Source organism: Candidatus Paceibacterota bacterium (assembly GCA_035452965.1).
GTDB lineage: Bacteria > Verrucomicrobiota > Verrucomicrobiia > Limisphaerales > UBA8199 > UBA8199.
In genome coordinates, this window is the sequence record DAOTCE010000026.1 from 1 (window position 1) to 57,671 (window position 57,671).

The following is a 57,671-nucleotide window of genomic DNA, read 5'->3' on the forward strand; positions in this document are numbered from 1 at the left end:
GAGCAGAACCGGGCTCTCCTCACCACCGGTGAATAACTTTGGATGAGCTATAAGCTGGTTGTTGGAGCGGCAGCCGGTAGGCGTAACCGGATGCATCCGGCTTGCGGCGCAAGTCTCAAGCCCATCTGCCGGGTGAGGCGATTCTTACGGATACCAGCCAGGTTGGATACCGCGCTATGGGCAGGAAGTAGGTTGGTGGCTTTGCGAAATTGCGCAGCATGGGAGGTCTATCTCCTTTCTCCCAACTGGGTATTCCATGACGTCTCACGCCTTACCTCGCCATCTCAAGAATTGCGATCTGGCTGGATTTGGCTGATAAATGCGGCCGACGAGTTGGCCAATACGCACATATCTGACTTTCAGTAGCGATCATGAGCTCACATATACCTCGACGCAGCTTTCTCAGAACCACAGCACTTGCGAGCGCCACTTTTCCGGTCGCCCTTCGGCATTCGTTGGCGGCCCCTTTGGAGGAGCCTGTTGATTGGCAAGTCCAGAACCGTGACCTTCGGGTCCACTTCTCTGCGGCTTCCGGGAAGCTGGCTGTGAAGCGGCGCGGAACGCTGGTCCTGTCAAATGCCGTTTCTCGCGCCGTCACTGCCGCCGGCGCACGGAGTACCAGCGCCCCTGATTACCAGCGCACATTTGAGGTCAAACCATTGGCGGACGCGCTAGGGGTTGGGAGACAGCTCATCGCCCGTTTTTCGGATGCCAAGAGACAACTCGATTTTGAGCTCCGCGCGGCTCTCTACGATGGGCGCGACGCCGTAGTCCTGGAAACGATCTGTCGAAATGTCTCTCGGAGCCCCATCACCCTCCAGTGTCTGGAGCCGTTGCGTGCCGTTGCGGAGGAATCCGCCGCGTGCTTTTGGCCGGGGACGACTCGCATTTTAACTAACGGCCAGATGTATTATGACGCCGGCAGGCTCAGCGAGGCCAAGGCCGGCGAGAACATCCGGAGCTGGTGGGATGTGGCGCTTCACGCTGGCGAGAAGAGCGATGGGCTGGTCATCGGTTACCTGGAAAACAAATCCTCGCTCGGACGCATCACTGCGGGATTAGGCAAGGCCGAATCGGGTATCGCCCGAGGTGACCGGTTTTCGCTCGTGGCCGAATCGGCTTATGGGCGGGGATTTGTGCTCGAACCTGGAAGCAGCGTCTCCTCGGACCGCTTGGTGCTCTACTTCGCGCCAACCACATTCACGGCCCTGGAATCCTACGCCCAAGCCATCGGCGAAGTCCACCGGGCTAAGCCAAACCCGCCGATCAACGGCTGGTGCAGTTGGTTCTCGTTCTTCGGCGCGATTACCGAAGCCGAGGTGCTCCGGCAGGCCGAGTTCGCCGCGCGCCAACTCAAGCCTTTCGGTTGCGAGTACATGCAGGTGGATGACGGCTTCTACCGCGCCTTCGGCGATTGGGAGGGCAACGACCGGTTCCCGCATGGGATGAGGTGGCTGGCTGAGCAGATTCGCCGTCTCGGCCTCAAGCCCGGCATCTGGCTGGCGCCCTACGTGATCACTGAGGGAACGGACATTCACCGCAATCACGCGGAATGGCTTGTCCACCACCCGGACGGGCGGCTCAGGCAAATCGCTCCAGGGCTGGTCGAAGGGCCAAAGGAGCCGCAGCGGCAAACACCGAAGCTCTACGCGCTCGACATCAGCCATCCCGGCGCGGCGGATTGGCTGCACAAGCTGTTCGACACCGTGGCCAATGACTGGGGTTACGACTTCATCAAGGTTGATTTTGTCGAGTGGTCCTTGCTGGCGGCAGAGCGCTACTTCGACCCGACTGTAACCAAGGCTGCCCTTTACCGGCGCGGCGCCGAAATCATGCGCCGAGCGATGGGACCGCATCGCCACTTGCTCGACTGCGGCCCTGGGCCAGTCACGGTTGGTTTGCTCGACAGCATGCGCATCGAACTGGACCAGCCCCCGGTCACTTGGCAGCAATACTTCCTGCATCCCGCCAGTACCGCGCCTGCCGCCGCGAAGCGCTATTATTTCCACAATCGCACCTGGATCAACGATGCCGACCACGTAGTGCTCGCCAATCTCACAATGCTGCAAGCCCAGGCCGCTGCCACGATTGTCGGCCTGTCCGGTGGCAACATGATCTCCGGTGACCGAATGAGCGACTTGGATGCGACCCGGCTCGAAATTCTGAAGAAGGTCTTTCCTTCCTGCGGCGAAGCGGCCCGGCCCATAGACCTGTTCGAGCGCGACCGCCCCGAGGTCTTCGCATTGCGAGTAAGAAGGAAGTTCGGCGAATGGCTGGTGCTCGGTATCTTCAATGGTGATGAGCAGTCGCCTGTCGAGAAGACGATCGCACTCGACCGCTTGGGCCTGGATTCCGGGAAGACCTACGTGGCCTTTGATTTCTGGCGGCAGAAGTTCTTCGGTGAGATTCGTGGGCAATTCACTGCCCGGCTTGAGCCGGCCTCGGTCACGCTGCTGGCGATCCACGAACGCAGCGGCGTGCCCCAACTAATCGCGACCGACCGCCATATCTCCCAGGGCGGTTTGGAGCTGGAGTCAGTAACCTGGGACACCGCCACAGCCACGCTGGGCGGCATGTCGCTTGGCCCTGCCAACACAAAGCATAACGTCTATCTCTACCTGCCGGAACAGCATCCCTGGGCTCAGGGCGACCCGTTCATGTTCTACGACTTCCCCGGCTACACACTCAAAGTGACGGAGGAGCACATCATGCGAGTGCATGTGCGGTTGGGTCCGGGTGGGCGTGTTCCCTGGTCCATAAACTTCAAAGAATTCTTCGCCCGGTAGGCCGATCACAAGGTTTTGCCGATACGGCCGGCATGGACATCGGGTAATCCCGCTGGCTTCGGAGGAGAGTGAATTTGACAGAGTCGCACTCTCTCCTCTCACACCCTTTGCATCCGGTCAATCAAGTGGTTCAACCCCCTCGGTCCCAATGGCCCAGTCGATTGGCAGGAATCCGGGCCGTCTCCGGGTAGATCAAATAAACCGTGTTCTTGGATTTCTTCCAGGCATTCACAACCTTCTCCCGCGCGTATGTGCGCCGGGCGCGCACATTTCTCCTGACCGATACGCCGGGGTCATTTGCTACTACATCCCCTTTGTCCGTGAAGCCGACGCAAACGATAAGATGTCCGTTGTCCGGCCCGCTCGTCCGATCACTGGTCAGGTAGGAGGAAACCGAAATGATCACCGGGACGCCCGCCGCGATCCAATCCTCAAGCTCGGCGATGTCTCCCAGCCGTGTGACGTAAGCTCGCATGCCAGGGTGTTGGCCGGCGAAGGCGGTGTTGAATGGCCAGTTTCCGGTGTCCGCGCGGCGCCCGTCGGCGATCGCTTTGGCGGTGGCGGGAACAGTGTGGTTCAGCTCCGGCCTATGCAACTTTAGGCCCCAATAAGCCAGAACCATCGAAAGCGACGTTGGGCTGCACCAGCCACCGCCGCCCTCATACTCGCCCTGGCGACGCTCGGGTACTTCCAGCACGTTGCCCCACGCGGCACGGTTCGGTTTCAAAATGGTGGCCGGCACAGTGCTGTTGCAGAACGAAAGGCCCAGGAACTTGAGCGACCGTTGCCCCTCCGCTCCACCCACGGTAATCCGAAGCTGCACCTTGCGTGTGACATTGCTCAGGACGAGCGTGTCTGTCTTGACGGTTCCATCCTGGTCACTCTGCCGGCGCACACTCTCCCGCGGGAACTGTTCCGGATCGTCGGACCATAAACCCATCGTGTAATAGCGCGTGACATGGTTGGGATAGATCGCGCGGGCTTCCACGTTGAGGCGCACGCCAAGCGGAACATTCCAGGAAACGACCAATTCGTTCCATTCAATAGGGGCCATGATTTCGGGCGAAAGCAGCACGATCTCGCCATTCGAGGGGCCCGGACTTCTTGAGAAATCGGATAGATCTTCAATCCCAAGGAAGGCGCAGCGCCTGTCACTCCCGACACTCGCCGCCAAGGTTGCGCACAAAACACTCAGCAACGCCGCAACCGCCAGCAACCCTGATGGGATGAGTAGTCGCCCCGTGTCATGCTGCGTGCGACAAAGCGCAGGTTTCGGGACACTCGCGTCATTTGTGATTGACGCAGTCTCATTCGCAGAATCAAAGTGCACGCCTGCCATGAACTCCTATCCCGATGCAATTCGGCAAGCTCTATCTTTGACGGTTCTGCCAATAGGGATGCTTCGCCGAGGCTTCCGCTCTGGCTTGCTGAGTTCTGTTGCCCCGGCGCTGAGGATTCAAGCGTCCTTGCCGCGGCGATACTTGACGCTCGACACTTGCCGAAGGCCAAGGCACCGGGGGTATGCCACCGCACCGTTGAGTTTGTTGACATCTACCCCACGCTCGCCGATCTCTGCGGGCTCACCCCGCCTGCCAACCTCGAAGGCAAAAGCGTGCGAGAGGACAGCCAGGCAAGCGGGGCAGCAATAGGGGCCTGATGGCCCTGTCACTTTCAGTGTCGGCCCGCTTTGCGACTCAGCACATGCTCGAAGAACTCCTCCGCCACCATGTAACCAACACACATCGGTGAACCGCAACGGCACGGGTGGTCCTGGTAATCCACGAGGTCGTAGTTGTAGTTAAAAGTGATTTCCTCCCCTGGGGCGATGTCGCGCTTCGCCACGATCCAGATGCGTTCATCTTCCATCTGCGCCTCGCAATTGGGCGTGCAACTATGGTTGAACAGCCGCGCAGGGTTCCATGCCACGTCGCCATCCAAGTCCTGCTCGCTGTTTAGCGAGAAGATATATCCGTTGTCCTGCTCGCACCTCCGCAACGATTCGCTCTTGCTGATCCGCTCCCCAACGTACTCGAGGATTCGCGCGCCCTTCCCGATGGCCGCCTTGGCGAATCCGCCGAGCCCGTGAATTGGAGACGGCCCGAACGCCACAGTAGGGCAGGCGTCCCACCTGCCCTGTTCAGGATCGGCGTCTCCGCTGGCGCAGGCAGGCGGGACTAGCGTGGTTTCGTCGGGAGTCATGTCCGGCGAACTTTCCTGTTCAGAGCGTGGGAATGTCGAATCCATACTCGCGCACAAACTGCTCGCACGGAGCCCGAATGTCCACCCGGCGGCGGGTGAACGGGTCCGCGTAACTCAGCCGGACGGCTCGCAGGCCCATCCTATTGTCCCAAAGCCTCGGTCCGCCAGAGGCCTGCCGACTATTCCCCCGTCCCCCCTTCCCACTGGGAGGCAAAGTAGGGCAGGCGTCCCGCCTGCCTTGTTCAGGCTTGGCGTCTCCGCTGGCGCAGGCAGGCGGGACGCCTGCCCTACTTGCGGCTGGTGGGGAGAGAGCCGGGGTAAAGCGTCGGCCATCACCACGGGGTGGTCTCTCTTCTTTGACTACAGCCGGCGGACCATAAAGGGGATCCCCAATCACCGCGTAGCCCGATTCGGCAAGGTGGATGCGGATTTGGTGCGTTCGACCCGTTACCGGATGCGCCTCTACCAACGTCAGGCCGCCTTTGTCTTGCAGCACCCGGAAGCGCGTCTCCGCATCCTTGCCCTGGCGCGCATCCACTTTCATTTGGCCTACCACCGCTGGATCAGGCGCCAGTTTCAACCGGCAGGTCCACTCCCTTTGGGTGGGCGTGCCGAGCACGACAGCCAGATAGACTTTCTCCATTCTGCGGCTCTCGAACAGAGCCCCGATGCTGTGAACTGCGCCCGGGCTTTTGGCCAAGAGCAGCACTCCGCTGGTATCCGAGTCCAACCGATGCACAAAGCGCAGGAACTTCAACCCCCGCGACCGCGCCCAGAAGTCCTTGGCTGCAATCGAGGAAGTTAGCGCCGCCTGCAGGTTCCGGCTCGTCTTCTGCCAGTTAAAAGGCACCAGCATCCACCCTGCCGGCTTGTCAATCGCCAGCACTGAGCGGTCCTCATACAAAATGGGTATGCGTTCACCGGTTGGCAGCTCGATGTGGTTGGGCTTGGCCATCTTACAGGTTAACGAGGTTGAGAGGAAGACTACAATTCCCGGACCGTTGCCCCATATCATCACTTGGCTCACCCACGTGACTTAGGTGGGTGCACAGCACGACGTCGGCTTTGAACTCCTTGGCGTAACACCCGCGCTTCACGCAGGAGCTGCTGGGAAAGATCGCTCGAACGCAGTTCAGCGTCCGGGCCATCTTCGGCCGATCAGTCTTGGCGAACATCTTGCCGCACGGCTCCGGCGCATGGTTGACCAGCTTCACGTAGCCTTTGGACAGAATCCTCCGGAGCGGCGGCGAGAAGCACTTCCCGATGTCCGCTTGGTCCAGCACATCGTTCGGCCGCCAAACCCGCCAGGTTTCATCCAAAGCCGCCGACACCACCCGGCGCCCGCCGCCAGCCGCTACGGTTGCAATCAGTGGTCTCATTATCCGAAGCGCATTCGATACGATGTTCACCTTGCCCGAAAGATCGCATTTTGGCGAAACATAATGAACCTCGACTTCCCCAAGGCCCCTCCCCTTCCACCAGCCAATCAGAGTGGCCTCAACGCCAGTGTCCGGGAACACGCTTGGGTGCAGATCAAGGAGCTAAAGCGCGCTGAATTCAACAAGCGGCCGCCACCCCGCTCATCCCGTACAGGTGAATGGGGTAAACACCCCAGTTGCTCAGCGGCCCCCATGCCTGATGGTCTATATCATTGTTATGAAACGGCACTGCAATTTGCACCTGAGCCTGCTTTTCGTACTGTTGGCCGGCTGCACTTCCCATCCGCCGGACGCGACCAAGTCAGCAGGGGGACTACTTCGACGTCTGGGGAATCACTCGATGAAGATCACCACAGCCTCGGCCGAGGCCCAAAAGGCTTTCGATCGCGGGCTGACGCTCACATACGCTTTTGCGCATTACGCGGCGGAGCAGGAGTACCGGCGCGCACTTCAAGCCGACCCTGACTGCGCAATGGCCTGGTGGGGTATCGCGCTCGTCAATGGGCCGCATATCAATTACCCGATAGTCACGCCAGAACGCGCGGCCACCGCTTGGGAGGCCCTCGGCCAGGCCACCAATCGAGCCGTCCGGACTACCCCGCTCGAACAGGCCCTGATTTACGCCCTGGCCAAACGCTACGCCTACCCGCAACCCGAAAACCGCCGCCCTCTGGATGAAGCCTACGCCGAAGCTATGCGCCAGGTGTGGCGCGATTACCCGGCCAACGCCGACGTTGCCACTCTCTTTGCCGAAGCGCTTCTGGACCTGCACCCATGGGATTTGTGGACGAAGGATGGCCCGCAACCTTGGACGCCTGAAATCGTGGCAACGATCGAGCGCGCCCTAGAACTCAACCCCAGGCATCCTGGTGCGAACCACTATTACATCCACGCCGTCGAGGCTTCACCCAATCCCGAGAAGGCCATCGCCGCCGCCGACCGACTGCGCACCCTAGTCCCCGATTCCAGCCACCTTGTCCACATGCCAGCGCATATTTACGCGCGCGTGGCCCGATGGGACGATGCGGCCGCCGCCAACCGCGATGCAATGAAAGCCGATGTGCTCTACCGCGCCGCCTATCCGCGCCCCAGCTTTTACGCCATATACATGGCCCACAACACCCACTTCCTCGGGTTCGTAGCCATGATGCAGGGAAAGAGCGCTGAGGCAATCGAGTGCGCGCGCAGCATGGTAGCGGAAATCCCTGAGGATTTTCGCACGGAGTTTGCGCCGGTAGTGGACGGATTCCTGATCTTCCCCTCCAAAGTGCTGATGCGCTTTGGCCGATGGGAAGAGGTACTGGCTGAGCCCCAACCCCCAGCGCAGGCTCCGTTGTCGCGTGCCTTATGGCATTTCACTCGCACCAGCGCCTTGATTGCCCTCAAGCGCATCGAGGAGGCGCGCGCGGAGAAAGACGCATTTGACCGGGCGGCTGGCGCTGTGCCGCCAGGTTGGCAATTCGGCCAGAACTATGCCACCAACCTTCTCACTATCGCCCGATATGTGCTCGCGGGGGAGATCTCGGCTCAGGCCGGCGACCTCGATGCCGCAGTCATTAGCCTGCGCGAAGCGGCAAGAGTGGAAGACACGCTGGTATACGACGAACCGCCGGATTGGATCCAACCCGTGCGACATACTTTGGGGGCAGTACTGTTGCGGGCCGGCCAGCCGATTGAAGCCGCGCAGGTTTACCGGGAGGACCTGCAGCGCTATCCCGAGAACGGCTGGGCGCTAATGGGGCTGCGCGACGCCCTCCGCCGCCAAGGCAACGACCCCGACGCAAGGATGGTGCATGCGCGTTTTAGGAAGGGCTGGGCTGACGCCGACGTCCAGCCACCCTCAACCTGCTACTGTCAGGCGGGACTGTGATCCTCTCGCCCGGCCGTAACTTAAGCAGCAGCAACATCGGGCAGCCAAGGTACTTGCCCGCGCGAGGACAGCGTGAAGCGAGAGCAATGTTCGGGGTGTGCTCGCTTATGTACTCCAACGTGAGTTCTGCGCGAACTGCGGCCATGAGGTAGTCGGACATTTGGTGCGCATGGCCTGCTGGGCTGATCCGCCTGCCTGTGGCCGGATCAATGAACCGGGCCTGCACCCCCTGCAAGGACATCGCCGGGTGCATCACTGAAATGATGACGCAGCCTGTCGCCCGGCAGAGCCGCCGCAGTTCCAGGAAGAACCTGTCCAAAGCCGCGATGTGATCCAGCACCAGGCAGCAGAACACGCGATCGAACCCAGCACGTGGCAGCGGGAACGGCTTGGTCAGGTCATGTCGGATGAACTCAACAGCTTGAGCGCCCGGCTTGGCCCGCGCGCGGTTGAGCATGGCGGCCGAGAAATCTACAGCGGTAACACGCGCTCCAGCCGCGGCCCACTGGAGCGCATGCCGGCCTGTGCCGCAGCCGATATCCGCCAGCACCAGACCCGCGACGTCACCGGTCAGGCCGGCGATATGTCGCTCCTCAAGCAGCACCAGCGGATTGTCATCCTCATCATAAAACGCAGCCCAGCGGTCGTAACCGACGCGCGTTGGCACGATTTCCATCTCGGCCGATGTGGGTTTCCTGTCGTCTGGTTGCAGTCGGTGCGTCACGTATCTCGCTCTCTTCTTCCAAAAGCGCCGCGAAAGGTCGAGCAGAATGTGCGCTCGTATCTGCCTGAGGACCTTCCAGCCCAAAGCCGCCATAATCCAGCGCTGGACATCCCTTTAGCAATTGTTAGATGCTTAAGCCACAATGAAGAGTGAACCCTTACCAGGCCAGCGATTGGCGCCGGAGGATTTCGACCACATCGTCCGGCTGACGCCGCTTGCGGCCATTGACCTCATTGTGCGCACCCCCGATCAGCGTATCCTGGTGGGCCGCCGCCGGAATGAGCCAGCTAAAGGGTCCTTCTTTGTACTCGGGGGCCGCATCACCAAGAACGAGACTTTGGCCGCCGCCTTCGCGAGAATCTCATTGGCGGAGCTGGGGGTGGAGAAGCGCATTGAGCATGCTCGTTTCCTGGGGGTGTATGAGCACATTTACGCCACCAACAACCACGAATTGGCCGGGTTCGGCACTCACTACCTGGTCCTGGCCTACGAACTGATATGTCCCGATCGAGACCTGCTGTTGCCCCTCGACCAGCATGGCGAATACGTGTGGCTGACCGTGCCAGAGCTGCTGCGCCACCCGGAGGTCCACGCAAACACCAAGGCCTACTTCACGTCCGGCGAACCGGTTAACTAACGGAGCGACCTCGTCGGATGGCTTTGCTTGTCAAGCGCTTTGAGGTTTGCAACGTTAGATCTATGAAGCAGTTCAGCCGCCTTCCACGACGTTCGTTCATCAAAGGCCTCGGCCTCACGGTGCCGGTGATTATGGGCGGGCCGGGCCTTGCGTTGGCGCAGAGCAACGCGGCATCGGTACTGCCAGCCCGGGCAACTAAGGGATTTGCCGACGAACCGCAGGCAGACCTCATAATCATCGGGGGCGGCTTGGGTGGTTGCGCCGCAGCCTTGGCGGCTGCGCGCAATGGCCTCCGAGTGATCATGACCGAGGAGACGGATTGGATCGGCGGCCAGCTAACGGCTCAGGCGGTCCCGCCAGATGAGAATCCCTGGATCGAGACGTTCGGCGGCACGCGCAGCTATCTCAATTTGCGCGCACAGATTCGTGACTATTACCTGCGGCATTTCCCCCTGACAGCTGCGGCGCGGGCCAACTCTTATCTCAACCCAGGCAACGGCTGGGTGTCCCGCTTGTGCCACGAACCGCGCGTTGCCTTGGCCGTTTTGAACCAACTCCTGGCGCCCTTCGTTAGCGGACAGCGGGTTCTTGTCTTGCTTCGACATAAGCCGGTGGGGGCCTCGACCAGCGGGGACCGTATCCAAGCAGTGCAGGTGCGCAGTCTTGAAACTGGTAACGAAGCTCTACTTCGAGCGCCCTTCTTCGTAGATGCGACCGAGCTTGGGGATCTTCTCCCGCTCACCAAAACAGAATACGTTACCGGCGCGGAATCCCAGAAGGACACCGGCGAGCCGCACGCGCCGGCCGAACCGGAGCCAAACAACATGCAGGCATTCACGTGCTGTTTCGCCATGGATTATCTGGCAGGCGAGGATCATACAATTGAAAAGCCCCGCGAGTATGGGTTTTGGCGCCGGTTTGTACCACCGATCCAGCCACCCTGGCCCGGCCCCTTGATCTCGTGGGCATACAGCGACCCTATCAGCCGCAAGTCCAAAAGCCTTGAGACCGACCCGGGAAAGGGCACCGGACTCTGGTCCTACCGGCGCATCGCAGACAAGTCCCAGTTCGTCGAGGGCACCTATCCGGGAGACATCAGTCTGGTGAACTGGCCGCAGAACGACTATATGCTCGGCAACCTCTGCGAGGTCAGCGCCGAGGAAGCCGCACGCCATCTTGCTCGCGCCAAACAACTCAGTCTGTCACTGCTCTACTGGCTGCAGTCTGAGGCGCCGCGTCCTGACGGCGGCACCGGCTGGAAGGGCATTCGCTTGCGGCCCGACGTGGTCGGCACGGAGGACGGGCTGGCTAAATACCCTTACATTCGGGAGAGCAGACGCATCCGGGCGGAATTTACAGTGACCGAACAGCACGTATCGACCGAGTTGCGCATGAAGGAAACCTCCACCAAACGGGAGGACGTGAAGGCAGCCGAGTTCAAAGACTCGGTGGGCATTGGCAGCTATCGCATTGACCTGCATCCCAGCACGGGCGGCAACAACTCAATTGACATCAGTTCCCTGCCCTTTCAAATCCCGCTTGGCGCGCTGTTGCCCCAGCGGGTCGAGAACCTAATGCCGGCCTGCAAGAACCTCGGCGTCACGCACATTACGAACGGCTGCTATCGTCTGCACCCCGTGGAATGGAACATTGGCGAAGCGGTGGGGGTGCTGGCGGCGTTTTGTATGACAAAGAAGCGCATCCCGCGCGAGGTTCGCAAACAAGGCACCCTGTTGAAGGAATACCAAAACCTGCTGACCGAGCAAGGAGTGCCGCTGGTTTGGCCAAAGGTCGGGCCAAGGTGAGGCGGTGAGAAGGTTCCATCAAGCCAACGGGACATTATGAGGCACAATGCGAAGTATGCTGTGGTCCTGGTAACTGCGCCGGACGTGGAAACAGCGCGCATGCTGGCAGGGACCGCTCTGAAAGCACGGTTGATTGCGTGCGCCAACCTGGTTCCCCAAATCGAATCGCACTATCGGTGGCGGGGAAAGATCGAGGCCGCGGCCGAGGTGTTGCTGATTATGAAAACCAGCGTCACCGGCCTGACGGCGCTGGAGAAGCTGATTGTGGCCCGGCACCCATACACCACGCCCGAGTTTCTGGTGCTGCCAATCCTCCGTGGCACCAGACGCTACTTGGATTGGGTGCAGAGTTCCGTAAAGGCCCCCATCCGGCGCCATTCATCTAAATTGGCGCCGTAGCCCTTATCTCGTTTCAGGCTTACGTCGTTCCCCTCAACCGGCTGGTGGTCAACTGAGGCGCCGCTTGCGCTACCCGTCCGGTTGAGGCAGATTCAAATCAGATTAACCGGGAAGATTATGTTGCATGAAATCGAACTCCAACAATATCCCAAGGAACTCAAACTGAAAGACGGGTCCACGTGCAAACTGCGCCCGTTGCGCAAAGAGGATGAACAGGGGTTCCACGAGTTCTTCCTGGCCGTACCTGAGGCCGAACGCATGTTCATCAAGCACCGCGTCATTGAGCCGCAGGTCATCCGGGACTGGTGCCAGAACATAAACTTGGGCCGCCACCTTCCACTGCTGGCATTAATGGACGGTAAGATCGTCGGGGATGCCACACTGCATCAGCAGCTCGGCGGCTGGAAGAGGCACATTGGCCGGGTCAGCGTGCTGGTGCACCCGAAATACCGTGGACGGGGATTGGCGCGAGCGCTGGTGAAAGAGATCGTCAGCCTGGCACGCGACCTCGGCCTGGAGAAGGTAGAAGCGGAATTTATCGGCGAGCAAGAGGCGGCCATAAAGATGTTCGCCTTGTTGGGCTTCAGCAATCTCGTTCGGCTGGAAAGTTATGTGAAGGACATGCAGGCCGTTCCCCACGATTACATCCTGATGGGCCTCAGTTTGAAGACGGACGAGGAATATGCAGGCGTGGGATGACACCTCCCGACAATTGTCCCAGCTGCGGCGCCGACGTTCCCCCGAACGCCCGGGCTTGCCCCGAGTGCGGGGCCGACGAGAACACTGGCTGGTCTGAGGCGGCGCGCACAGACAGCCTGGGCCTCCCTGACGATGCCTTTGACTACGAGGACTTCGTCAAACGCGAATTCAGCGCCAAGTCTGCCGTGCCGCACGGAAGCTCTTGGTTTTGGTGGGTGATTTCATTGCTGGTGGCGGCGGCCCTCCTCGCCTTGTGGTTGCGCTGAAGCGTCAAGCACTCTCCCGCACCCTCCCCGGAGTCCTCAATCCTTGGTGAGTTGCGGCACCAACTCACCCAGCGGTGAACTTCATTTCTACAACCCTGGCTCTAGAGTCCATCGAAGGATCCGTGGATATTGAGCTTAATCTCTAACGGACTGACAGCGGACAAGAGCGCGCAGCGCGTATGCATGAAGCTGCCGGAGGAGCGCAGGCATACGCGCTGGACGTGACGCTTCTGTAGGACTTTTCATTCGACAATTGGGCAGAGCTGGACTATAAATACCACCCAGGCGCGGTTGGGAAGCGCCCCTGGGCTGAGGAGGTCCGGGACAGCGTAATTAAGGCCCAATCATGGACTAATCATGCTCCAATCATGCTCCAATGATGCTATCAACACCGGGACAACACGCCGGCAACCCAATCCAATCCCGCGCGCCTTCATGCATACGACCTGAAAAGCGCGTGGAATCCAGGTTTTGCCCTTGAGCCACGCGGTGCTTTGACCTAATGGTAACGGAAACTCAGCTAGTCATGACAACACCCTCTGAAACCAATTCCCCTGGAAGTGCCCCCGCCGGCCAGCGCCTCATGTCAGTGGACGCTTTGCGCGGCTTTGACATGTTCTGGATCATCGGCGCGGATTCGCTGGTCTATGCGCTGCACCGCCTGACCCAAACCCGCCCCACCAGCTTCCTGGCGAGCCAACTGGAACACGCCGACTGGGCGGGCTTCCATTTCTACGACCTGATTTTCCCGCTGTTCGTGTTCATCGTCGGAGTGTCACTGGTATTCTCCCTCACGAAGGCCATCGAGCGGGCGGGGCGGACAGATGCCTTGAAACGTGTGTTCCGCCGAAGCGTGTTGTTGTTCCTGATTGGCATCTTCTACTCAGGCGGCCTGACGAGTCCTTGGCCGGACATTCGCTTGATGGGCGTGCTCAACCGGATTGCACTCGCCTATTTCTTTGCTGGGTTGCTGTTCTGCTTCTTCAAGCCGCGAGCCCTCGTGGCGATTTGCATGGGCATCCTCGCCGGCTACTGGGCCGTTATGACATTCGTGCCGATCCGCGACATCCAGATGACCAAGAGCAATCTCGTCCATCTGGCCGCGGAGGCAGGCGACGAAACGACTGTGGCGCTGTTCAAAGAGGCGCGCAATCCCTCCGCCATCAAGGACAGCCTGGCGTGGGCGGCGGCGGAGAAGTTCTATTATGCCACGACGAACCGTGTCTATGGCAAGTTTGACGCGGGACTCAATCTGGCCAATCACGTGGACTTCGAGTATCTACCCGCGCGCAAGTACGATGTCTTCTTTGATCCGGAAGGGCTCCTGAGCACGCTCCCTGCGGTAGCAACCTGCCTCCTGGGGGTGTTTGCCGGCTTGCTGCTAGGGAACCAGTCGCTTCCAGACAGGCAAAAGGTGGCTTGGCTAATTGCGTTCGGCATCGCCGCTGCCGGGCTCGGCTGGCTATGGGATTACCAATTCCCGGTGATCAAGAAGATCTGGACCTCCTCCTATGTGCTGGTGGCCGGCGGCTATAGCGCCATTCTGTTGGGCCTTTTCTACCTAATCGTAGACATCTGGCAGGTCCGGGCCTGGTGCCAGCCGTTTGTTTGGATGGGGATGAACTCGATCACCATCTACCTTGCCAGCAACATCCTCGGCGGCTTTCGCCGGCTCGCCGCCCGGCTTGCCGGGGGTGATGTGAAGATCTTCTTCGACGACCACGCGGCCAAGGGCTGTGGAGATATGGTGATTTCAATTCTCGGGCTGCTGCTGGCCTTCTGGTTCGTCCATTTCCTCTACAAGCGCAGAATCTTCCTGCGGCTCTAAAGACGCTTGCGGCGAGGCGATTGCAGATCAACCAATCTCCCGATAGCGGAAGCAACTGACTTCGTGGTCGTTGACCATGCCAACCGCCTGCATGAAAGCATAACAAATTGTCGGGCCGACAAATCGGAATCCACGCCGGAGCAAATCCCTGCTCAGCACGTTCGATTCGGGCGTTCGCACGGGAATCTGCTGGAGAGTCTTCCACGCATTCCGGATGGGCTGACCGTCTACGAAACGCCAGATGTAGGCGTCGAAACTGCCGAATTCCTCCTGAATCGCCAAAAACGCTTTGGCATTCCCGACCGCCGCAGTGATCTTCAGCCGGTTGCGCACGATACCGGTGTTGCCGAGTAGCCTCTTGATTCTGCCGGTGTTGTAGCATGCAACCTTCCGGGGATCGAAATGCTCGAAAGCGCGGCGATAGTTGTCACGCTTCTTGAGAATGGTGGACCAGCTCAGCCCGGCTTGGGCGCCCTCGAGTATGAGAAATTCGAATAGACTCCGGTCATCGTGCTGCGGAACGCCCCATTCCTGGTCGTGGTACTGGATGCTCAGCGGACTTTTGGCCCAAGCGCAGCGCGGCAAGGGACTCAAAGAATTGGGCGGGTTCATTCGGGCAGGAACATAGTCCGACGAACCTTGAGCCGCAACTTGACACTGGTGACCGCGGTTGCGCAGAATGAAATGCAATGCAATCATCGCCTGATACCAAGGGCTCGGCCCCACGAACGGCGGCCTCTTTCTCGCCAGCGAACACGGCCACTGAAGCCATCACCTTCTATCACTGGCTAGTGGTGTTCTTCGCCTCGTGCGGGTGGCTGTTTGACTGCATGGGCCAGCGGATCTTCGTGCTGTCACGAGAACCGGCCCTGAGGGAGTTGCTTGGAGCTACCGCTTCGGACGACAAGGTCAAATACTGGGGGGGCATTGCCACCCTGCTCATGATGGTCGGTTGGGCGACGGGCGGCATCCTCTTCGGCATGATGAGCGACCGATATGGCCGAGTAAAGGCGATGGTCACCACCCTGCTCGCCTACACGGTTTTCTCCGGGCTGTCCGGCTTCTCACGCTCGGGAATCGAGTTCCTGATTTATCGGCTTCTGTTTGGGTTAGGAGTGGGCGGGATGTTCGGCGCGGCTACTACGCTGGTGGCGGAGAGCGTGCCAAAGCATTTTCGCACTTTGGCGCTCGGCTCGATGCAGGCGCTGTCTGCGTTCGGTAATATGCTGGCCTCCGGGTTGAGCTTCAAGATCACTCCCGGCATTGAGGGTTTCTGGGGTTCCTACAGTGGCTGGCAGGTATTGTCCTTTGTCAGTGTTTTTCCTGCGGTACTGGCGCTTCCAATGCTGTTGTTCTTGAAGGAACCGCAAGCATGGATCAAGGCCAAGGCGGAAGCAGCAAGCGGCGGCTCGGCTAAACGAGTTGGATCTTTTGCCGATCTATTCCAGCATCCGCGCTGGCGCAAGAGCACATTAATTGGTATCTGCCTGGGAGTTGCGGGCATGGTTGGTTTGTGGGGGATCGCGTTCTTCTCGCCGGAGCTGATCACCACCGCCTTCCAGAATCGCCCCATGCAGGTCGGAGAAGTCCTCCAGCCGGCCGAACTCTGTGCCGCCTTGAAATCTCCAGCCAACCCGGCCATCAGCCACCTTAAGGCAAAGCTCTCGCCCGATGTGGTGACGCAGTTGGAGAGCGTCGAAAGCGGCAAGGAAGTCGCACCTGCGACCGTGCAGGCTCTGGTGGCGGACCTTAACCGTGTCATCCAGCAGGACAACCTCCACGACCAAGCGGCCTTCCAATCCGTGGAACTGAAAAAGGGAACCCGCAACCTGATCCAGCTCGTTCAGAAGGGCGGCCAGAAACAAAACATCATCTCGCTCAACCGCCAACTGGTGGAACACCTCTTCCCCGGCGCCATTCGCGAGTTGCAGCAGACCATTGATAAGACCCGCAGCCGCGGCACACTTCTGCAGGACGTGGGCGCGTTGCTCGGAATGTTGGCGTTCACGTTCGCCGCCGCCTGGTTAAGCCGCCGCACAGCCTTTCTCGGCGCATTTGTCCTTTGTCTCTGCTCAGTGTCGTATGTCTTCTATGCGCTGAAAACGGAGACCGATGTGCTCTGGATGCTGCCGCTGATGGGCTTTGCAACGCTGTCGTGCTTTGCGGGCTACTCGATCTACTTCCCCGAGATCTTTCCCACCCGCCTGCGCGGGACTGGGGTTGGCTTCTGCTACAACACCGTCCGCTATCTCGCGGCGCCCTTTCCATTTATGCTGGGCTGGTTGAGCACACTAATGCCCTTCCGCACCGTTGCCGTCATTATGTCCGCGATTTACTTGGTAGGGATTGTGGCATTGATTTGGGCACCAGAAACCAAGGGTCAGCCCTTGCCGGAAGACTAAGAGTCAAACAGACCCGCTGTCCGCTTTCCAACGGGCAAGGCATGCTGCCGCCATTTCGGCGAAGAGCCAAGTGTAGTCTCGTCGTGTCGAGGGAGTTGAATGCCAGGGCCTGACGATGGCAACCCCTTTCGTGAACTTATCCAAGCCAGTCGGTTCAGGTGCCAGCACTCACGCTGGGCAGATGCTCACGTAAGCCAGCTATGAACACCCGAGACTCTCGCCACAGTTGAGGCACTTGTAGCAGGCACCATTCCGCACAGTAACGTGGCCACAGTTCGGACAAGCGGGCGCATCCTGTTGAAAGTGCGCCACGGAATCACTAATGGTCTTAACGCTGCGCTCGGGAGGCGTGGGTTTGGCGGTTGAATGTCCCTTCCCATTGCCACCGTGGGCGGGGTTCTTATCCACAATTTCAGTATCCTCCGCAATAGCCAAGTCCGGCACGGGCCGATTCACCTTCTTCTTGACTTCCTCCTGCAACCCCGGGATCGCCAGTTCCGGTTGGTTGCGATTTGGTGAATTGGCTTCCCGAAAACCGGGCACGAATTGCACCGCCATCCACCGGAACACGTAATCCGTGATTGAAGCAGCGTTCCGGATATCAGGATTCTTCGTGAAGCCCGAAGGCTCGAAGCGCACATGGGCGAACTTCCGAACCAAGGCCTCCAAAGGCACACCATATTGCAGTGCCAGGCTCGTCAAGGTGCCGATGCCATCCATCAACCCGCCAATGGTCGAACCTTCTTTGGCCATTGTGATAAACAACTCTCCCGGCTGACCGGATTCAAACAGACCGACGGTCAGGTACCCTTCGTGGCCGGCAATGTCGAACTTGTGGGTGATGGCAGTGCGCGTGTCCGAAAGGCGGCGGCGCAACGGCTTGCCCGCCTGTGCGGCGAGGTCGGTGACTTCAGCTTCCAGATCCTTGACCCGCGCCTCGAGCACGGAAACGTCCGCAGTAGGTGCCTTGTCCCCACCTTCGCTCGTGCGTTTTGTATTCAACGGTTGCGAACGCTTTGAGCCGTCTCGATAGATAGCCACGCACTTGAGGCCCATCTTCCACGCCTGCACGTAGGCATCGCGAATGTCCTCGACCGTGCTTTCATTCGGCATATTGACCGTCTTGGAAATCGCTCCGCTGATGAAGGGCTGCACGGCTGCCATCATTCTAAGGTGGCCCAGGTAATGAATGCTTCGCTGGCCACGGTACGGCTTGAATGCGCAATCAAACACCGGCAGATGCTCAGGCTTTAACCCGCTCTTGGTGGTCTTGCCACCCTCTACAACGTCTTCAATTGTGTCGTACTTCTTGATATGCGCGATGATGCGCTCCGATTCCGGAGCGCCGTAGCCCAGGCGGCGCAACGCTTCGGGCACCGTGCGGTTGACAATGTTCAACATTCCGCCACCGGCCAGCAGCTTGTACTTGACCAGCGCGATGTCAGGTTCGATTCCCGTCGTGTCACAATCCATCAGGAAGGCAATGGTGCCGGTCGGCGCCAGCACGGTCACTTGCGCATTCCGATAACCGGAGGCGCGGCCTCGGACAAGCGTCTGCTCCCACGTCTTGCGCGCTTCGTTCTTCAGGTAGTCAAATTCCTGGCTCGGCTGTATCTGCTCCACCGCCTCGAGGTGCTGCTGGATCACGCTTAGCATGGATTCCACGTTGTCCTCGGCCTGCGGCGACGTGACATGGGCACACCGAGCATCTCGATAACCCTTGAATGGACCCATGACGCTGGCAATTTGGGCCGATTGCTCATACGCATGGCCTGTCATCAGCGCAGCAATCGCCCCAGCCAGCGCACGGCCCTCGTCCGAGTCGTAAGACAGGCCGTAGCTCATAATGAGCGAGCCAAGGTTGGCGTAGCCGAGGCCAAGTGTGCGAAAGATGTGAGAGTTCTCGGCGATTTCCCGCGTCGGATAGCTCGCGTTGTCCACGAGGATCTCCTGCGCGGTAATGAAGATCCCCACCGCCGCCTTGAATGCTTCCACATCGAACACTCCATCCTCACGCTTGAACTTCATCAGGTTCAGCGAAGCGAGGTTGCAGGCCGTGTTGTTGAGGAAGACATACTCCGAGCAGGGGTTGGTCGAGTGAATCGGCTCGGTGCCTTTGCAGGTATGCCATTTCTGGATCGCCCCATCGTACTGCAGACCAGGGTCCCCGCACACCCAAGCACCCTCAGCGATCTTGTGGAGCAGAGCGCTGGCATCCTTTTTCTCCAGCGGCTTGCCGGTCGTAACCGCGCGCGTCCACCACTCCCTGCCCTCTTGGGCGGCTGTCATAAACGCATCACTGACTCGAACGGAAAGGTTCTCATTCTGGTACATGACGCTGCCGTAGGCATCGCCATTGTACGAGCCGTCATACCCCTGTTCGATAAGCGCCCAGGCCTTCTTCTCTTCCTTCATCTTGGCCTCAATGAACTCTTCGATGTCACCGTGCCAGTCACGCAAGGTGTTCATCTTGGCCGCCCGGCGCGTCTTGCCGCCGGACTTCACCACGTTCGCCACCTGGTCATAAACCTTCAGGAAAGAAAGCGGGCCGCTGGGGCGGCCACCGCCGCTGAGCTTCTCCTTGCTCGAGCGAATGGGGGAAAGATCCGTGCCAGTGCCGGAGCCGAATTTGAAGAGCATCGCCTCGCTGTAGGCCAGATGCATAATAGACTCCATGTTGTCCTGAACTGACTGAATGAAACAGGCGCTGCATTGCGGGTACTCGTACTGCGTCTTGGCCCGCTCCGCGCGGCCAGTTCGGGGATTGCAGTACCAATTGCCACGGCTCGAGGCGTTGCCGATCTGGTAGTGGTGGTAGAGCCCGACATTGAACCAAACCGGCGAATTAAACGCCCCGTACTGGTTTAAGCACAGCCAGGTCAGCTCATCGTAAAAGACCTCGCCGCCAGACTTAGTGAAGTAGCCGTCCTTGACCCCCCAATCCGCTGTGGTGCGGCAGATGCGATGAATAAGCTGGCGCACGGAGGTTTCTCGCTCCGCTGTGCCTTGCTCACCGTAAAAATACTTGGCGACAACCACCTTGGTGGCCAGAGGCGACCAGGCCTTAGGCACCTCAACGTTCTCCTGCTTGAAAATGACCTTCCCGGCATCGTCGGTTATTTCAGCGGTCCGGCGCTCCCACTCGACCTGGTCGAATGGACTCACTCCTGGCTGGCTGAAAGTCCGCTGAATAGGGAGCGATTTTCTCCCCCCTGGAGCAGCGCTCTTGGGTGAGCGCGCTGTGGTGATAGTCCCAGGCCGGCGTCGGCTGTGGGAGGGCGCATCGGTCAAAGCATGTTCGCTAGCGACAATCATTTTACTCTGTAAGCTGATGGTCTGCCGTAGGTACCTGCTGACCGACTTTCAACGAAATACCCGGCAGTTTTTGTTCAAATTTGGCTATTTCCTGAGCATTTCGGCCCCTCGGCGGGACCTGGGTCATCCCCAATTAGTTGGGTAACGCGGGTAACTCTACTACCACCGGTTGCGTTAACAAGAAAATTCTTCAAAATTCTTTCTGCAGTCATGCTTACCGCAAAAATAACACCGACTTTGCAGCCCTGCAAAGCCCTTGCCCAGCTCGCCAAATCCTTGCGCTCAGCTCCGGTCTGGGCCTGTGCTGCGGCGTCAGGCAGATCGACAAAGGCTGTTCTTGCCCCGCGGCAGTTTTCCTAAATCCCTCCCCAAGCCCCGTTCCCAACTGCTGCTGGAGCTGGCTAACTCGATCGGCCAAGCCCCTAATGCGAGGCATGCTCGCTCCGGCGCTTGAACTTCCGAACCGGTTCAACGGGCTTCGGGCGCGGTTTCGCGACCAGCACTATGGGGCATCCCTCATAACCAAACGAAGAGCGCATCCGATCGGCAAGGTACTTCCTATACTGGTCGGAAAAGAGTTCATCGCGGTTTACGAATAGCAGAAACGTCGGCGGCGCCTGTTTGACCTGCGTTGCGTAGAAGAACTTAAGGCGGTGGCCTTGAGCACTGATGGGTTGGCGGTGTTCAACGGCATCGCGCAGGGTTCGATTCAGGATTGCCGTCGAGATGGTCTGTTGCAGTTGGGCGGCAACGTAGCGGACCGCTTCGAGCAGGCGATCGAGGTTGAAACCCGATAGGGCCGAGGTGAATATCACCGGCGCATAGTCGAGGAAGAACAAACGTTCCTGCACCCATTCGCCGAACTCGGCAAGGGTGGTCATGATGTGGGCTGCATTCCGGTACTTTCTTTGTCGTCGGCGCTCGATTTCCTCCTGGCGCGCCTGGCGAACGGCGTCGTCCATCAGGTCCCACTTGTTCATCACCACAATGCATGCCTTGCGTTCCTCCACAATCCGGTCGGCGATCTTCTTGTCCTGCTCCGTGATTCCGGATTCCGCGTCGAGCACGAATAGGGCGATGTCGCACCGGGCGATGGACTGTTCAGCCCGCTTAACACTGAAGAACTCTATCGAGTCGTCAACACGCCGGGTCTTGCGCAGGCCGGCCGTGTCAATCAGCACATAACTCTGCCGCACGCCCTCGGTTTCAACCTCGAATGGCACGTCCACGGCGTCTCGCGTCGTGCCCGGAATTGGACTCACAACGACTCGTGCGGATTTCGTTAACGCATTGATGATGGAAGACTTGCCCACATTGGGGCGGCCGACGATCGCGAGCTTGAGAGGGGCGCGAGCTGTGTTAGGCAAGGCGTGATCCGCGTCGAGATCCTCAGGCCCGGCCGGGATTCCGACTCTGACCTCGGCTTTGATTTCCGCCATCGCCGCTTTCATCAGTGGTTCAATCCCTTCGCCATGTATCGCACTGACGGGAAAGAGCTGCTCAAAACCGAGTTCGGAGAATTCCACGACGCCAGCTTCCATCCGCTCGGAGTCCACCTTGTTGACGGCGACCAGGACCGGCTTGCCGCCGCCGCGCAACCGTGCGGCGGCTTCGCGGTCCAGCGGCACCACGCCTTCCTGAACGTTGACCACCAGAATGATGACATCGGCCGCCTCGACAGCCAACTCAACCTGCTCCATCGCGGCTTTGACAATGACATCAAGCGCCTTTTCGCGACGCAGCAAACCAATGCCGCCGGTATCCACGAGGGTGAATGGCTGTCCGCCCCATTCCAGCTCCGCCGTGATGCGGTCACGGGTGACCCCAGGCTGATCATGCACAATGGCGATGCGCCGGCCCGCGATGCGGTTGAACAGAGCCGATTTGCCGACGTTGGGCCGGCCGACGATGGCGATCAGCCCCGGCATAACTCAATTTCGGGCATCCGGAACCGTCTGATTTGGGTAAGAACCAGTCTCATGCGTGATAGACGGTAGGGGAAGATCCCCTGCAAAGCCATTACAAATGCTGCGCGACATCTCGCCGAGCTGCTGAGGGGCACTCCACGGTTGCCCGCACTCTACTTCGCCTCAGGCAAATACAAGTCGGCTATCCGGTGGGGTAATTCAGCGATGTTGGCTTCATCGCGGTTTGTAAGGATGATAACGGTGAACTCCCGCTCTGGGAAGCGCGCAAGCCGCGTGGTGAAGCCCACGCTGGTGCCGCTATGGTAGATTTCCCGCATTCCGCGGTACTGCGTGACATACCAACCGAAGCCGTAGGAAGTGTCTGGCCGGTCGGTGACAGGGCCCGGGGTAAAGGCGAGCTTGAGCGTTCTCTTGCTCACGAGCTTGTCGGTATAGAGGGCCTGGTCCCACCTGCAGAGGTCGGTAACCGACGAGTAGATGCCGCCATCCCCCAACACGGAGCTGGTCAGGTTTTGGTCGGTGCGCTTGAAGCGGCCCGCGTCGGACGAGTAGCCGTAAGCGCGGTTGGGGACCACCGAGAGACCGCGTTCGTAGGCCAGAGTGCTGGTCATGCGCAACGGGCGGAAGATGTTCTGCCGCAAGAAGTGAGCAAACGTGTTGCCCGAGCGCTGTTCCACTACCAGCGCCAGGAGCGCGTAGGCCGAATTACTGTAGCGGTATTTGGTTCCAGGCGAAAAGTAGGTCTTGTCCTGTTGCATCAACAGCCGCAACACGTCGCGGTCGAGCACCGGGATCTCCGTGCCCTTGGGGATGAGATCCTCGTAGTCGAGCAGGCCCGAAGTGTGATTCAGCAGGTGGCGCAAGGTGATCTCGCGTCCATAGGCCGGGAACTCAGGCATGATGTCGGTCAAATGCTCGTCGAGCGAGAGCTTCTTGCGCTCGGCCAGGATCAGCACCGACATGGCGGTAAATTGTTTGGTGACCGAGGCGAGACGGAAGTTCGTTTCGGGATCGCAAGGGGTCTTCTCCTCGATATTAGCCAGGCCGTAGCCCTTGGCCGCCAACACCTTCCCGCGATGGATAACCATTACGCTGGCACCGGGCGAACCGGGTTGGTTATAGTCCTGGAACAAAGCATCGAGCTTGGGCGTCAGCGTCTCAGCTCGGTCAAAGGCGGCATGGGCCGATAGCGTCATAGTAATTGAGAGCAATAGCCGGATGAACACCCCGGCAGTATTGCAGATCCTCCACTGAGTTGTCACGGCTTGTGCTTCCCCCCGTTCACCCACCAATTACCATCGGCCAGGGAAGCTTCGAACCACAGCATTTCAGCTTCCCCCGCCCCGCCTCCCGCGTTACAGCAGCATCCTGGCGGCATCCGGGAGCCTGAATGTCCGGCCGGCGACGTATTTCCTCAGTGCCGCAGTGATCCACTCCCTGGAGGCGCTGACCCTCCGCAGCGCCAGTTGGACCCCATCCCCCTGATCGCTCAGTTCGTACTCCTCCACGCTGATAACAATGTGCGAGGTCTCCCCCTTCAGCTCCAGTTCTGCCCGCATCGCCCTTTTGCTGGTGTCTATCGCAAGCTCCGTTACCACACCAAAGTCGGCTATCTCCTGGTTGATATAGGCCTTGATGGCCGTCTGCAAGGCCGCTTCCTTCAGCGAGGTGAGTGGATTAATCATATCGGTTCGATAGAGCACTCTTTATGCGGCGCGAGCGGACAATAGGAACCGTCAGCGTTTTTGGGCCAGATCCACGCAGATAATCTCCTGGTCGTTGCGCGCATAAACACGCCGGTTGGCAAAGGCCGGATGCGACCATACCACTGGCCGGCCGCAATCCTTGTTCGCGGGTTCGATCAGGTGAGCGCGGCTGATCTCCTCGTAGCCGATCGGGCTGAGCTTCGCGATGATGAGATCGCCTGCCTCGTTGAACAGGAAGAAGCGGTCACCGTTCTTCACAATGAAGGCATTGGCCCAACGGACCGAACCACCGGAGGTCGTAGCCGCGAATGTCTCCCACATCCGCTCCCCCGTTTCCATGTTCAGGCATCGCAATTGCCCGTAGCTGCATACGCCGTAAATGTGCCCGGCTTCGAGGAACGGCGTGCACATGACAGCGTTGAGGTGCGTTGTCTCCTTCTCGCTCATTTTTAACGTGCGCCATGCGGTAACCGCGCCGGGTTTCGCCGAGTCAAGCCGCAGCATCAGCGAACCATTGTAGAACGTGGTGAAGAAGAGCCGGTCGCCCAGTTTGCGCGGCGTGGCGAGGGTAACGCCAAGGCGCGACTTGAAGGGCACCGACCAATAGACCAGGCCGGTTTCCGGGTCGAGCGAACTGACCGCTTCCGGATGCCAAAGTATGACCTGCCGTCTGCCACCTGCCTCGCACAAAATCGGTGAGCTGTAGCCCGGCTCCTCGGCGCTCAATGCCCGCCAGATTTCCCGGCCGGTATGCTTCTCAAACGCGAGCACCGTCGTGCCCGCACCGCCCGCCAGGCAAATCAGCCGCTGGCCTTCCACCAGCGGATGGCCTGCGAATCCCCACATTGGCGCTTGGATGCCAAGCTCCCCCTTGAAGTCCCGCGACCAAAGGACTTCGCCGCTAACCGCGTCCAGGCAGATGAGCTTTCCTTCGGCTCCCAACGTATAGACTTTGCCCTCGCTGACTGTCGGTGTGACACGCGGCCCCGCGGGATAGCTAATAGTGTAAGGACATTCGTATTGATGTTCCCAAAGGACTTCCCCGTCCGTTTCCCGCAGGCAAAGCACCCGCTCGACACTGCGCGGGGCGCCGCGATCGGACAAGTCGCCTGAACGGTTGGCGGCCGGAATTCGCTGCCGGTCGGCGACATAGACTCGCCCCAGGGCGACGCTCGGGCCAGCGTAGCCTCCGCCGACTTTCGTGCGCCAGCGGACGGGGAGGCGGTTTGTGGGGAATTTCTCGACGATGCCGGCCTCGCGCCAGACAGCGTCGCGCCTGGGGCCAAGCCATTGCGGCCAGTCGTCAGCGAACAGGTGAGCCCCGAAGAGAGCCCAACCGCACAGCACGCCCAAACCAATGCTCCGCATCCGGTGCACGGCTGCAAACTCTGACTCCAAACTTCCGTCCTCAGTCCAGCGGCGTCAACTCAACCCGCCGGAACTGCACCAATCCCCCCTCCGACTGGATTCCCACCGGTCCCGACACCACCTGGAGTCCATTGACCTGATTGACCAGCTTGCCGTTCACCCAGACCTGGCAGGTCGTGCCTTGCGTCAGGATTTCCACCCGATTCCATTCGCCGGGAGGGTTCTCAGCATCCAGCGTCTTGGCGACACCGGCGATGTCGCCCGCGACCGCGTGCTTCTTCACCTCGAAGAAACGGGGCTGGCCCGCCGCGATGGATTTGCCTTGCAGCCCAATCACATCGCCCGCGCTGCCGTGTTTCAATTGCACCTCGTAGGTGCAGGGCAGAGGCTTAAAGGGTTCAGTAAGGCGGGTGAAGATGCCGCTGTTGCTGGGTTCAGTGCCCGGCGGCCAACGATACTCGACCACCAATCGAAAATTGGTCACCGCAGGACCTCGATATAAGAAGCCCAGCGGTTTGCCCTGGCAGGTTAGCACACCGTCTTGCACGCTCCACACCCGGCTCATACTGACGTCGGGCTCAGCGAGCACATATTGCCAGCCGCCAAGGTCTTTCCCGTTGAACAGCTCGATGCCGTGTTTAGGCTGCGCGGGAATTGAGCACGAAGCGACTCCAAGCAGGAGCAGCCCGCCACACAGCGCGTGAATCCAGAGGTCTCTCATCTTCTTTGTCATAAGGTTGTGGCTGCCAGTATGCGCCATCCGCCTCCAAATCAAAGCTGATTCAGCCGTTAAGGGGCACATCCCGAGTGAATAGCCGCTCGTGCTGCCGTGGTTTGGGGAGGTAATCACCCGGAGGCCGATCGGGATAGGTCACCAATTGGTCAGTCGCTTCCAGCACGGGCCAGAATGCTCCTTCCGCCCAAGGGCTGGGGTGAGGAGAGAGCCCGCCCCCGCTTGCGTCATTCCTGCAGGTTCAGGAGTATGTTGCCGAGGATGCGGGGTGTCAATAGAGTGGCAGAGGATGACGAGCACTTTCAGGGCGCTACCGAGGCGGCTTTACGAACCGTCGGCGGCGGCAGTGGCGCCAGCGTTGCTGGGGCATTGGCTGGTACGGCGGACGGCGGACGGGCTATGCGGCGGGCTGATCGTGGAAACGGAGGCGTATTTGGCAGACGATCCCGCCTGTCATGGCGCACCGGGGCCCACAGCGCGCAACCGAGCGATGTTTGGAGAACCCGGGCACGCTTACGTTTACTTCATTTATGGCAACCACTACTGCATGAACGCTGTCTGCCGTCCGGCAGGTGTGGCGGAGGCAGTGCTCATTCGGGCGGTAGAAACCAACCTCGGCGAGAAGCTCATGCGGGAGCGGAGGCCGGTCGAGGCCACGCGGAACCTGACCAACGGTCCGGGAAAGCTGTGCCTGGCGATGGACATTGAACGCGACCTCGATGGGGCGGACCTGTGCAATGCACAATCGCCAGTGTTCATCGCCAGGAACCCCGCGGCGGCGAGGTTCCGCCGAGAGCGGGGACCGCTAGTCGCGACCCGGCGGGTCGGGCTGACAAAGGCGGCGGATCTTCCCCTGCGATTCTACCTAGCGGGAAGCGCGTTCGTATCGCAGCGGAAGCTCGGGCAGAGCAGATGATTAACTACGGATTAGCCGGAAAACACGGATAACGTAGTGATTTCGCATACCCACTAACCCGAATCGCCTGCCCATAGCGCAGAAACTACCCCAGCCACTATCGCTGGGAATCGTCTTTCCGGGCAGGTAGGTTCCAGACCCGCGCCGCAGGCCGGCTCAATCTGGCCACTCCTGCCATCTAACGCCCGGAATACTGGTTCCGACTGTCTCCCACATGCAACCCGGCTACAGCGATGGGACGGTGGCAATCCGGCGGGACCCCGGTGTGGTTCCCATGGGGGTCGGGCCCCATGGGAACCACACCGGATTATAACGAGCTTCACAAGGTTGCCACACCGGGACATCCGGCTGTCGCACCTATGCTGGGTAACCACCACTGTCCCAAAACTGGACACACTACAGATGTCCTCCGGGACGGCAATCCGGGGCAGCTTACTCGCAGGAGGCAGCATTCTTGAGGCTAACACCCCTTTCTGAGGCAAATCGATGGTCAATTGCCCCAGGGATTGAGCTGGACGGATGCGGCGGGATAGTGGAAAATGCGCACCAATACCTCACTTGGAGGAATCTACGCTTTATGGAACAGAAGATATTAGACCTGCTTAAGCGGCCGAATTATACGCCGTTGAATCCCGCAGAGTTGCGGGCACGGCTCGGGCTGCGCCGCAGCCAGCAAAGGGAACTAGAACACGTTCTGGCCCGGCTGGAGCGGAATGGCCAAATCGCGCGCATTAAGCAGGGGAACCGTTACGCGCTGCCGCTGGCTGCCGACCTTGTGCCAGGACGGATTCGGATGAACCGGCAAGGAGTCGGCTTCGTCGAAGCAGACGACCCGAAGATTCCTACCATCCGGGTTCCTTTCGATGCCACGTCCACGGCGATGCACGGGGACCGCGTCTTGGTCCGACGGGATGCCCTCCCCCGCTTCCCGCGCCGCTCCGGGGCGGAGGAGGTCACTGGCCGGGTGGTGCGTGTTTTGGAGCCGGCGCGGACCCGACTGGTCGGTACGCTGCAGCGCGGCAAGCGGTTCCTTCATGTCATCCCGGATGACCCGCGCATCACGCACGACATTTATGTCACGCCACCTCGCAATACCGGGCGCCCGGCCCAAGCGGGGGATAAGGTGGTGGTCGAGCTGCGCGAATGGAAGTCGCGCCACGCGAATCCGGAGGGCGAAATCATCGAGGTGCTCGGCCCGCCCGACGCCGAAGGGGTGGATATGCTTTCGGTCATTCGCCACTACAATCTGCCGTTGCATTTCCCGAAACGGGTGTTGCAGGAGGCCCGCTCAATTGGCCAGGAGGTCAGGCCGGCTGAAAGGACCGGGCGGGTAGATTGCCGCGCGCATCAAGTGGTCACCATTGACCCTGAAGATGCCAAAGATTTTGACGACGCCATCTGTCTGCAACAGAGCGAACCCGGCTATTGGAAGCTATGGGTGCACATTGCCGACGTTTCGCACTATGTAAAGCCAGGAAGCGCGCTCGACGAGGAAGCAGCCCGGCGCGGGAATTCGACCTATCTGGTGGACCGCGTGGTGCCGATGCTCCCGGAGGCCTTGAGCAATGAACTGTGCTCGCTCAAGCCGCAGGTGGAGAGGCTGACGAAGTGCGTCGAATTCCTGCTCTCGGCTGACGGGCAGGTGCGGAGGACGCAGTTCTACCCCGCGGTGATTCGTTCGCAGCGCCGTTACAATTACCCGGAAGTACTGGCGCTGTTGCAGCGCCGGCCGCAGGATCCACTTGAGCGGATGCTGCACGACGCCAACGGGCTGGCCCAGACGATCCGCCGGGCCCGGTTCAAGGCCGGATCGCTGGACCTTGACTTTCCTGAGACCAAGATACGCCTCGACGCCCGCGGGCGGGTGCTGCGTCTCGAGAAGGTGGAGAATGACATATCCCACCAGCTCATCGAAGAGTTCATGCTGCTGGCCAATGAAGCTGTCGCCGACCGGCTGATGGCGTTAAGACGTCCAGCGATTTACCGTATCCACGAGCCCCCGGACGACAAGCGACTCCACGAATACCGTGAAGAGGTGCTGAGCCATCACGTTCAGTGCGGCAACCTTTCGAACCGCCGTGAAGTGCAGAAGCTGCTGGAGAAGCTCAACCGCCTGCCGGTCGGCCAGGCGCTCAAGATCGGCTTCCTCAAGTCGCTCATGCGAGCGCGCTACGCGGTCGAGCCGCTCGGCCACTACGGGCTGGCCAAGAAAAAGTACGCGCACTTCACCTCGCCGATTCGGCGTTATGCCGATCTGGTGGTGCATCGCGCCCTATTCCAGCCGCCGGGCCAGCCATTGGCCGTCGGATCGCTGAAAGAAGTGGCGGATCATATCTCCGAGACGGAGCGGAACTCTGACGACGCGGAGCGCGACAGCCGCGATGTGAAGATGTTCGCGTTTCTGAGTGCGCAGCTTAAGTCAGGGCATCCCCCACGGCACGAGGCGCTGGTCACCGATGTGCGGAACTTCGGGTTCTTTGTGGATGTGCCCGGGCTGGGGATGAGCGGGCTGGTGCCGCTCTCGGGGTTAAGCGACGATTTCTACCAGTTTGAGGCGGCGCGCGGCCAACTGCTGGGCCGACGCACCCGGCGGGTGTTCAAACTGGGCGACAAGGTCGCAGTGCAGGTGGCAAAGGTGGACACGTTCAAACGCCAGGTGGACTTCAAACTGGCAATGCCTGCGGGCGCCAGAGCTGCCGGGCAGCCTTCGTCGGCTGGGTCCGCCACTTCGCATCGCTCAGGTGGCCGGCGCCAGCGGGCCTTTTGAAAGCGTCTTTACAGTTTCCACCTGCTTGATGAGCCAGTCACGTTTGACCTTGGTCAGGCGCAAACGCAGCTCCTGCAAGAAGACTTCCTTTTCACCCGAGACACGCGCCTCGCCCGTGACATAGACTTCCGCTGAAGTCTTGTCAGGTGCCAGGATGACTTTGATGTCAGGAAGCCGGATGGTGAGGTTCCTGCCGGCGCGCCGGACCGCCAGCGCACCCTGCATCAGCTCGTCCCGCCCGCTGAAGGTGTGGTGGACCCCGGGCACATCGAGCGTGACCTCGACATCGGGGGTGAAATACGCGGCCAGCGAACTGGCAGTCCACGCCTGGGCCACGAGCCCCTGGTCCGAGGAGTGGGACGCGGCCTTGGCCATCTCGTTCAAACGCTTCTTAATGATCTTCTCCGGGTTGGGATAAAAAACGCTCCAGGCCCAAAAGCCCAGCGCGGCCAGCGCGGCCAAGAGGATAATTCGAATGGTCCACTCTTTCATAAGAGCACTTTGCCAAGGATCAGAGCGCGTGGCGCACGGCCTTGCGCATGCAATTCCCGCTGGTTGTCACGGTTGTCGCCGACAACGTAGTACTGGTCGGGCCCCACCAGCACAGGTTCGTGCTCCCAGTCGCACGGGAATTTGACATAGGGTTCCTCCAGCAACTTGCCGTTGACCAATATCCGGCCGCCATGGAAAACCAGGGTCTCCCCCGGCATGGCAACGATGCGTTTCAGATACATCCGGTGCCCGCCGGCCAGCAGGCGGACCGCTACCACGTCTCCGCGTTGCGGTTCACGGAACAGGTACGCCAGCCGGTTGACGAGGTTGACCCCATTCTCCCGGTAGGTGGGCAGCATGCTCCCGCCATCTACGCGAACGGGCAGCAGCACATAGCGGAAGACGATCAATGAAACCGCGGCGAGCACGACAATGCGCACCACGGTGCGCTTGGGATTGCGCCCGATGAGCACCCGCTGCAGCCAACCGGCCCCTGGCCCCGCCTCGTTGCTTGTTGCCATACCGATTATTCGTCTGTCGTCAGCGCTCAGTTCTGCTGCGCTGGAAGCCGCTACTCCACCGCAGCCGACTGGGTGCCGACAACCCAAAAATGTGCTTGTCGCGTCAGATTGGCAAGCGTAGGAAAGAGCCATGCGCATTACCACGCTTCGCTCTTCATCGCTGACGCGTCGCCAATTTCTCTATTACTCTGCCCTGGCGGCCAGTGCAACGGCGCTGACCCGCCCGGTGTTTGCCCGCCTCAAGTCACGCCGCGTTTCAGCCAATGAGAAGCTCAATATTGCCATCATTGGCGCCGGCGGGCGAGGCGCAGCCAACACCAACGAGGTCAAGAGCGAGAACATCGTGGCGCTTTGCGATGTGAACGAGAACAACCTGAACGCGGCGGCGGCCAGGTACCCGCAGGCCAGAAAGTTCGTGGACTTCCGTAAGTTGTACGATGCGAGCAAGGACATTGACGCGGTGGTTGTATCCACGACGGAGCACACGCACGCCTTTGCGGTGATGCCGGCCATCCAGCTTGGCAAGCATGTGTACTGCGAGAAGCCGCTTGCGCACAGCGTCTGGGAAGCCCGGCGGATTGGCGAGGCCGCCACCAAGGCCGGCGTCACCACGCAGATGGGCACCCAGATTCATGCGGGCAACAACTACCGGCGCGTCGTGGAACTCATTCAGACGGGAGCGATTGGGCCGGTGCGCGAGGTTCATGTGTGGGTATCCCGCGCCTGGGGCGACGGCGGCCGGCCGGAGCAGGCCGTGCCGGTTCCGCCGCACCTGCACTGGGACCTTTGGCTCGGCCCCGCGCCGGAGCGGCCGTTTCATCCCAGTTATGTCGAAGGGCAGCCGCGTTGGTACAAGTATTGGGACTTCGCGGGTGGGACGCTGTCAGACCTGGGGAGCCATTGGATTGACCTGCCGTTCTGGGCCCTCAAGCTGCGGCACCCGGTCACGGTCGAAGCCTTCGGGCCGCCGGTCAGTCCTGAAACGGCGCCCGCCTCATACCACCTCACCTACGAATACGGCCCCCGGGGCGACTTGCCTCCCCTCAAGTTGACATGGTACCAGGGTGAGGACAAACCCGCGCCGCTGACCGAGAAACGGATTCCCCAGTGGGACAACGGAGCCCTTTTCATCGGCGACAAGGGAATGCTGCTCGCCGATTACCAGAAGCACATCCTGCTGCCGGAAGACCAGTTTGCGGACTTCAAGCGTCCGGAGCCGTTTATCCCTGACTCAATTGGCCATTGGAAGGAATGGATCGAGGCCTGCAAGACCGGCGGGCCGACAACGTGCAACTTCGATTACGCCGGCGCACTGACCGAAGCGAATCAACTGGGCAACGTGGCCTACCGCACGGGCAGGAAGATCGAGTGGGACCCCGTGAGGCTCAAGGCCAAGGATTGCCCCGAAGCCGAGCGCCACATCCGGGGCAACTATCGAAAGGGCTGGAAGCTGGCGTGAACGAGGCAGCCCTCCGATTCGCACGCGTGCTGGGTGCTTGCCACCGGCGCACCCAGAACGCCAGAGAACTGTCGCATTCCAAGTCCCGATGGCACTGCGCGAGTTTCTTTGTCTGGGCGTTGACACTGCTCGCGGCTTTGCAGGTGGAGGCGGCTTCGGAGCCGGCCGGAAGAGCCGCGCCTGAGTGGGACGCTTTGTTTCAGCGGGAGTCCGGTTGGATCGGCGCGGACGGCAATTACTCGATTCCGCTCGCACGCGACACGACGCTGTGGCTGTTCAGCGACACCTTCGTGGGCAAGGTCAAGGATGGCAAGCGCCACGACGCCTCCATGATCAATAACTCACTTGCCCTCCAAAAAGGAACCAACACCCCCCAGTTCTTCTTCGGCACGACTCCGGACGGCAAGCCCGCGTCGTTCATCAAGCCGCAACGCGGCACCGGGCGTGACTACTTCTGGCTGGCTCACGGCGCGCGGAACGCACAGGGGTTGTATTTCTTCATGCTGCGCGTCGTGACCATGCGCACTGACACGCCATTTGGATTCAAACTGGTGGACGGCTGGCTCGCCCATGTCGCCAACCCGGATGACGCGCCGCCACAATGGCGCATCACGCAAACAAAGGTGCCGTTCACGAAGATCTCAAAGGATGGCGCGCTCATCTTCGGTGGCGCGGTGCTGTCCGAGGGCGGGTATGCCTACCTCTTCGGCGGGGACTCGCGATCCAAGGCAAAGAAGGCTGGCCATCCTAACGGGCTGGTTGTGGCCCGTGTGCCGTTGGATCGTTTGAGCGACTTCACCCAATGGCGTTTTCTCGCCAATGGAGCCTGGCTGAAGGACTGCCAGAGAGTGACTCCCCTTTTCCCCAACGTGGGAAGCGAGTTTTCGGTCTCCTGGCTGCCGTCGCGCAAGGCCTACGCGGCGGTTTACTCCGAAGGCATCGGCGGCAACATCCTGGTCCGGCTGGCGCCGGCACTGACCGGGCCGTGGGGTCAACCGGTCCGGGTCTATCGCTGTCCGGAAATGGACTGGCCGTCGAAGGCCTTCTGTTATGCGGCTAAAGCCCACCCCGCGCTGGCCAACGCAGCGGATGAGCTGCTGATTACCTACGCGGCCAACGCCTGGAACTTCTGGGACTTGTTCAAGGACGCCCGCCTGTACTGGCCGCGGTTTGTGCGCGTGAGCCTCCGTGCCGATTGATTCCCGCTCCCCTGCCCTTTTAACTTGAGCCAAGGCTGAAGTCAGCGTAGGAAAAGCAGATGCCGATTCATCTGCCCGCCATTTCGCGGCGCCAGTTTCTCGCGCGTTCCCTGGCCGGGAGCGCGGCGTTTCTGTTCGGTTCCAGCCTGCTCGCCGCCTCCAGGCGGGCGGATCCAAACTCCTGGGCGTTGCTGGCGGATGTCCACATCGCCGCCGATGCCAGCCGCGTCGCGCGCGGTATCAATATGACGGACCATTTCACGCGGGTAGCGCGGGAGGTGCTCGCGCTGGAGAAGCGTCCCGCGGGCGTGTTCATCGCCGGGGATTGCGCCTATAACAGCGGGGAGACGGGCGACTACCGCCGGCTGGCAGAACTGCTCGAGCCGATCCGCGAAGCCCAGTTGCCTGTGCATCTTGCCCTGGGCAACCACGATCACCGCGAGCGTTTCCGGGAGGCGCTGCGGCAGGAAGGGACTCCCAAACACCCGCTCCCCGATCGGCAGGTTGCCCTGGTGCGCACACCCCGGGCCAACTGGTTCGTGCTGGACTCGCTGGAGAAGACGCTCTCGACGCCCGGCCTGCTGGGCGAAGCGCAGTTGCATTGGCTGGCGCGCACGCTCGACGCCAATCGCAAGAAGCCGGCATTGGTTCTGGTTCACCATAATCCAGGCACGATGACAAAGGTCGGAGGTCTCAAGGACACGGAGGCGCTCTACGAAATTATTCGTCCGCGAAAGCAGGTGAAGGCTTACATTTTCGGGCACACCCATGCCTGGACCGTCGAGCAGGACCCCAGTGGGTTACACCTGGTCAATCTCCCGCCAGTTGCTTACGTCTTCCGCGAAAGCGACCCCGCCGGCTGGGTTCATGCCACCTTGGAGCGCAAAGGCATGCGCCTCGAATTGCGTTGCCTGGATACAGCGCACAAGTCGCACGGCCAGTTCGTCCGGCTTCAATGGCGCGCGGGTTAGCTCCGGATTGCGGTCTTCCGCTCATTTCACGAGAGTATGCGATTGATCGGCCACCTGGCGGACGAGAAGGCAGCGCGCACGTTCGCGGATTTTCTCTACGTGCGTAAGATTGACAGCCAAGTCGAATTTGAGAAAGCGGAGGGCTGGGCCATCTGGATCAATGACGAGGACAAGATTGAAGAAGCCGCTGGCTTGCTGGCGACGTATGAACTGAATCCGGCTGATCCGGCCTATCGGACCGAGGCGAAGGGGGCGGCGGAATTGCGCGCCCAGGCTGAGAAGGGGGAAGCCGCTTATTGCAAGAAAGTGCGCACCCCGGGACAGATCTTCCGGCCCATGAGCAACTACGGCTTTGGGCCGCTCACTTTCGTCCTCATCGCGATCAGCGTGGTAGTAAGCATTTTGTCGGGGATGGGGAATAATCCCGGGCCGATTCTGGGTTTATTCATCACGGACTTTACGGCCAGCGACCTCTTTGGATCGAGTCTTCCTGAAATCCGGCACGGGCAATTATGGCGGTTGGTCACTCCCATCTTCATTCATTTTGGCCCGCTCCACATCATCTTCAACGTGCTGTGGTTGCGGGATCTGGGCAGCATGATCGAAGGACGCCAGTCCTCGTGGACGCTGGCAGGCCTGGTGTTGGTCATAGCAGCCGGTTCGAACCTCGCGCAGTTCTTCTTTGGAGGTCCGTTCTTCGGCGGCATGTCCGGCGTGGTTTACGGACTGCTCGGCTACATTTGGTTGCGGGGCAAGTTTGACCCTGGCTCCGGCTTGTACCTGCATCCCACGACGGTCACGATGATGATCATCTGGTTCGTCCTCTGCTTCACGCCCATTGTGCCCCACGTGGCCAACGGCGCCCACGCGGCTGGCTTGGTCATGGGCCTTGGGTGGGGGTGGCTATCCAGCCTGCGCCACCGCTAAACCAAGGTAAGCCGTCGCGCTGGCCCTCCCGGTGGGACCGACCAACCGCAGGGACGTTTGACCCCATAAGAAAAACGGCGCAGTCAGCGAAGACTGCGCCGCACCACATGAAAACCCTAACCTAACCCTGCTTAATTCGACCACGAGCAAGGGATTCTGTTCAATCTTCCTTTCCGGCCTGGCGAAAACCATGCTGAATATGGTGACAAACACAGCCAGACAGGCTACTATAGATCCTCAGATGCATGAGAACGAATGGGAAGCCGCCTGACGCAACGGAACTCGAAGCCGAGCTGGCAAGACTAAACGCCTTGGTTCGGGAACGGCGCAAGCAGCTCGACCGCCTGGAGAAGTGTCCGAACAAGGACTGCCCGTGTCGTTTCGTGTGGCGGGAGCACGTGGAGAAGAATCTGGCCGGCCAAATAGGAAAGATCCGGCGAGAGGTCCGCAAAGCCCCCGCCCAGCCCGCCAAATCCAAGCGCCGGCTCCAACGGCGTGCGGCCAGGTAAGAGATTCCTGCTCTTACCGCCGACCTTGGCGCAGACGGTCCTTCTGAGCCGCGCTGGGGGCGGCTATTTCCCAATCGTCGAGGCGATGTAAATCAGCAGGGCCAGGATCACCAACCCAAGCACCACTCCAACGAGAATGAAGATCTGGTTGACCTTGTTGTCCTTCTTGGAGAAGCCCGCGCTCTTAGTGTCGAAACCGGGGCCGGTGTGCGCGTAATCAAGCTCGCTGGCTTTCACGCCGCCGGCGATTACGGTGGTGCGGTCGAATTGCTTCCTCGGGGGTGCGCCGGCCGCGTCGGCCTCAAGGCGCATCTGGACCTGGCCCAGTCGGAGGATTTGGCCTGGTTTGAGGACACTCTGGGTCACCTTCTCCGCGCCGATGAAGGTGCCGTTGGTGGAGTTCAGGTCGCGTACCATCACGTCGCTGCCGCGCAGCAGCACTTCGCAGTGGTGGCTGGAGACGGACGGTTCGGCAATCTGGAAGTTGTTGTCCTCCACCCGGCCGATGGTGGTCTTTTCGGCACTCAATTCATGCGAGCGCCCCGTCATTCCCGCGCTGAGGAGAACAAGCTTTAGCATAAATCACGTATCCACCGCCATTATGGCTGGAGACCGCTCTGCGACAAGTGGCAGTCAAAATGGTCGGGGCGGTGAGATTTGAACTCACGACCTTCTGAACCCCATTCAGACGCGCTACCAAGCTACGCTACGCCCCGAACCATTTCGCTGGCCGCAAACAGCCAACTGAAGCTAATGGTAATCGGTCGGATGCCGACCGCAAGAACTAAAGATTTGGCGCCGACTGAGCCCGGCGGTTACGACTTTTTCCGTGCCATTGTGTGGGTGGCGTGGCCGTAGAAGGCCTCTGCCGCCTCCATGAGCGTCTCCGACAACGTGGGGTGCGGGTGGACGGCAAGGGCCAGGTCTCTCGCCGTTGCCCCCATTTCGACGGCCAGCACACCCTCAGCAATCAATTCCCCAGCCCCCTGCCCTACGATTCCGACACCCAGAATTCGCTCGGTGTCCGGCTCAATGATCAGCTTGGTCAGCCCTTCAGGACGGTCGAAGGTCAACGCCCGCCCGGAAGCCGCCCACGGGAACTTGCTCACTTGCACGGGAATGCCCTTGGCCTTCGCTTCCGCCTCAGTCAACCCGCACCACGCCACTTCGGGGTCGGTAAACACGACCGCCGGGACGATGATATCCACAAACGCACTCTCCTCACCCGCGATGACTTCGACGGCAATGCGTCCTTCCTTGGTGGCTTTGTGAGCCAGCAGCACACCGCCTACGATGTCGCCGATCGCGTATATGGCCGGGTCGGTCGTTTGCTGCTTCTCGTTGACGTGGATGAAGCCCCTCTCGTCAAAGGAGACTTTGGTGTTCTCCAGGCCGAGGTCCTCGGCGTTCGGAGCGCGGCCAACAGCGACCAGCACTCGGTCGTAGAGTTCCTCCCGCTTCTCGCCCGCGGTCTCGGACACAACTTTGATTTGCTTGCCGCTGGTGGACATCTTGCCGACTCTGCTGCTCAGCCGGACTTCTTTGAAGGCCTTCTTTGCGTAAGCCACGATAGGCCGAGCCAGGTCGGGGTCGGCCCCCGCCAGAATGCTGTCCAGCGCCTCGATCAGCACGACCTTGCTGCCGAAGGTGGCATACACCGTTCCCAACTCCATGCCGATGTAGCCGCCGCCGATCACCAGCAGGTTCTCGGGGATGTCCTCAACCTCCAACGCCTCGGTTGAAGTCATCACCCGCGGGTTGCCCAAATCGAAATCGCGGGGCATCGCCGCCTTGGAGCCGATGGCGATGATGGCGTGGTCGTACTGGATAAACTGCTGGCCTTGCTCGGTCTCGACACGGAGGGTGTGCGAATCCTCAAAGTAGCCCCGCCCATGCATGATCTGCACCCCGCGCAGCTTTGCCAGTTGCGCCACGCCGCCCGCCAATCGAGTCAAGATGGACTCCTTCCAAGCTCGCAGCCTGGCCACGTCAATGGCTGGCGCGATGAAAACAATGCCGCGCTGCTCGGACTCCCGCGCGGCGGTGATCGTGTGGGCAGCGTGGAGCAAGGCCTTGGACGGGATGCAGCCCTGGTTTAAACAGACACCGCCCAGGCGTTTCTCGCGCTCGACCAGGATGACTCGCTTGCCCAGGTCCGCCGCGTAGAAGGCCGCGGCGTAGCCGCCCGGCCCGGCACCCACAACGACAATTTCAGTTTTGATCGGGTCCATAAAAAGCGCTCAGCGGAATACAGAGTTGCTAAGTGACGGAGTTCCGGAGTGAAGTGGAGCGCCGCGAGCAGCCAACACCCGGCTGACCATCATCCCCCCGCTCAATCATTCCACCACTCCGCCCGGTCATATCTTCACATCCTCTTCCCGGAAGTTCTCGAAAGCCTGCACAAGGTCCACTGTGAAGCGAGCGGCGGCGCCGCCGTCGATCACGCGGTGGTCATAGGAAAGCCCGATCGGCAACATCAACCTCGGCTCAATCCGGTCCTCCCGCACCACGGCCTTCATCGCGCCGCGGCCCAGGCCGAGTATCGCCACCTCGGGCTTGTTAACGATGGGTGTGAAGTGCGCCCCGCCAATTCCGCCCTGATTGGAGATGGTAAATGTGCCGCCTTTCAGCTCCTCCGCCGACAGTTTGCGCGCACGCGCCTTGCCGGCCAATTCCTCCAACTCCAGCGAAAGCGCCAGCAGGCCCTTCTTGTCCGCGTCGCGAATCACCGGAACGATCAAACCTGCCTCCGTATCCACCGCCAGGCCAAGGTGGTAGTAGTTCTTGATGACGATCTCCTGTGCAACCTCGTCGAGGCTGGCATTGAAGATCGGATGCTTCTTCAGCGTATCCACGACCACCTTCAACGCAAATGAGGTCAGGGTAAGCCGGGCGCCCTTCTGCTCATAGGCAGCAGCATATTTCTTGCGCAAGGCCATCAGGGCGGTGATATCGGCCTCGTCGAACTGCGTAACGCGAGGGGTGGTGTCCCAGCTTTCCGCCATCCGGCGGGCGATCACGGCGCGCAGGGGAGAAAGCGGTTGTCTGGAAATCGGGCCCCATTGGGAGAAGTCAATCTGCTGGGCGGGCGGCTTCGAGGGCGCCGCAGCGCTTGTGCCGCGGGGGGCCACCGCGAGCCGCTGAAGTCGTTGGATATAGGCACGCACGTCCTCCAGCAGGATTCGCCCGCCGCGGGCGCTGCCCCGGACACGGGAGAGGTCAATGCCCAAATCGCGCGCCAGCTTCCGGAGGGATGGAGCGGCGGCAGGCGTCCCTCCCGGTTTCGCCTCGGCGCTAAGTTCCGGGAACTCCTCCTCCGCAGCGGTTGGCACCTGCTCCGGGGACGGCGTCTGGATTAGGCGCTCGCGACTCTTCCGGGGGGCCGACTCTGCCACTGCGACCGGCCCTGCACTGGCTTGGCCGCTTTCGCGGAGTGACAGAATTCGCTGCCCTACCCTTATCTTCTCACCCGCCTTCACAAACACCTCCGCGACCGTCCCCGCAGCGGTGGATGGAATGGTGGCGACGGCTTTTTCGTTCTCCAGTTCCAGGATAGGCTGATCCTTGGCCAGCGTGTCGCCCTCTTTAACGAACAAGCTCACCACGGTGCCTGAATCGGCACCTTCACCCAGAGGCGGAAGTTTCAAGTCCATACGTCGGTGCGCAGCAATGTGCACAAAAAGAACATAACCGCCAGCAAAATCAAGCGTCGCAGGCTTGCATCCCCGCCCGCAGGTAGCCGAGGGCGTAGGCCATGCCGGCGTGCCACGGAGCGGAACAGGTCACCTGTGGCGCGTGGTCGGGAATGATCACTCCTTGAAAGTCATTCTGCTTGAGAATGCGCAGGACGCGAAGAACATCCACATCGCCGTCGTCAATGAACGTCTCCTTATAGAACGGCACCTTTCCGCGGACGTTGCGCAGGTGGACATAGGCCAGCTTGCCTTGTCGGCTGTAGGTGTCCACAGCCTCGCAGACATCGCCCTCCGTCATCTCGGCCAGCGTGCCGACGCAGAACTCCAACGCGTTGCGCGGGCTCGGCTTGAGGTCGAGTAGCTTCTGGTAGAGGCGTGGTTGATAGACCAGGCGCGGTTGGCCGCGGACGGTCGGCAAGGGTGGGTCGTCCGGATGCGCCGCCAGGGTGACGCCTGCTTCCTCCGCCACGGGAATCACTTCCTGCAGAAAGCCTTGCACGCGCTCCCAAAGCTGGTCGTTCGTCGCGGAAGGCACAGCCCCGGCGGATGCGCTGCGGTCATAGACCATATTCCACACCATCCCCTTTGGCAGCGGCTCGTCGAACGCGCCGTTCATGCCCACCGCTTCCGCGCCGCCCCGCGCGAAGGGCCCCTTCACTCGGCCAGCCACCCCCGCAATGGAAAAGTTGTAACCCAGGATCGGAATGCCAGCCTCGCCAAGGTTGCGGATGGTGGACTTGACGTTTTCCAGATGCTGCGCCTTCTGAGGTCCATCGAGCAAGATGTCGTGCCAATGGGCGGGGTCGAGGTTCTCGATGGCCTCCAGCTCCAATCCTGCAGCGTTGATCTGCCGCTTGAGGGCCGTCAGTTCTTCGCACGTCCATAAGCCATGCGGGTCCCCAGCCAAGCCCCAGCCGGTATCATCCCCAACCGGCTGGTCGCCTGGTTGGTTGCTGCGGGAAGAACGGAAGTAATCCACCAAGTGCGCCACAATGTGAGTGCAGCCGCATTGCCGGGCAAACCGGTAGTGTTCCTCGTTCAACTGGTGGCGGTAGAGCCCGAGACCGAGTTTCATACTTGGCAGTGATTCACACGGAGCGCGAGCTGGGACGGGCCTGCGCCTCGGCACCGGTCTGGGTGGTTACCACAGGCATAGTCTAGAAACCGATACTCACTCCACCATCCACCGGCAGGACGATCCCCGTCACGAACTTCGCAGCGGGCGAGCAGAGATAAACCGCCGCCGCGCCAATATCCTCCGGCTCCCCGAACCGGCCCAAGGGGGTGCGAGCCAGGATTCGCCGCTTGCGCGCCGGGTCGCCAGCCATCGCCTGACGCGACATATCCGTCTCAATCCAGCCCGGCGCAATGGCGTTGACGCGCACACCCGATGGCGACACCTCGGTCGCCAACGCGCGGACCATGCCCGGAAAGGCGCTCTTGGCTGCACTGTAGGCAAAGACGCGCGGGACGCCAAAGAGCGCCGCCATCGAGGCAACGAGGATAATCGAGCCATGCCTGCGCCGAAGCATCGCGGGCAGCACTGCTCGCGTGAGAGCATGAGTCCCGAGAACGTGCGTCTTGAATACACCCATGAACTCGTCTTCGCTGGTCTCCAGAGCACGTTTCTTAAGGTGAATGCCGGCGTTGTTAACCAGAATCGTAATCGGGCCAAACAATGCTTCAGCCCGGGCAACAACCTTGGGAACGTCTTTAACCTTAAGCACGTCGCATGTGACATAGCCAGCCTGCGGTCCGATGGCAGCCGCTCCCGACTTCAGCACGGCCGCCCGGCGCCCGGCGAGGATCACCCTGGCCCCGGCCAGGGCCATGCTCCGCGCAATCGCCAAGCCCAGCCCCGTGCCACCGCCGGTGATCAAGGCCGTCTCACCATCCAGCCGGAATGGGTTGTCAGTGTCCGCCGCAGCTGCCGCTGCTCTGCGCGGCTTAATTGTTCTCCTTCTCATTTCGCAAAACTGCGAGTTAGCTGGCCCCACTCTGCCTGTCGCATGGTTTGACACCACGCCCATGATCCGCTGCATGCATATCGCTTGTCGCCATGACCCACTACCAGCTCGCCAGCTCCGGATAGGCCTTGTCGGGGTCCATACCCAGGTCTTTGATCGCCCTGGCCACCACCCGCCGGTCCACCATGTCCTTTGCCGCCAGCGCGTGCAGCGTGGCGATCACAACCGATTCGGCGTCCACTTCAAAAAAGCGGCGCAGCCGCTCGCGCGTCTCGCTGCGGCCGTAACCGTCCGTGCCCAACGTCGTCAGCCCCCCAGGCACCCACGGCGCAATCTGGTCAGGCACAATCTTCATGTTGTCCGACACAGCCACGAAGACCCCCTTTTCGTCCGCAAGGACATTCTCTACGTAACACTTCCTGGGCGGCTCAGTCGGGTGCAGCATGTTCCAGCGTTTGGCCCCCAGCGCGTCATTGCGCAGCAATTTGTAGCTGGTCGCGCTCCAGACATCGGCCGAGACACCGAATCTCTCAGCCAGAATCTCCTGTGCCCGCAGCGCCTCGCGGATAATCGGTCCGCTGCCCAGCACATGCGCCTTGACCGCTTTCCTGGCAGGCCCCGCCTTGAACTTGTAGAGGCCCTTCAAAATTCCCTCCGCCACGCCCTCGGGCATGGGCGGCATTTCGTGGTTTTCGTTGTACAGTGTCAGGTAGTAAAACACTTCCTCCCCTTCGGTGTACATCCGGCGCAGGCCGTCGGCGATAATCACCGCCACCTCGTACGTGAACGCCGGGTCGTAGGTGCGCAGCGTTGGAATCGTACTCGACAGGATCAGGCTGTGGCCATCTTGGTGCTGCAGGCCCTCGCCGTTGAGCGTGGTGCGGCCCGAGGTGGCGCCGAGCAGAAAGCCCTTTGCCCGCATATCGCCCGCCAGCCACATCAGGTCGCCTATGCGCTGGAAACCGAACATCGAGTAATACGTGTAGAACGGAATCATGGGCAGGCCGTGCGTCGCGTAGGAAGTGCCCGCCGCCAGAAACGAAGCCATCGCCCCGGCTTCCGTAATGCCCTCTTCGAGGATCTGCCCGTCTTTCCTCTCGTTGTAGTAAAGCAGCGACTTGCTATCCACCGGCTCGTAAAGCTGCCCTTTGGAGGAATAGATCCCGACCTCGCGGAACAGCGCGTCCAGGCCAAACGTGCGCGCCTCGTCCGGGATGATCGGCACAATCTGGCGCCCGATGGCCTTATTGCGGATCAGTGTGCTCAGCAGACGCACAAATCCCATCGTTGTGGACATTTCCGTCCGCGCTGTGCCTTTGAGCAAGTCGCCGAATGTCTCCAGCTTCGGCACCTCGAGCGGCTTGGCCTGCACGACGCGTTGGGGCACGAACCCGCCGAGCTTTGCGCGCTGCCCCAACAAGTACTTGGTTTCTCGGCTCTCCGGCGCGGGGCGGAAGAACGGGGTCTCCGCTATCTCCTCATCGCCTATGGGAACGCCAAACCGGGCGCGGAATGACCGCAGTTCCTTCTCGTTGAGCTTTTTCTGCTGATGCGTGATGTTGCGTCCTTCGCCGGCTTCACCCAGACCGTAGCCCTTGACGGTTTTGGCCAGGATCACCGTTGGCCGGCCTCTGTGCTCCATTGCGGCTTTGTAGGCGGCATAGACCTTGCGCGAGTCGTGGCCACCCCGCAGCAACTTGTGGATCTGCTCGTCCGTCAGGTGGTTTACCAACCCCAACAGCTCAGGATATTTGCCGAAGAAATGCCGGCGCGTGTAACTGCCAGGCTCAACGGAGTATTTCTGGTAGTCGCCGTCCAAAGCCTCTTCCATCCGCCTGAGCAGCAGCCCCGTCTTGTCGGCAGCCAGCAGTTCGTCCCACGCCGTGCCCCAGATCACCTTGATGACGTTCCAGCCCGCGCCCTGAAAGGCGGCCTCCAGTTCCTGGATGATCTTGCCGTTGCCGCGCACCGGCCCGTCAAGCCGCTGCAAGTTGCAGTTGACCACCCAGACTAGGTTGTCCAGCCCCTCCCGCGACGCGAGCGTCAACGACCCCAGCGTCTCCGGCTCATCGGTTTCCCCGTCTCCGATGAAAGCCCACACCTTCGGCTCTTCGCCTTCGATGAAGCCTCGTGCGCGCAAATAGCGGTTGAAGCGGGCCTGGTATATCGAAAGCAGTGGCCCCAGCCCCATGGACACGGTCGGGAACTGCCAGAACTCCGGCATTAGATACGGGTGCGGGTAGGACGACAAGCCGCCGTCTTCGGACAATTCCTGGCGGAAATTGTGCAGGTGCCGCTCCTCCAACCGCCCTTCCAGGAACGCCCGCGCGTATATCCCGGGTGTGGCGTGGCCCTGGAAATAAACCATGTCCCCCGCGAAATCCCCGGTGCGCGCTCGGAAGAAGTGGTTGAATCCCACCTCGCACAGCGTCGCCGACGAAGCGTAAGTCGAAATATGGCCGCCCAGGCCACTGTGCTCGCGATTCGCGTTGACCACCATCGCCATCGCATTCCACCGGATGAAGCTCTTGATCCGCCGTTCCATCTCCCAATCCCCGGGAAACGGGGCCTGTTTATCAGCCGGGATAGTATTGATGTAAGGAGTGCTTACCACCCTCGGCACCTCGACGCCGCGCGCCCGCAAGCGTTCCGTGAGGCCAAGCAGGAAGCCCGCCGTCTTTTGCGGTCCCTGGTCCTTGAGCGCAAACTCCACCACTCTCTCCAGCGACTCGAGCCACCGCTCTTCTTCGGTTTGTTCCGGCGCCGGCAGCACTTGCAGGTCAGGCGCGGAGTAATCTTGTTCTGTGTTTGGCACTTTCACTTTGTCATTCCTGAGATTCTTACTTAAACTCTCACTGGTTGCGCGTCAAACGACTCAAGGCGGGTTGTATTACAGCGCAAGGCCCGCGTATTGTCAGCCAAATACTATAGCACATGAAACTCTGCGACCTCACGCTGGCGACCCCCGAGGAGAACCTCGCTTGCGACGAAGTCCTGCTCAACCTCTGCGAGGCCGGTGAGAGCGATGAACTCCTCCGGCTTTGGGCGCTCCCGGAGTATTTCGTCGTGCTTGGCTACGCCAATAAGGCCGCGACCGAAGTGAACCTCCCCTACTGCCACAAGCACACCATCCCCGTCCTGCGGCGCTGTTCGGGAGGCGGAGCCGTCCTGCAAGGCCCGGGTGTCCTGAATTATTCCTTGGTCCTGCGCATGGACCACTGCGGTCCCTTCCACAGCATTCACGCCACGAATCGCCTCATTCTCGAACGCCACCGCGACACGTTGGCCCCGCTGCTCATGGCTCCTGTCGAGTGGCGCGGTCAAACCGACCTGGCGATCGGCGGGCTCAAGTTTTCCGGCAACTCCCAGCGCCGCCATCGCCGCTTCCTGTTGTTCCACGGCTCGTTCCTGCTCCACCTTGATCTGAGCCTGGTGGAAAAGACCCTCCCACAACCTTCCCGCCAGCCGGATTACCGCCTCAACCGATCGCATTCCGACTTCCTGATCAACCTGAACGTTCCGCCACACGCCTTGAAGACTGCCCTCGCCAAGGCCTGGAAGGCCACCATCCCGCTTGCACCGATTCCCCTCGATTTGATCACTCGCCTCGTCGGAGAAAAGTACGCACTCGACGAGTGGAATCTGAAATTCTAACCCTCATCCGAGAGGTTGTTCCAAGGGTGGGGGCAGTTCGAGCGACCGGAGCTTGCCAGTCAACGCTGGTAACCAATGGACTTCGAATAGCACACACCTCATAACTGCCCCAGTTACTTCCGGGACATGCCAACGGTGGTTCTCACCCGCACCACCCGGATAGCCGAGGCTCAGGGATTAGGTGGTCATCATTGCTCCCCAGCCAGAACCAGATGACTCCCCTCCCGACCTCCAAATCCTGCGCACTGTCCATATTTTGGACAGTGATGCTGCCGCTTGCCTCTTCCAGTCCCCGCTGGTTCCGGCTCCCCTGGCTGGCTGATACGGTGCCGATGCGGTGGCGCTACGGTGTGGTTCCCATGGGGGTCGGCCCCCATGGGAACCACACCGTGACCTAACCGCACTGACACGCCATCCACAAGCCAAAGCAGTCAAGAAACCATGGTAACGGCGCCGTCGCCCATCTGGCGGGTGTGCTGGAGGCAAGAATTGGAGTGCGAGACGGCGGATCGCCAGCGGGGTTCCCCGGAAATCCACAGAGGACCCTATTTGTGGCACGGGATGGCTGTGAATTCCTTTGACGTCCAAGACACAGGTGACGATCTTACCTGCTCCTGAGCATGAATTACATCACACGAAAGCTACTGCTTTATTTCCTGCCAGCTTTGTGCCTCCTCGTTGGTTGCAGCCACGTCAACCAGACAGCATCTCCTGCCCCGCCGCTGCATGTCGGCGCAGCGGAGGTGGACATCACTCCGCCCGTCGGCTATCGCATGGCGGGCTATTTCAACGAGCGCATCTCGACCGGCATTCACGATCCGCTCCACGCCAAGGCAATTGTGCTCCAGCAAGGCCGTCAGCAGGTTGCGCTGGTCGCCTGCGACCTGATCGGCGTGCCGCTGAGTGTTTCAACCGCCGCGCGCGCCCAGGCCAGCCAGCGGTCTGGCATACCGGCCGCCAATATCGTCATCTGCGCGACGCACACCCACACCGGGCCGCTGTACGAAGGACCGCTGCGCGAATACTTCCACGAAGCCGCCCTCAAGAAGAACCAGACCGACCCGCAGGAAAAAGTGGATTATGCCGCTTTCCTAACCGATCGGCTGGTGAACGTTATCGCCGCGGCCCAGGCGACTCTTCGCCCGGCGCAACTGCAGGCCGGCATTGCGAAGCAGGAGGGGCTTTCATTCAATCGCCGTTTCTGGATGAAGAACGGCACCGTGGTCTTCAACCCCGGCCAACTCAATCCCGATATCGTGCGCCCCGCGGGACCTATTGACCCGGATGTTGGCATCCTGCTCGCGCGCGGCCTCGACGCGGCACAACCTTTCGCGGGTCTGACCGTCTTCGCCGTGCACTCCGACACTGTGGGCGGCACGGAATACAGCGCGGACTACTCGTATTTCCTCCAACAGACGCTCCGCGGCGCGTTCGGCCAGCAATTCACCTCGACCTTGGGCCTGGGTACATGCGGCGACCTCAACCACATCAATGTCAACGAAGCGCCCGCCTCCCGGCAGAAGTTCCAGATTGCCGAGCGCATCGGTGACACACTCGGGCGGGTGGTCGTTGAGCAATCGAAGCAACTACCGACCCTCTCGAAGCCCGCCCTGGCCGCTCGAAGCGCCGTCGTGCGGGTGCCCTTCCAGCAGGCCACACCGGAAGAGATCGCCGAGGCCCGTGCGGTCATGGAGAAATTCTATGACAGGGACACCCCATTCCTTACCAAGGTGGCTGCCGTTCGCACGCTCGATCTGGCCCGTCTGAGCCCGCGTTACCCACTGGAGGTGCAGGTGTTCCGCCTGGACGCCGAAACCGCAATTGTCTGCCTGCCGTGCGAGATTTTCGTCGAGTTGGGCCTGGCCATCAAGCAGGCCTCTCCCTTCCAGCGCACGATGGTGATCGAGATCTGCAACGATCGCCCGAGCTACGTCCCAACGCTCAAGGCCTTCGGCGAGGGCAGCTACGAAGTCACCAACGCCCGCGTCAAGCCCGGCGCCGGCGAGATGCTGGTGGACGCGGCGGTGAAATTGTTGAAGGAAGTGAGGGAGTAGACTGCGGTCCACACTGCTCACGCCCTCGCACCAATGACCCCGTCCGGCCCTCCTCGCCCTCCCAGCCCCAGCCTCCTTCCCACTCTCGGCCTGTTCACCACTGTGATGCTGGTCATCGGCGGTGTCATCGGCTCGGGCATCTTCCGCAAGCCCGGCGTCATGGCGGCACAGGTCGGCTCGCCCGAGCTGCTCCTGGGTGTCTGGGTGCTGGCCGGTGTGCTCACCCTGTTCGGTGCGCTCACCAACGCCGAGATCGCCAGCATGATCCCGGAAACCGGCGGCCAGTACATCTACTTCGAGCGTATGTATGGCCCGTTCCTGGCCTTCCTGTATGGCTGGGCCATCTTCGCCATCATCCAATGCGGGTCCATCGCAGCGATCACTTACGTCTTCGCTGAATATGCCACCCACTTCCTCCCCCTGCCCGAACTTCCGGCCACCCTCGCCGCCTGGTCCTTCCATGTCCCGTTCGTCGGCGACGTCTCGCCTCTCAAGGAAATCGGCGTCAAATGTCTCGCCGCTGCCGTCATTGTCCTCCTCACCGCCATTAACTACCTCGGCGTCCGGTTTGGCGGCCTGGTGCAGAACATCTTCACTATTGCCAAGGTCGCCGCCATGTTGCTGCTGGTAATCGCCGCATTCTGTCTGCCGACCGGCGGATCCACAGCGAACCTCACCACCCCCAGCGCCCATATCCATCTCACCGGCCTGGCCCTTGTCGCCGGCATCGCCGCCGCCCTCCAGGGCGCCTTCTGGGCCTACGACGGCTGGAACAAACTCACCTACATCGCCGGCGAAGTGAAACAGCCCCAGCGCAACATCCCCCTCGGCCTCTTCTGGGGAATGCTCGCTGTCACTGCCGTTTACCTGCTCATCAACGTCGCCTACGCTTACGTGTTGCCTATAGACCAGATGGCCCAGTCCAAGCTTGTCGCCGCCGACGTTGCCGAACGATGCTTCGCCGGCGGCGGACGCTGGATCGCCGCCGCCGTCATGGTCTCCACCTTCGGTACCGCCAACGCCACCATCCTGGCCACCGCCCGCCTCTACTACTCCATGGCCCGCGCGGATTACTTCCCCCGCCCCCTCGCCCGTGTCCATCCCCGCTTCCACACCCCTGCCGCATCGCTGGTCGCCCAAGGCATCTGGAGCGCCCTGCTCCTCTTCAGTGGCACCTTCGACACCCTCACCGACACCCTCATCTTCGTGAGCTGGTTCTTCTATGCCGCCAGCGCCTACGGCATCTTCGTCCTCCGCCGCAAAATGCCCGACGCCCCACGCCCCTACAAAGTCCCCGGCTACCCTTTTGTCCCCTGGACCTTCGTCATCTTCTCCGTGCTCTACCTCGGCTTCACCATCTACAACGACGTGATCGGCTACCAGGCCGCTGTGGCCGCCGGCAAACCCGCCCTCATCAACTCCGCCTTTGGCACCGCCCTCACCCTCATCGGCGCCCCCCTCTACCTCTTCTACCGCTCCCGCCAACCCGCTCGCTCCCGCAGCGCATAAAATGCAGGCTGCACTCTCCCCGGCGAACCGACGCCTCGCCTTTTGGACTGCGGCGGCAGAGCGCAGCGGCGACGCCGCTTTTCCGGAATCGGCATGCCTCCGAAAGCGGCGTGGCGCTTCGCTTCCCGCCACACTCCAAAAGCTGTGCGAGACCTGTCGGCCTGAGAAATCGCGCCGACTCACGCGTACCGCCCTCCAGGGCCAGTCCCTTCTGCGTCAAAGAAAAGGGGCGCGGTTCTGGCGAGCCGCGCCCCGTTATATTGGCAGGCAGCGCTGTTCCCAGCGCGCCCTGCTCCATCACTCCGCCACGCCGCTTTCGTGTCGGCTCACGCCGCCTAATTCAGAATGGCCGCGATATCCGATTGCGCATCCTTGATCGGCATCAGGTTGAACTTCTCCACCAGCACGTTCAGCACGTTCGGGGTCACGAACGCCGGCAATGTCGGCCCCAATCGGATGTTCCGGATGCCCAGGTAAAGCAGCGTCAGCAGGATCGCCACCGCCTTCTGCTCGTACCATGACAACACCAGCGACAGCGGCAGATCGTTCACCCCGCAGTTGAACGCCTTGGACAGGGCGACCGCGATCTGGATCGCCGCGTAGGCGTCGTTGCACTGCCCGATGTCCAACAGGCGCGGAATCCCGCCAATGGTTCCAAAATCCAGCTTGTTGAACCGATACTTACCGCACGCCAGGGTTAGGATTACGCAATCCTCCGGCAGCGATTCGGTAAACTCGGTGTAGTAGTTCCGTCCCGCCCGCGCCCCGTCGCAGCCGCCCACCAGGAAGAAATGCCGGATCGCCCCGGTCTTGACCGCGTCAATTACCTTGTCGGCTACGCCGAGCACGGCGTTGTGGCCAAACCCGACCAGGATCGTCTTGTCCGGCCCGTCTTCGCTGAACCCGGGCGCTGCCAATGCCGCCTCGATCACCGGGGCGAAATCGCCGTTCGCGATATGGGGAATCCCCGGCCAGCCCACGTGGCCCGCAGTGAAGATGCGACGCTTGTAGCCTTCCTGCGGCTCCTGCAAGCAATTCGTCGTCATCAGGATCGCCCCCGGGAATGCCCGGAACTCGTCCCGCTGGTCCTGCCAGGCCCCGCCGTAGTTGCCCACCAGGTGCCGGTATTTTTTGAACTTCGGATAACCGTGCGCTGGCAACATCTCACCGTGGGTGTAGACATTGATCCCCATGCCCTCCGTCTGCTGCAAGAGCTTCTCAAGGTCTTTCAGGTCGTGCCCCGATACGAGAATGGCCTTGCCTTTCACCGGCTCGACGCGCACCGGCGTCGGCACCGGATGCCCATAAGTGCTGGTGTGCGCATGGTCGAGAATCTCCATCGTCTTGAGGTTAATCTCCCCGCACTTGAGACACATCGCGAGCAACTGATCCTCCGACGGCGTCTCTTCCGCCAGGCAGCTCAGTGCCTCCTCGAAAAACGCGTAGACCTCATCCGCCTCCTGCCCCAGAATCTGGGCGTGATCCGCGTAGGCCGCTGCGCCCTTGATCCCATAGACCAGCAGCTCCTGAAGCCCGTTGATGTCCGGCCCGAGCTTGTCCTTCCGTGTCAGGACGGACACTATTCTGCCCTGCGCTACCAAACCCTCCTGCGTTGGCGCGGGCGCCCACGTGCTGGGACCGTTTACCGTCTCGGGTGTCTTGCCCGCCTTGCGCGCCGCCGCTTCATACATCGCCTTGGCCTTGTCGCGCACCTGCGCCGCCTCGCGCAGCGCGGCCGCAATAGCCTCCGCGTCGAAGTTCACGTTCGTCACCGTGATGAACATGGCCTTAAGGATGAACCGGTCCACCGCCGGGTCTTTGGCCCCCAGCCCGCGCGCCCGGTGCGCGTACTGCGCAATTCCCTTGGCGGCATGCACCAGCAAGTCTTGCAGAATGGCGCTGTTCTCGTCCTTGCCGCAGACCGAAAAGTCCTGGCACCCCACACCTCGCGAAGTCTGTTCACACTGATAACAAAACATGTAGCCTTTCTTTCGTTGTATTCTATTCGTTGATGTTTCACCGCTGGTCATCCGTGCCGACGGTTATATGTCGCGGAGACTATGCCCGGACTCCGCGACCCGCGTCTTGATATAAGTCATGCTTTTCAAAGTAAACTTAAATAGCATCCAGACCAATGATTGCCGCCCACCACCGGCACTCCTGCTGGCCGGCGGCGCTGGCGCCAGTCTGGAGCGTAGTGGGAGACATCCTGCCCGGCGGGGTGGCCTTCTCACAGCTAATTGGAGCTGGTCCGGGCAACAGTATGCCCGCCGCCACAAGGTGGCGCTGTATGGATGGGTTCGCGCTGGCGCAGCGTCACACTGTTTTCTTGCCCCCACAACCCAGCCGGCCTAGTATGACTGGTACAGACCATGAAACTGATCCGCCTCCCCCGGTTCGCCGTTCTGCTTGGCAGCATCTTCCTCCTTTCGCACCTCCCCTGCGCGGCTGAATCTCCCTTCCTCTATGGCATCTTCGACGGCGGCGACCCCGACCCCGCCGACGCCTCCGAATATCTCGGCCACATCTCCAGCGGCGCCGGCCCCGGCTGGGTCACCGTCACCGTCTCCATCGGCGCCAACACCAACGACACCTGGGGCAAGGACTACCGCTTCCTCAGCAACCTCGGCCACACTGTCATCGGCCGCATCAATCACGGCTACTTCCCCATCGGCACCATCCCCCTGACCAACAAGTACGACGACTTTGCCATCCGCTGCGCCAGTTTCGTCACCAATTCCCAGGGCTGCTCCATCTGGACCATCGGCAACGAGCTCAACATCGCGGGCGAATGGCCCTTCGACACCAACCGCAACGTGGCCCCGTTCGTCACGCCCGGGCAGTACGCCCTCTGCTACCGCAAGGTCTATAACGCCATCAAAGCCGTCCGCCCAAACCACATCGTGCTGCCCCAGGCGCCCGCCTGTTTCTCCGGCCCCTTCTCCGCCGGCTCGAACCCTTACGGCCTCAACAACTTTCCCTACGAATCCAACCCGCTGACCTGGGTCCAGTACCTGAACCAGATGCTCACCGCCATCACCACCACCGGCCCCAACCCGCGCCCGCCCGACGGGATCGCCCTCCACCTTGCGTCCCGCGGTTACACCTGCAGCGCTATCCACAGCACGGCCAAAATCGGCAGCCTTTACAGCAGCTTCTACGTTTACCAGGACTGGGTAAACCTCGGCATCCCCTCCAGCCTCTACAACCTCCCGCTCTACGCCACCGAGTGCAACGGCTACTACTTTTGGAAGGGTGGGCATCACGAAAGCCCCCTCTCCCACTATGAACCCGGCTGGATGCAGGAGGTCTATGCCGAAATCAGCCGCTACAACCAGACCGCCGTCGCCACCGGCAAACCGGTTTACCGCTGCGTCAACATGTACCAATGGCCCGAAGGCTACGACAACTGGAACATCAACGGCAGCAGCGACTTCTTCAAAGACGACATCCTCGCTGACCTCGACATCGCCGTAGCCCAGCGCTACACTTGGCCCGGCAATTACGCCGGGATGTTGATTCCAATCGGCATCAACTTCATCCACCCCGGCACCAGCGACGACACCGTCCCCATCTGCGGGAATGGCGGCGTGGTACCCCAGACCGGTTGGATCAATCTCACCGCCGGCGGCACCGGCAGCGGGGTCGCCCTCCAAGCAGGCTTGAGCGTCAGTTGGTTCACCCCGGGTGGCGGCACCCACGAATTCTCCACCCTGCCGAACTCCCCTGCCGACTTCGCTCTCATGCAGGGCTATCTCGACACCGGCAATACCTCAACCTCACTTATCACTGTCAGTGGTGTCAAATTCCCCCTGTACGACGTAATAGTCTATTGCGACGGAGACAATGGGGACGCCGCGCGAGTCGGCAGGTATGTCCTCAGCGGCGCGACCAGCGGCAACGCCACCAAGTATGTCGGCGACCCGGCCTATAGCGACTTCTACGGCACCTACATCGAGGTGGATTCCCCCACTGGCGGCGCCTCCACCCCAGCGGGCAATTACTGCCGCTTCCGCAATGTCCGCGGTGTAGGTTTCACTGTTTCCGCCACGGGTAACTATGGCTCCGACAACCACCCGCGCGCCCCCGTCAACGCCCTCCAGATAGTGCCGATCAATGTGGTCCCTGTTCTGAGCGAGCCTGTCCACAGCGCTGGCCGTTTCGAGTTCTTTCTCAGCGGCGCCACCAATATCAGTTACACAATCCAAGGCTCCACCAACCTGCTTGACTGGGACTTCGTTGCCAACCGCACCGCCCCGGCGCAGGTCTCGCTTTCCTCGGCCGACCACCGCTATCATTTCTTTCGGGCGCTTTTCCAGTAGCGCGGGTCATCTGGCGCGCGCGTACTGCTTGACCGTTGGCCCGCCAGCGGAATATTCTGGCAGTACAAGTCACTGAAGCTGCGTCTGATACCAGACCAATTACTTGCCATGAATAAAACGGTGGCAGTCAGGAATCCGGAGCGGCCATCCCCACAGACACGTTCAGCTTTCACCCTTATCGAGTTGCTCGTTGTGATCGCGATCATTGCCATCCTGGCAGCGCTGCTGCTCCCCGCACTGAACCGGGCCAAGCTCCGCGCCCAGGGTGTTTGGTGCATGAACAACACCCGCCAACTCATGCTCGCCTGGCAACTTTATGCCAGCGATCACGCCGATTGGCTGCCCCCCAACGAAGACAATGGCGCCACGGGAAACTGGTGCGGTGGGGTAATGAATTTCGACGGCGGCAATATCGCCAACTACACCATCTCATTTCTCATTGATCCCAAATACGGGAAGCTGGGGCCCTACAGCAAGGCCCCGGGCCTTTACAAGTGCCCCGCCGATCGCAGCGCCGTGAGCATGGGCGGCCAGACCTTCAACCGGGTCCGCAGTGTTGCCATGAGCCAGTCCGTCGGCACGATGCTCAATCCTCCCCTCCGCCCCGTCGTAGGCCCCTGGCTCGGCGGCGATAACGGCAGTCCTTCACCCGCTTGGCGCACATACGGCAAACTGACGGACATCGTGCGGCCGACGCCCGATTTGCTCTGGGTCGTGATTGACGAACATCCCGACAGCATCAACGATGCCGGCCTGGCCGTCGAATGTGCCTTGACCAATGCTGAGGCCAAGATCATTGACTACCCCGCCAGCTTCCATGCCAGTGCCGCCGGGATCGCTTTCGCCGACGGCCACTCCGAAATCCACAAGTGGAAAGACTCACGCACCATGCCGGCCGTCAAATACGACAATACACTTCCGCTCAACGTCTCCTCACCCAACAATCCCGACGTCGCGTGGTTGCAGATACGAACCTCCGCACTCAAATAGCCCGCGCCTTGTCATTGCATAGATCACAAGTGACCCTTACCATTCCGAGCCATGAAATTGAATCGCCGTGAATTCCTGACTGCTTCCGCTATAACCGGGTTTTTAGGTGGCCTCCCCTTGACGGCTCGGGCATTCACTTTACCCGATCCACCCCGCAAAGCACGGCTCCGCCTGTCATGCCAGGAGGGCGTGGCTCCCGGTCACTCCTTGACAGAGAAACTTGATTTTCTGGAACAACTCGAGTTTGAAGGCCTGGAAGTGGGTGGTGGTGGCCTGGCCAAACGCGTCGAGGAACTGCAAAAGGCGCTTCAAGGCCGCAAGATCAAGGTCAGCGCCATATGCGCCGGATTCAAGGGGGTGCTCATCTCTGAGCAGGAAGAGGTCCGCCAAACAGCAGTGGCGAGTATGAAGGAAATCATCACAGCCGCCGGCGCGCTCGGCTCCACCGGCATGATCATCGTCCCGGCCTTCCACAACCAGACCAAAATGGGCCACCAGGAGTCGCGCGAACTGCTGGTCAAGCTCTTGTCCGAACTGGGAGACCATGCCCAAAAGGCCGGCACACGGGTGCTGCTCGAACCGCTCAACCGCCGCGAGTGCCACTTCTTGCGCCAGGTTGCCGACGGCGCGGCCATTTGCCGCGACGTCAACAATCCCGGCATCGCCCTCATGGGCGATTTCTGGCACATGACCTGGGAAGAGACAAGCGACATGGCGGCCTTCATCGCCGCCGGCAAATACCTGCACCACGTCCACATTGCCAGCCGCAAAAACCGCAAGATGCCGGGAGAGGATGATGGTGACAATTACGTGGACGGCTTCAAGGGGCTTAAGCTCATCGGTTACCAGGACTTCGTGAGCTTCGAGTGCGGTTGCAAGGGTGACCCCGCGAAGGCCCTTCCCGCTGCCACCAAGCTGCTGCGCGAACAGTGGGAATCGGCTTAATGCCAGCGCGTCACCCAGGCGCCGCGCCCACCCTACTTCGCCATCACCATTTCAAGGGTGTCGTCCCGCTTCTGTGGCGCATCCTGTTCGGACTCGACCGAAGGGGTGGCCGTTGGCCCTTCCAGGGTCGTCGCCGGGGCCCCGGTCACCGCTTCGTTAGTCTTGTGGAATTTGACACTGACAATCTTGCTCACGCCGTGCTCCTGCATCGTGATGCCGTAGAGCACATCTGCCATGCCGATAGTCCGTTTGTTGTGCGTGATGATGATGAACTGTGAGCGCGTCAGGAAACGCTGCAACAGCCGAACAAACCGGTTGATGTTGGATTCGTCCAGCGGCGCGTCCAACTCGTCCAGCACGCAAAAGGGGCTGGGTTTGACCTGGTAAATAGAGAATAGCAGCGCCACAGCGGTCATCGTCTGCTCGCCGCCGGACAGGAGCGAAATGGTCTGCAGTTGCTTGCCCGGCGGCCGCGCCACAATATCAATACCGCTTTCGAGCAGGTCGTTCTCGTCCATCAACAGCAGATCGGCCTTACCGCCGCCGAATACCTCGACAAACATTGCACGGAAGCACTCCCGGATGCGCTCGAAGGTGTCGCGGAACATCTCGCGCGTCTGCACGTTGATGCGGTTGATCACTTCGAGCAACTGCGCCTTGGCCTGGACAAGGTCGTCATGCTGCTGACTGAGGAATTGGTAGCGCTGCTCGGTCTCCTCATATTCCTCGATGGCGACCAGGTTCACCGGTCCCATTTCCTCGATCCGCTGCTGCAATGATTCAACCTGCTGCGCCACGGTACTCCAATCGGTCGCCGCACCGGCGGCGGCCATTTCGTCCGGCGTCATCACATGCACTTTGGCCGGACCTTCGTCGGCATAGGTGATGGTGATGCACTCGCTGCGAATACTATCGAGGCTGACGTGGTACTTCTGCTGCACCTGCTCGCGCAGGTTCTGCACCGCCATGTTCTTCTGCGCCAACTCGACCTCAAGGACGCCGCGCTGCTCCTGCAGAGTGGCCACACGCCGGCGTTGTTCGCGCAGCCCCTCCTCGCGCGAGGCGACACCTTCTTCCTGGCTTTGCCTTTGTGCCGCCAGCTCAGCCATCTGGGCGTTCACCAATTCGCGGTCATGCCGCTGGGATTCAATCAGCCCGCGCGATTCCTCAATCTCCGACTCCGCTTGCTCCTTGCGGTCCACGAAGGAGGCCATCTCGCTGCGTCGCTGCTCGATGACCTGCGTAAGTTCCCGAATGCGTTGCTCAAGCGATTGGCGCTGTTGCTGGAATGAGGCACACACCTGTTCTTCCGCGGCCAGTGCCACCCGGCTATCGGTCAGCGCAGTGTTGGCCACATCGCGCTGCTGGCGCGAATGTTCCAGTTGGACCGTCACCTCCGTGACCTGCGACTGGCTAGCCCGCTCGCGCGTCTCGGCCTCGCTGGCCTGGGCCATCAACCCCGCGCGCTTCCGCATCCCTTCCTGCTCCTGGGCCGCCAAGCTCTGGACCTCATAGACCACAGTGTCAATCTTCTGGTGCAGCAACCGCTCGGAATTCTGGAGCGCATTAAACTCACCCTCGCGGGTAGCGATAGCCACCTCCTGGGCGCGCAACTCGCATTGCGCCTGCTCCAGGCCGGCCTCCAGTTCGGTCTGCTCACTTTGCAGGGCGCCTCGGCGCCGACTGATCTCAGCCACCTGTTCCTGCAACTCGCTCAGCGCCAGGCTCAGCTCCGAGATCTGGTTCTTGCGGCCCAAAATCGACGCGGGCGCTTTGCCGTCTCCATTCCCATTACTGTAACCACCCGTGTAAACGCCGTGGCAGCTCAGAAGTTCACCAGCCACGGTGACATAGTGAAATCTACCGCCGCTCTCGCGCCACGCCGCCGTGGCCGCGTCCAGATCCCGCACCACCCGTGTGCTGCCGAGGAGGCGCTCCACGAGCGTACGCACAGAAATCTCGCACTCGACTATGGATATCGCGGGCACTGGTACGCCATTCAGTTCGGGACACGAAGAGCCCAACACCGGCGCCACCGGCACACCGGGATTCTCGATACCTCCATGACCGTTGCCAACGAACGCCAGTGGCGCGATGCTTGCCCGACCGCTCTTCTTCGCGCTGAGATCAGCTAGAATCTGGCGGGCGGTCTCCGGCTGCTCCGTCAACACCAACTGCAAATGATGTCCCAGGGCAGCTTCGATCGCAGTCACGTACTGATCGGGCACGCGAATTCTATCCGCCAGCGACCCGAGCACATGCTGCGACTGTTTGAGGGCCGCCAAGGGGCCCTCGCCATACCCCTCGTACTGGGCCTGCAACTGCTCCAGCACGTGGAGCCGGGAGCGCTTGCCCGCCTGCTGCTCCAGGGCCTGGTCCTGCTCTGCGGCTGCCCGCACCAACTCTTCCTGCAGCTCGCGCAAACGCTGCTGACGCCCGGCCACTGTGCCTCGTTGCGTCTGCACGTTGAGTTTAGCCGCGGCGACATTGGCCTGGAACTCGTGCAGATGGGCTTCCAGCCGCGTTCGCTCCTCTTCCAGTTGAATCTTCTCCGCCGACAGCTTCTCCAAACGCACCAGGTTGCCCTGCTTCTGCAAGTCGAGCGCGGTGATTTCATTGCGGAGCCGGGTTAAGTCCTGCGCGGCGGCGAACGCATTGGCTTGCGCTTGT

At 60.9% G+C, this 57,671-nt stretch carries 44 protein-coding genes and 1 tRNA gene (1 of these 45 running past the window's edge); 22 read left to right on the top strand and 23 right to left on the bottom strand.

The annotated features are described in order from the left end of the window. The first annotated feature begins 545 nt into the window (after positions 1 to 545). Positions 546 to 2,786 (top strand): alpha-galactosidase, encoded by a 2,241-nt coding sequence (locus tag P5205_16595; GenBank protein ID HSA11982.1) that lies wholly within the window; start codon positions 546 to 548, stop codon positions 2,784 to 2,786. A 130-nt stretch (positions 2,787 to 2,916) separates the two neighbouring features. On the opposite strand, the gene P5205_16600 is transcribed toward P5205_16595, so the two are convergent. The 4 genes from P5205_16600 to P5205_16615 form a co-directional block, all read right to left on the bottom strand. Continuing rightward, entirely contained in the window at positions 2,917 to 3,840 is a 924-nt protein-coding gene (locus tag P5205_16600; protein ID HSA11983.1) for a peptidase C39 family protein, read from the bottom strand. 617 nt (positions 3,841 to 4,457) lie between these two features. Next, positions 4,458 to 4,985, bottom strand: a complete 528-nt coding sequence (locus P5205_16605) for an SET domain-containing protein-lysine N-methyltransferase (GenBank protein HSA11984.1) — start codon at positions 4,983 to 4,985, stop codon at positions 4,458 to 4,460. Positions 4,986 to 5,004: 19 nt separating this feature from the next. Continuing rightward, on the bottom strand, positions 5,005 to 5,940 hold the full coding sequence (locus P5205_16610; protein HSA11985.1) for an RNA pseudouridine synthase: 936 nt from the start codon (positions 5,938 to 5,940) through the stop codon (positions 5,005 to 5,007). A gap of 1 nt (position 5,941) precedes the next feature. Further along, the gene (locus tag P5205_16615) at positions 5,942 to 6,364 is read right to left on the bottom strand and encodes a hypothetical protein (GenBank protein ID HSA11986.1); all 423 of its coding nucleotides are present in this window, start codon (positions 6,362 to 6,364) and stop codon (positions 5,942 to 5,944) included. A gap of 400 nt (positions 6,365 to 6,764) precedes the next feature. Here P5205_16615 and P5205_16620 point away from each other — a divergent pair, with 400 nt between their 5' ends. Then, entirely contained in the window at positions 6,765 to 8,294 is a 1,530-nt protein-coding gene (locus P5205_16620; GenBank protein ID HSA11987.1) for a hypothetical protein, read from the top strand. Here P5205_16620 and P5205_16625 read toward each other — a convergent pair. Further along, entirely contained in the window at positions 8,227 to 9,111 is an 885-nt protein-coding gene (locus P5205_16625) for a class I SAM-dependent methyltransferase (GenBank protein ID HSA11988.1), read from the bottom strand. The genes P5205_16620 and P5205_16625 overlap by 68 nt on opposite strands. A 49-nt stretch (positions 9,112 to 9,160) precedes the next feature. On the opposite strand from P5205_16625, the gene P5205_16630 reads away from it, so the two are divergent. From P5205_16630 to P5205_16655, 6 genes are all read left to right on the top strand, one after another. Then, the gene (locus P5205_16630) at positions 9,161 to 9,655 is read left to right on the top strand and encodes a GDP-mannose mannosyl hydrolase (protein ID HSA11989.1); all 495 of its coding nucleotides are present in this window, start codon (positions 9,161 to 9,163) and stop codon (positions 9,653 to 9,655) included. 62 nt (positions 9,656 to 9,717) lie between these two features. After that, positions 9,718 to 11,460: an FAD-dependent oxidoreductase gene (locus P5205_16635; GenBank protein ID HSA11990.1), complete on the top strand. Its 1,743-nt coding sequence runs from the start codon at positions 9,718 to 9,720 to the stop codon at positions 11,458 to 11,460. Positions 11,461 to 11,496: 36 nt separating this feature from the next. Next, positions 11,497 to 11,859, top strand: a complete 363-nt coding sequence (gene cutA / locus P5205_16640) for a divalent-cation tolerance protein CutA (protein HSA11991.1) — start codon at positions 11,497 to 11,499, stop codon at positions 11,857 to 11,859. 120 nt (positions 11,860 to 11,979) lie between these two features. Beyond that, the gene (locus tag P5205_16645; GenBank protein ID HSA11992.1) at positions 11,980 to 12,558 is read left to right on the top strand and encodes a GNAT family N-acetyltransferase; all 579 of its coding nucleotides are present in this window, start codon (positions 11,980 to 11,982) and stop codon (positions 12,556 to 12,558) included. Further along, complete coding sequence (locus P5205_16650; protein ID HSA11993.1) at positions 12,555 to 12,824, top strand: zinc ribbon domain-containing protein; 270 nt, start codon at positions 12,555 to 12,557, stop codon at positions 12,822 to 12,824. The genes P5205_16645 and P5205_16650 overlap by 4 nt, the downstream gene beginning before the upstream one ends. Before the next feature lie 526 nt (positions 12,825 to 13,350). Then, a complete protein-coding gene (locus P5205_16655; GenBank protein HSA11994.1) occupies positions 13,351 to 14,652 on the top strand; it encodes a DUF5009 domain-containing protein in 1,302 nt (433 codons plus the stop codon). A gap of 27 nt (positions 14,653 to 14,679) precedes the next feature. Here P5205_16655 and P5205_16660 read toward each other — a convergent pair whose 3' ends face one another. Then, positions 14,680 to 15,264 carry a DNA-3-methyladenine glycosylase I gene (locus P5205_16660; protein ID HSA11995.1) on the bottom strand — a complete coding sequence of 195 codons (585 nt, stop codon included), beginning with the start codon at positions 15,262 to 15,264 and terminating at the stop codon, positions 14,680 to 14,682. Positions 15,265 to 15,482: 218 nt separating this feature from the next. On the opposite strand from P5205_16660, the gene P5205_16665 reads away from it, so the two are divergent. Beyond that, complete coding sequence (locus tag P5205_16665) at positions 15,483 to 17,054, top strand: MFS transporter (protein HSA11996.1); 1,572 nt, start codon at positions 15,483 to 15,485, stop codon at positions 17,052 to 17,054. Positions 17,055 to 17,252: 198 nt separating this feature from the next. Here the strand turns inward: P5205_16665 and P5205_16670 are convergent, their stop codons facing one another. The 6 genes from P5205_16670 to P5205_16695 form a co-directional block, all read right to left on the bottom strand. Next, on the bottom strand, positions 17,253 to 20,369 hold the full coding sequence (locus P5205_16670; protein HSA11997.1) for a vitamin B12-dependent ribonucleotide reductase: 3,117 nt from the start codon (positions 20,367 to 20,369) through the stop codon (positions 17,253 to 17,255). Positions 20,370 to 20,791: 422 nt separating this feature from the next. Continuing rightward, positions 20,792 to 22,297, bottom strand: a complete 1,506-nt coding sequence (gene der, locus P5205_16675; protein ID HSA11998.1) for a ribosome biogenesis GTPase Der — start codon at positions 22,295 to 22,297, stop codon at positions 20,792 to 20,794. A 152-nt stretch (positions 22,298 to 22,449) separates the two neighbouring features. Then, complete coding sequence (locus tag P5205_16680) at positions 22,450 to 23,493, bottom strand: serine hydrolase domain-containing protein (protein ID HSA11999.1); 1,044 nt, start codon at positions 23,491 to 23,493, stop codon at positions 22,450 to 22,452. 159 nt (positions 23,494 to 23,652) lie between these two features. Further along, positions 23,653 to 23,982 (bottom strand): hypothetical protein, encoded by a 330-nt coding sequence (locus P5205_16685; GenBank protein HSA12000.1) that lies wholly within the window; start codon positions 23,980 to 23,982, stop codon positions 23,653 to 23,655. 51 nt (positions 23,983 to 24,033) lie between these two features. Further along, positions 24,034 to 25,371 (bottom strand): PQQ-like beta-propeller repeat protein, encoded by a 1,338-nt coding sequence (locus P5205_16690; GenBank protein ID HSA12001.1) that lies wholly within the window; start codon positions 25,369 to 25,371, stop codon positions 24,034 to 24,036. A gap of 40 nt (positions 25,372 to 25,411) precedes the next feature. Beyond that, the gene (locus tag P5205_16695; protein HSA12002.1) at positions 25,412 to 26,104 is read right to left on the bottom strand and encodes a DUF1080 domain-containing protein; all 693 of its coding nucleotides are present in this window, start codon (positions 26,102 to 26,104) and stop codon (positions 25,412 to 25,414) included. Positions 26,105 to 26,393: 289 nt separating this feature from the next. Between P5205_16695 and P5205_16700 the strand changes: the two genes are divergently transcribed. Continuing rightward, on the top strand, positions 26,394 to 27,020 hold the full coding sequence (locus P5205_16700; protein HSA12003.1) for a DNA-3-methyladenine glycosylase: 627 nt from the start codon (positions 26,394 to 26,396) through the stop codon (positions 27,018 to 27,020). A gap of 577 nt (positions 27,021 to 27,597) precedes the next feature. Continuing rightward, positions 27,598 to 29,787, top strand: a complete 2,190-nt coding sequence (rnr, locus tag P5205_16705) for a ribonuclease R (GenBank protein HSA12004.1) — start codon at positions 27,598 to 27,600, stop codon at positions 29,785 to 29,787. Here rnr and P5205_16710 read toward each other — a convergent pair. Together P5205_16710 and lepB are read right to left on the bottom strand one after the other, a co-directional pair. Next, positions 29,758 to 30,279, bottom strand: a complete 522-nt coding sequence (locus P5205_16710; GenBank protein HSA12005.1) for a hypothetical protein — start codon at positions 30,277 to 30,279, stop codon at positions 29,758 to 29,760. The genes rnr and P5205_16710 overlap by 30 nt on opposite strands. Next, positions 30,276 to 30,800, bottom strand: a complete 525-nt coding sequence (gene lepB, locus P5205_16715) for a signal peptidase I (GenBank protein HSA12006.1) — start codon at positions 30,798 to 30,800, stop codon at positions 30,276 to 30,278. The genes P5205_16710 and lepB overlap by 4 nt, the downstream gene beginning before the upstream one ends. A 130-nt stretch (positions 30,801 to 30,930) precedes the next feature. On the opposite strand from lepB, the gene P5205_16720 reads away from it, so the two are divergent. The 5 genes from P5205_16720 (at position 30,931) to P5205_16740 (ending at position 35,865) form a co-directional block, all read left to right on the top strand. After that, positions 30,931 to 32,259, top strand: a complete 1,329-nt coding sequence (locus P5205_16720) for a Gfo/Idh/MocA family oxidoreductase (GenBank protein HSA12007.1) — start codon at positions 30,931 to 30,933, stop codon at positions 32,257 to 32,259. Beyond that, complete coding sequence (locus tag P5205_16725; GenBank protein HSA12008.1) at positions 32,256 to 33,458, top strand: DUF4185 domain-containing protein; 1,203 nt, start codon at positions 32,256 to 32,258, stop codon at positions 33,456 to 33,458. The genes P5205_16720 and P5205_16725 overlap by 4 nt, the downstream gene beginning before the upstream one ends. 59 nt (positions 33,459 to 33,517) lie before the next feature. Further along, positions 33,518 to 34,429 (top strand): metallophosphoesterase, encoded by a 912-nt coding sequence (locus P5205_16730; protein ID HSA12009.1) that lies wholly within the window; start codon positions 33,518 to 33,520, stop codon positions 34,427 to 34,429. A gap of 36 nt (positions 34,430 to 34,465) precedes the next feature. Continuing rightward, positions 34,466 to 35,356: a rhomboid family intramembrane serine protease gene (locus tag P5205_16735; GenBank protein HSA12010.1), complete on the top strand. Its 891-nt coding sequence runs from the start codon at positions 34,466 to 34,468 to the stop codon at positions 35,354 to 35,356. Between the two features lie 245 nt (positions 35,357 to 35,601). Further along, complete coding sequence (locus P5205_16740) at positions 35,602 to 35,865, top strand: hypothetical protein (protein HSA12011.1); 264 nt, start codon at positions 35,602 to 35,604, stop codon at positions 35,863 to 35,865. Between the two features lie 63 nt (positions 35,866 to 35,928). Here P5205_16740 and P5205_16745 read toward each other — a convergent pair whose 3' ends face one another. The 7 genes from P5205_16745 to aceE all read right to left on the bottom strand — a co-directional run bounded on the left by P5205_16745 (position 35,929) and on the right by aceE (position 44,300). Continuing rightward, positions 35,929 to 36,444 (bottom strand): FHA domain-containing protein, encoded by a 516-nt coding sequence (locus tag P5205_16745; GenBank protein ID HSA12012.1) that lies wholly within the window; start codon positions 36,442 to 36,444, stop codon positions 35,929 to 35,931. A 60-nt stretch (positions 36,445 to 36,504) separates the two neighbouring features. Further along, positions 36,505 to 36,581 (bottom strand) — tRNA-Pro (locus P5205_16750). Positions 36,582 to 36,680: 99 nt separating this feature from the next. After that, a complete protein-coding gene (gene lpdA, locus P5205_16755) occupies positions 36,681 to 38,096 on the bottom strand; it encodes a dihydrolipoyl dehydrogenase (protein ID HSA12013.1) in 1,416 nt (471 codons plus the stop codon). Between the two features lie 126 nt (positions 38,097 to 38,222). Then, complete coding sequence (locus tag P5205_16760; protein HSA12014.1) at positions 38,223 to 39,518, bottom strand: 2-oxo acid dehydrogenase subunit E2; 1,296 nt, start codon at positions 39,516 to 39,518, stop codon at positions 38,223 to 38,225. 49 nt (positions 39,519 to 39,567) lie between these two features. Next, a complete protein-coding gene (locus tag P5205_16765) occupies positions 39,568 to 40,635 on the bottom strand; it encodes a mannonate dehydratase (GenBank protein ID HSA12015.1) in 1,068 nt (355 codons plus the stop codon). A gap of 82 nt (positions 40,636 to 40,717) precedes the next feature. Next, entirely contained in the window at positions 40,718 to 41,527 is an 810-nt protein-coding gene (locus P5205_16770; GenBank protein ID HSA12016.1) for a glucose 1-dehydrogenase, read from the bottom strand. Between the two features lie 100 nt (positions 41,528 to 41,627). Further along, complete coding sequence (aceE, locus tag P5205_16775) at positions 41,628 to 44,300, bottom strand: pyruvate dehydrogenase (acetyl-transferring), homodimeric type (protein ID HSA12017.1); 2,673 nt, start codon at positions 44,298 to 44,300, stop codon at positions 41,628 to 41,630. Positions 44,301 to 44,461: 161 nt separating this feature from the next. On the opposite strand from aceE, the gene P5205_16780 reads away from it, so the two are divergent. The 3 genes from P5205_16780 to P5205_16790 all read left to right on the top strand — a co-directional run bounded on the left by P5205_16780 (position 44,462) and on the right by P5205_16790 (position 48,744). After that, a complete protein-coding gene (locus P5205_16780) occupies positions 44,462 to 45,181 on the top strand; it encodes a lipoate--protein ligase family protein (GenBank protein HSA12018.1) in 720 nt (239 codons plus the stop codon). 620 nt (positions 45,182 to 45,801) lie between these two features. Continuing rightward, positions 45,802 to 47,235 (top strand): neutral/alkaline non-lysosomal ceramidase N-terminal domain-containing protein, encoded by a 1,434-nt coding sequence (locus P5205_16785; protein ID HSA12019.1) that lies wholly within the window; start codon positions 45,802 to 45,804, stop codon positions 47,233 to 47,235. 33 nt (positions 47,236 to 47,268) lie between these two features. Continuing rightward, the gene (locus P5205_16790; protein HSA12020.1) at positions 47,269 to 48,744 is read left to right on the top strand and encodes an amino acid permease; all 1,476 of its coding nucleotides are present in this window, start codon (positions 47,269 to 47,271) and stop codon (positions 48,742 to 48,744) included. Between the two features lie 335 nt (positions 48,745 to 49,079). Here P5205_16790 and hcp read toward each other — a convergent pair whose 3' ends face one another. Further along, entirely contained in the window at positions 49,080 to 50,723 is a 1,644-nt protein-coding gene (gene hcp / locus P5205_16795) for a hydroxylamine reductase (protein HSA12021.1), read from the bottom strand. A gap of 393 nt (positions 50,724 to 51,116) precedes the next feature. On the opposite strand from hcp, the gene P5205_16800 reads away from it, so the two are divergent. The 3 genes from P5205_16800 to P5205_16810 all read left to right on the top strand — a co-directional run bounded on the left by P5205_16800 (position 51,117) and on the right by P5205_16810 (position 55,001). Next, on the top strand, positions 51,117 to 53,066 hold the full coding sequence (locus P5205_16800) for a hypothetical protein (protein ID HSA12022.1): 1,950 nt from the start codon (positions 51,117 to 51,119) through the stop codon (positions 53,064 to 53,066). Positions 53,067 to 53,174: 108 nt separating this feature from the next. Then, positions 53,175 to 54,056, top strand: coding sequence for a prepilin-type N-terminal cleavage/methylation domain-containing protein (locus tag P5205_16805; protein ID HSA12023.1), 882 nt, complete (start codon positions 53,175 to 53,177; stop codon positions 54,054 to 54,056). A 207-nt stretch (positions 54,057 to 54,263) separates the two neighbouring features. After that, complete coding sequence (locus tag P5205_16810; GenBank protein HSA12024.1) at positions 54,264 to 55,001, top strand: sugar phosphate isomerase/epimerase family protein; 738 nt, start codon at positions 54,264 to 54,266, stop codon at positions 54,999 to 55,001. A gap of 32 nt (positions 55,002 to 55,033) precedes the next feature. Here P5205_16810 and smc read toward each other — a convergent pair whose 3' ends face one another. Beyond that, positions 55,034 to 57,671 carry the 3' portion of a chromosome segregation protein SMC gene (smc, locus tag P5205_16815; protein ID HSA12025.1) on the bottom strand. Its footprint extends 1,163 nt past the window's final position, so 2,638 of the gene's 3,801 nt are visible here — the last part of the coding sequence; its start codon lies beyond the right edge, outside the window; it ends in the stop codon at positions 55,034 to 55,036.

Bases quoted from the DNA above. Each gene is read 5' to 3' on its own strand.
- P5205_16740 (HSA12011.1), top strand. From the start codon at position 35,602: ATGAGAACGAATGGGAAGCCGCCTGACGCAACGGAACTCGAAGCCGAG.
- P5205_16730 (HSA12009.1), top strand. From the start codon at position 33,518: ATGCCGATTCATCTGCCCGCCATTTCGCGGCGCCAGTTTCTCGCGCGT.
- P5205_16735 (HSA12010.1), top strand. From the start codon at position 34,466: ATGCGATTGATCGGCCACCTGGCGGACGAGAAGGCAGCGCGCACGTTC.
- P5205_16710 (HSA12005.1), bottom strand. From the start codon at position 30,279: ATGAAAGAGTGGACCATTCGAATTATCCTCTTGGCCGCGCTGGCCGCG.
- P5205_16620 (HSA11987.1), top strand. From the start codon at position 6,765: ATGAAGATCACCACAGCCTCGGCCGAGGCCCAAAAGGCTTTCGATCGC.
- P5205_16680 (HSA11999.1), bottom strand. From the start codon at position 23,493: ATGACGCTATCGGCCCATGCCGCCTTTGACCGAGCTGAGACGCTGACG.
- rnr (HSA12004.1), top strand. From the start codon at position 27,598: ATGGAACAGAAGATATTAGACCTGCTTAAGCGGCCGAATTATACGCCG.
- P5205_16765 (HSA12015.1), bottom strand. From the start codon at position 40,635: ATGAAACTCGGTCTCGGGCTCTACCGCCACCAGTTGAACGAGGAACAC.
- der (HSA11998.1), bottom strand. From the start codon at position 22,297: ATGCCGGGGCTGATCGCCATCGTCGGCCGGCCCAACGTCGGCAAATCG.
- P5205_16610 (HSA11985.1), bottom strand. From the start codon at position 5,940: ATGGCCAAGCCCAACCACATCGAGCTGCCAACCGGTGAACGCATACCC.
- P5205_16665 (HSA11996.1), top strand. From the start codon at position 15,483: ATGGGCCAGCGGATCTTCGTGCTGTCACGAGAACCGGCCCTGAGGGAG.
- P5205_16670 (HSA11997.1), bottom strand. From the start codon at position 20,369: ATGATTGTCGCTAGCGAACATGCTTTGACCGATGCGCCCTCCCACAGC.
- P5205_16600 (HSA11983.1), bottom strand. From the start codon at position 3,840: ATGGCCCCTATTGAATGGAACGAATTGGTCGTTTCCTGGAATGTTCCG.
- P5205_16630 (HSA11989.1), top strand. From the start codon at position 9,161: ATGAAGAGTGAACCCTTACCAGGCCAGCGATTGGCGCCGGAGGATTTC.
- P5205_16800 (HSA12022.1), top strand. From the start codon at position 51,117: ATGAAACTGATCCGCCTCCCCCGGTTCGCCGTTCTGCTTGGCAGCATC.
- lepB (HSA12006.1), bottom strand. From the start codon at position 30,800: ATGGCAACAAGCAACGAGGCGGGGCCAGGGGCCGGTTGGCTGCAGCGG.
- P5205_16685 (HSA12000.1), bottom strand. From the start codon at position 23,982: ATGATTAATCCACTCACCTCGCTGAAGGAAGCGGCCTTGCAGACGGCC.
- P5205_16720 (HSA12007.1), top strand. From the start codon at position 30,931: ATGCGCATTACCACGCTTCGCTCTTCATCGCTGACGCGTCGCCAATTT.
- P5205_16690 (HSA12001.1), bottom strand. From the start codon at position 25,371: ATGCGGAGCATTGGTTTGGGCGTGCTGTGCGGTTGGGCTCTCTTCGGG.
- P5205_16745 (HSA12012.1), bottom strand. From the start codon at position 36,444: ATGCTAAAGCTTGTTCTCCTCAGCGCGGGAATGACGGGGCGCTCGCAT.
- P5205_16805 (HSA12023.1), top strand. From the start codon at position 53,175: ATGAATAAAACGGTGGCAGTCAGGAATCCGGAGCGGCCATCCCCACAG.
- lpdA (HSA12013.1), bottom strand. From the start codon at position 38,096: ATGGACCCGATCAAAACTGAAATTGTCGTTGTGGGTGCCGGGCCGGGC.
- P5205_16650 (HSA11993.1), top strand. From the start codon at position 12,555: ATGACACCTCCCGACAATTGTCCCAGCTGCGGCGCCGACGTTCCCCCG.
- P5205_16655 (HSA11994.1), top strand. From the start codon at position 13,351: ATGACAACACCCTCTGAAACCAATTCCCCTGGAAGTGCCCCCGCCGGC.
- P5205_16760 (HSA12014.1), bottom strand. From the start codon at position 39,518: ATGGACTTGAAACTTCCGCCTCTGGGTGAAGGTGCCGATTCAGGCACC.
- P5205_16700 (HSA12003.1), top strand. From the start codon at position 26,394: ATGACGAGCACTTTCAGGGCGCTACCGAGGCGGCTTTACGAACCGTCG.
- P5205_16780 (HSA12018.1), top strand. From the start codon at position 44,462: ATGAAACTCTGCGACCTCACGCTGGCGACCCCCGAGGAGAACCTCGCT.
- hcp (HSA12021.1), bottom strand. From the start codon at position 50,723: ATGTTTTGTTATCAGTGTGAACAGACTTCGCGAGGTGTGGGGTGCCAG.
- P5205_16790 (HSA12020.1), top strand. From the start codon at position 47,269: ATGACCCCGTCCGGCCCTCCTCGCCCTCCCAGCCCCAGCCTCCTTCCC.
- P5205_16615 (HSA11986.1), bottom strand. From the start codon at position 6,364: ATGAGACCACTGATTGCAACCGTAGCGGCTGGCGGCGGGCGCCGGGTG.
- P5205_16660 (HSA11995.1), bottom strand. From the start codon at position 15,264: ATGAACCCGCCCAATTCTTTGAGTCCCTTGCCGCGCTGCGCTTGGGCC.
- P5205_16695 (HSA12002.1), bottom strand. From the start codon at position 26,104: ATGACAAAGAAGATGAGAGACCTCTGGATTCACGCGCTGTGTGGCGGG.
- cutA (HSA11991.1), top strand. From the start codon at position 11,497: ATGAGGCACAATGCGAAGTATGCTGTGGTCCTGGTAACTGCGCCGGAC.
- P5205_16785 (HSA12019.1), top strand. From the start codon at position 45,802: ATGAATTACATCACACGAAAGCTACTGCTTTATTTCCTGCCAGCTTTG.
- P5205_16635 (HSA11990.1), top strand. From the start codon at position 9,718: ATGAAGCAGTTCAGCCGCCTTCCACGACGTTCGTTCATCAAAGGCCTC.
- P5205_16625 (HSA11988.1), bottom strand. From the start codon at position 9,111: ATGGCGGCTTTGGGCTGGAAGGTCCTCAGGCAGATACGAGCGCACATT.
- P5205_16770 (HSA12016.1), bottom strand. From the start codon at position 41,527: ATGAGAAGGAGAACAATTAAGCCGCGCAGAGCAGCGGCAGCTGCGGCG.
- P5205_16605 (HSA11984.1), bottom strand. From the start codon at position 4,985: ATGACTCCCGACGAAACCACGCTAGTCCCGCCTGCCTGCGCCAGCGGA.